The 57,671-nt window shown below is 35.3% G+C and carries 53 protein-coding genes, 1 pseudogene and 1 riboswitch; of the genes and pseudogenes, 30 read left to right on the top strand and 24 right to left on the bottom strand.

The genetic code is table 11. The annotated features are described in order from the left end of the window. The first annotated feature begins 298 nt into the window (after nt 1-298). The 8 genes and pseudogenes from FHP05_RS13165 to FHP05_RS13130 all read left to right on the top strand — a co-directional run bounded on the left by FHP05_RS13165 (nt 299) and on the right by FHP05_RS13130 (nt 7,311). Entirely contained in the window at nt 299-781 is a 483-nt protein-coding gene (locus tag FHP05_RS13165) for a DUF2975 domain-containing protein (RefSeq protein ID WP_147669057.1), read from the top strand. 10 nt (nt 782-791) lie between these two features. Then, on the top strand, nt 792-1,013 hold the full coding sequence (locus FHP05_RS13160) for a helix-turn-helix domain-containing protein (RefSeq protein WP_147669054.1): 222 nt from the start codon (nt 792-794) through the stop codon (nt 1,011-1,013). A gap of 130 nt (nt 1,014-1,143) precedes the next feature. Then, nucleotides 1,144-1,908: a DUF817 domain-containing protein gene (locus FHP05_RS13155; protein ID WP_147669088.1), complete on the top strand. Its 765-nt coding sequence runs from the start codon at nt 1,144-1,146 to the stop codon at nt 1,906-1,908. 227 nt (nt 1,909-2,135) lie between these two features. Continuing rightward, nucleotides 2,136-3,269 (top strand): plasmid pRiA4b ORF-3 family protein, encoded by a 1,134-nt coding sequence (locus FHP05_RS13150; RefSeq protein WP_147669051.1) that lies wholly within the window; start codon nt 2,136-2,138, stop codon nt 3,267-3,269. A 532-nt stretch (nt 3,270-3,801) separates the two neighbouring features. Further along, nucleotides 3,802-5,223 (top strand): alanine/glycine:cation symporter family protein, encoded by a 1,422-nt coding sequence (locus FHP05_RS13145; protein WP_147669048.1) that lies wholly within the window; start codon nt 3,802-3,804, stop codon nt 5,221-5,223. A gap of 581 nt (nt 5,224-5,804) precedes the next feature. After that, nucleotides 5,805-6,027: pseudogene (locus tag FHP05_RS15710) on the top strand (DUF6688 family protein); the annotation flags it as partial. Between the two features lie 74 nt (nt 6,028-6,101). Beyond that, on the top strand, nt 6,102-7,022 hold the full coding sequence (locus FHP05_RS13135) for a cation diffusion facilitator family transporter (RefSeq protein ID WP_147669045.1): 921 nt from the start codon (nt 6,102-6,104) through the stop codon (nt 7,020-7,022). A gap of 133 nt (nt 7,023-7,155) precedes the next feature. Continuing rightward, a complete protein-coding gene (locus FHP05_RS13130) occupies nt 7,156-7,311 on the top strand; it encodes a DUF1540 domain-containing protein (protein ID WP_147669042.1) in 156 nt (51 codons plus the stop codon). 94 nt (nt 7,312-7,405) lie between these two features. Here FHP05_RS13130 and FHP05_RS13125 read toward each other — a convergent pair whose 3' ends face one another. Next, nucleotides 7,406-8,626 carry a DUF346 domain-containing protein gene (locus tag FHP05_RS13125; RefSeq protein ID WP_147669039.1) on the bottom strand — a complete coding sequence of 407 codons (1,221 nt, stop codon included), beginning with the start codon at nt 8,624-8,626 and terminating at the stop codon, nt 7,406-7,408. A gap of 243 nt (nt 8,627-8,869) precedes the next feature. Here FHP05_RS13125 and FHP05_RS13120 point away from each other — a divergent pair, with 243 nt between their 5' ends. Then, complete coding sequence (locus FHP05_RS13120) at nt 8,870-9,487, top strand: transglutaminase-like domain-containing protein (RefSeq protein ID WP_147669036.1); 618 nt, start codon at nt 8,870-8,872, stop codon at nt 9,485-9,487. 295 nt (nt 9,488-9,782) lie between these two features. On the opposite strand, the gene FHP05_RS13115 is transcribed toward FHP05_RS13120, so the two are convergent. Together FHP05_RS13115 and FHP05_RS13110 are read right to left on the bottom strand one after the other, a co-directional pair. Continuing rightward, complete coding sequence (locus tag FHP05_RS13115) at nt 9,783-10,643, bottom strand: hypothetical protein (protein ID WP_147669033.1); 861 nt, start codon at nt 10,641-10,643, stop codon at nt 9,783-9,785. A gap of 208 nt (nt 10,644-10,851) precedes the next feature. Continuing rightward, a complete protein-coding gene (locus tag FHP05_RS13110) occupies nt 10,852-12,159 on the bottom strand; it encodes a purine/pyrimidine permease (protein ID WP_147669030.1) in 1,308 nt (435 codons plus the stop codon). 113 nt (nt 12,160-12,272) lie between these two features. Between FHP05_RS13110 and FHP05_RS13105 the strand changes: the two genes are divergently transcribed. The 5 genes from FHP05_RS13105 to FHP05_RS13085 all read left to right on the top strand — a co-directional run bounded on the left by FHP05_RS13105 (nt 12,273) and on the right by FHP05_RS13085 (nt 17,524). Next, nucleotides 12,273-13,151 carry a LysR family transcriptional regulator gene (locus FHP05_RS13105; RefSeq protein ID WP_147669027.1) on the top strand — a complete coding sequence of 293 codons (879 nt, stop codon included), beginning with the start codon at nt 12,273-12,275 and terminating at the stop codon, nt 13,149-13,151. Between the two features lie 162 nt (nt 13,152-13,313). Beyond that, nucleotides 13,314-13,841 (top strand): VanZ family protein, encoded by a 528-nt coding sequence (locus FHP05_RS13100; protein WP_147669024.1) that lies wholly within the window; start codon nt 13,314-13,316, stop codon nt 13,839-13,841. Nucleotides 13,842-14,087: 246 nt separating this feature from the next. Beyond that, complete coding sequence (locus FHP05_RS13095; protein ID WP_147669022.1) at nt 14,088-14,585, top strand: pyridoxamine 5'-phosphate oxidase family protein; 498 nt, start codon at nt 14,088-14,090, stop codon at nt 14,583-14,585. A 440-nt stretch (nt 14,586-15,025) separates the two neighbouring features. Then, a complete protein-coding gene (locus FHP05_RS13090; protein WP_147669019.1) occupies nt 15,026-16,513 on the top strand; it encodes a peptide MFS transporter in 1,488 nt (495 codons plus the stop codon). Between the two features lie 297 nt (nt 16,514-16,810). Beyond that, nucleotides 16,811-17,524 carry a sulfite exporter TauE/SafE family protein gene (locus FHP05_RS13085; protein WP_147669016.1) on the top strand — a complete coding sequence of 238 codons (714 nt, stop codon included), beginning with the start codon at nt 16,811-16,813 and terminating at the stop codon, nt 17,522-17,524. Between the two features lie 43 nt (nt 17,525-17,567). Here FHP05_RS13085 and FHP05_RS13080 read toward each other — a convergent pair whose 3' ends face one another. The 3 genes from FHP05_RS13080 to FHP05_RS13070 are packed head-to-tail and all read right to left on the bottom strand — an operon-like array spanning nt 17,568 to nt 21,272. Next, nucleotides 17,568-18,725 (bottom strand): Ger(x)C family spore germination protein, encoded by a 1,158-nt coding sequence (locus FHP05_RS13080; protein WP_191126352.1) that lies wholly within the window; start codon nt 18,723-18,725, stop codon nt 17,568-17,570. Further along, nucleotides 18,718-20,196, bottom strand: a complete 1,479-nt coding sequence (locus FHP05_RS13075; protein ID WP_147669010.1) for a spore germination protein — start codon at nt 20,194-20,196, stop codon at nt 18,718-18,720. The genes FHP05_RS13080 and FHP05_RS13075 overlap by 8 nt, the downstream gene beginning before the upstream one ends. Continuing rightward, nucleotides 20,193-21,272, bottom strand: a complete 1,080-nt coding sequence (locus FHP05_RS13070) for an endospore germination permease (RefSeq protein WP_147669007.1) — start codon at nt 21,270-21,272, stop codon at nt 20,193-20,195. The genes FHP05_RS13075 and FHP05_RS13070 overlap by 4 nt, the downstream gene beginning before the upstream one ends. 242 nt (nt 21,273-21,514) lie before the next feature. On the opposite strand from FHP05_RS13070, the gene hprK reads away from it, so the two are divergent. After that, nucleotides 21,515-22,426 (top strand): HPr(Ser) kinase/phosphatase, encoded by a 912-nt coding sequence (hprK, locus tag FHP05_RS13065; RefSeq protein ID WP_147669087.1) that lies wholly within the window; start codon nt 21,515-21,517, stop codon nt 22,424-22,426. Nucleotides 22,427-22,761: 335 nt separating this feature from the next. Here the strand turns inward: hprK and FHP05_RS13060 are convergent, their stop codons facing one another. The 8 genes from FHP05_RS13060 to FHP05_RS13025 form a co-directional block, all read right to left on the bottom strand. Next, nucleotides 22,762-23,970, bottom strand: coding sequence for a M20 family metallopeptidase (locus FHP05_RS13060; protein ID WP_147669005.1), 1,209 nt, complete (start codon nt 23,968-23,970; stop codon nt 22,762-22,764). Nucleotides 23,971-23,991: 21 nt separating this feature from the next. Beyond that, the gene (locus FHP05_RS13055) at nt 23,992-24,861 is read right to left on the bottom strand and encodes a MetQ/NlpA family ABC transporter substrate-binding protein (RefSeq protein WP_147669003.1); all 870 of its coding nucleotides are present in this window, start codon (nt 24,859-24,861) and stop codon (nt 23,992-23,994) included. 42 nt (nt 24,862-24,903) lie between these two features. Next, the gene (locus tag FHP05_RS13050; RefSeq protein WP_147669000.1) at nt 24,904-25,566 is read right to left on the bottom strand and encodes a methionine ABC transporter permease; all 663 of its coding nucleotides are present in this window, start codon (nt 25,564-25,566) and stop codon (nt 24,904-24,906) included. After that, on the bottom strand, nt 25,547-26,581 hold the full coding sequence (locus tag FHP05_RS13045) for a methionine ABC transporter ATP-binding protein (protein ID WP_147668997.1): 1,035 nt from the start codon (nt 26,579-26,581) through the stop codon (nt 25,547-25,549). Before FHP05_RS13045 ends, FHP05_RS13050 begins: the two co-directional genes overlap by 20 nt. Nucleotides 26,582-26,679: 98 nt before the next feature. Further along, nucleotides 26,680-26,793: riboswitch (SAM riboswitch) on the bottom strand. 83 nt (nt 26,794-26,876) lie between these two features. Then, nucleotides 26,877-27,884, bottom strand: a complete 1,008-nt coding sequence (locus tag FHP05_RS13040; RefSeq protein ID WP_147668994.1) for a FecCD family ABC transporter permease — start codon at nt 27,882-27,884, stop codon at nt 26,877-26,879. Then, nucleotides 27,881-28,891, bottom strand: coding sequence for a FecCD family ABC transporter permease (locus tag FHP05_RS13035; protein ID WP_407923444.1), 1,011 nt, complete (start codon nt 28,889-28,891; stop codon nt 27,881-27,883). Before FHP05_RS13035 ends, FHP05_RS13040 begins: the two co-directional genes overlap by 4 nt. A 66-nt stretch (nt 28,892-28,957) precedes the next feature. After that, nucleotides 28,958-29,884, bottom strand: coding sequence for an iron-hydroxamate ABC transporter substrate-binding protein (locus tag FHP05_RS13030; protein WP_147668988.1), 927 nt, complete (start codon nt 29,882-29,884; stop codon nt 28,958-28,960). Further along, nucleotides 29,881-30,678 carry an ABC transporter ATP-binding protein gene (locus FHP05_RS13025; protein ID WP_147668985.1) on the bottom strand — a complete coding sequence of 266 codons (798 nt, stop codon included), beginning with the start codon at nt 30,676-30,678 and terminating at the stop codon, nt 29,881-29,883. The genes FHP05_RS13030 and FHP05_RS13025 overlap by 4 nt, the downstream gene beginning before the upstream one ends. 178 nt (nt 30,679-30,856) lie before the next feature. On the opposite strand from FHP05_RS13025, the gene FHP05_RS13020 reads away from it, so the two are divergent. Further along, nucleotides 30,857-31,906: an NAD(P)/FAD-dependent oxidoreductase gene (locus tag FHP05_RS13020; RefSeq protein ID WP_147668982.1), complete on the top strand. Its 1,050-nt coding sequence runs from the start codon at nt 30,857-30,859 to the stop codon at nt 31,904-31,906. Between the two features lie 55 nt (nt 31,907-31,961). Here the strand turns inward: FHP05_RS13020 and FHP05_RS13015 are convergent, their stop codons facing one another. Then, on the bottom strand, nt 31,962-33,440 hold the full coding sequence (locus FHP05_RS13015; RefSeq protein WP_147668979.1) for an aldehyde dehydrogenase family protein: 1,479 nt from the start codon (nt 33,438-33,440) through the stop codon (nt 31,962-31,964). A 235-nt stretch (nt 33,441-33,675) separates the two neighbouring features. Between FHP05_RS13015 and FHP05_RS13010 the strand changes: the two genes are divergently transcribed. The 4 genes from FHP05_RS13010 (at nt 33,676) to FHP05_RS12995 (ending at nt 37,420) form a co-directional block, all read left to right on the top strand. Beyond that, a complete protein-coding gene (locus FHP05_RS13010) occupies nt 33,676-34,539 on the top strand; it encodes a CvfB family protein (RefSeq protein ID WP_147668976.1) in 864 nt (287 codons plus the stop codon). A gap of 329 nt (nt 34,540-34,868) precedes the next feature. Beyond that, a complete protein-coding gene (locus FHP05_RS13005; RefSeq protein WP_147668973.1) occupies nt 34,869-36,419 on the top strand; it encodes a BCCT family transporter in 1,551 nt (516 codons plus the stop codon). A gap of 138 nt (nt 36,420-36,557) precedes the next feature. Continuing rightward, nucleotides 36,558-37,001: a DUF6526 family protein gene (locus tag FHP05_RS13000; RefSeq protein ID WP_147668970.1), complete on the top strand. Its 444-nt coding sequence runs from the start codon at nt 36,558-36,560 to the stop codon at nt 36,999-37,001. A gap of 128 nt (nt 37,002-37,129) precedes the next feature. Further along, the gene (locus tag FHP05_RS12995; protein ID WP_147668967.1) at nt 37,130-37,420 is read left to right on the top strand and encodes a hypothetical protein; all 291 of its coding nucleotides are present in this window, start codon (nt 37,130-37,132) and stop codon (nt 37,418-37,420) included. A 55-nt stretch (nt 37,421-37,475) separates the two neighbouring features. On the opposite strand, the gene FHP05_RS12990 is transcribed toward FHP05_RS12995, so the two are convergent. Together FHP05_RS12990 and FHP05_RS12985 are read right to left on the bottom strand one after the other, a co-directional pair. Next, a complete protein-coding gene (locus tag FHP05_RS12990) occupies nt 37,476-37,655 on the bottom strand; it encodes an H-type small acid-soluble spore protein (RefSeq protein WP_147668964.1) in 180 nt (59 codons plus the stop codon). Nucleotides 37,656-37,710: 55 nt separating this feature from the next. After that, entirely contained in the window at nt 37,711-38,082 is a 372-nt protein-coding gene (locus FHP05_RS12985) for a hypothetical protein (protein WP_147668961.1), read from the bottom strand. A gap of 189 nt (nt 38,083-38,271) precedes the next feature. Between FHP05_RS12985 and FHP05_RS12980 the strand changes: the two genes are divergently transcribed. The 3 genes from FHP05_RS12980 (at nt 38,272) to yhbH (ending at nt 42,455) form a co-directional block, all read left to right on the top strand. Next, nucleotides 38,272-40,167: a PrkA family serine protein kinase gene (locus FHP05_RS12980; RefSeq protein WP_147668958.1), complete on the top strand. Its 1,896-nt coding sequence runs from the start codon at nt 38,272-38,274 to the stop codon at nt 40,165-40,167. A 202-nt stretch (nt 40,168-40,369) separates the two neighbouring features. Continuing rightward, a complete protein-coding gene (locus tag FHP05_RS12975) occupies nt 40,370-41,080 on the top strand; it encodes a response regulator transcription factor (protein ID WP_191126351.1) in 711 nt (236 codons plus the stop codon). 205 nt (nt 41,081-41,285) lie between these two features. Next, nucleotides 41,286-42,455: a sporulation protein YhbH gene (yhbH, locus tag FHP05_RS12970; RefSeq protein WP_407923443.1), complete on the top strand. Its 1,170-nt coding sequence runs from the start codon at nt 41,286-41,288 to the stop codon at nt 42,453-42,455. Between the two features lie 456 nt (nt 42,456-42,911). Here the strand turns inward: yhbH and FHP05_RS12965 are convergent, their stop codons facing one another. Continuing rightward, the gene (locus tag FHP05_RS12965; protein ID WP_147668949.1) at nt 42,912-43,259 is read right to left on the bottom strand and encodes a hypothetical protein; all 348 of its coding nucleotides are present in this window, start codon (nt 43,257-43,259) and stop codon (nt 42,912-42,914) included. A 106-nt stretch (nt 43,260-43,365) separates the two neighbouring features. Here FHP05_RS12965 and FHP05_RS12960 point away from each other — a divergent pair, with 106 nt between their 5' ends. Continuing rightward, on the top strand, nt 43,366-44,790 hold the full coding sequence (locus tag FHP05_RS12960; RefSeq protein WP_147669085.1) for a SpoVR family protein: 1,425 nt from the start codon (nt 43,366-43,368) through the stop codon (nt 44,788-44,790). A 321-nt stretch (nt 44,791-45,111) separates the two neighbouring features. Here the strand turns inward: FHP05_RS12960 and FHP05_RS12955 are convergent, their stop codons facing one another. From FHP05_RS12955 to FHP05_RS12935, 5 genes are all read right to left on the bottom strand, one after another. Further along, nucleotides 45,112-45,498, bottom strand: coding sequence for an ectoine synthase (locus FHP05_RS12955; RefSeq protein ID WP_147668946.1), 387 nt, complete (start codon nt 45,496-45,498; stop codon nt 45,112-45,114). A gap of 54 nt (nt 45,499-45,552) precedes the next feature. Then, on the bottom strand, nt 45,553-46,803 hold the full coding sequence (ectB, locus tag FHP05_RS12950) for a diaminobutyrate--2-oxoglutarate transaminase (protein WP_147669083.1): 1,251 nt from the start codon (nt 46,801-46,803) through the stop codon (nt 45,553-45,555). A 54-nt stretch (nt 46,804-46,857) separates the two neighbouring features. Next, a complete protein-coding gene (gene ectA / locus FHP05_RS12945; protein WP_330998095.1) occupies nt 46,858-47,439 on the bottom strand; it encodes a diaminobutyrate acetyltransferase in 582 nt (193 codons plus the stop codon). A gap of 654 nt (nt 47,440-48,093) precedes the next feature. Continuing rightward, complete coding sequence (locus FHP05_RS12940) at nt 48,094-48,552, bottom strand: NUDIX hydrolase (RefSeq protein WP_147668943.1); 459 nt, start codon at nt 48,550-48,552, stop codon at nt 48,094-48,096. 18 nt (nt 48,553-48,570) lie between these two features. Continuing rightward, on the bottom strand, nt 48,571-49,221 hold the full coding sequence (locus FHP05_RS12935; RefSeq protein ID WP_147668940.1) for a peptidylprolyl isomerase: 651 nt from the start codon (nt 49,219-49,221) through the stop codon (nt 48,571-48,573). 217 nt (nt 49,222-49,438) lie between these two features. Here FHP05_RS12935 and FHP05_RS12930 point away from each other — a divergent pair, with 217 nt between their 5' ends. From FHP05_RS12930 to bioB, 5 genes are all read left to right on the top strand, one after another. Then, a complete protein-coding gene (locus FHP05_RS12930) occupies nt 49,439-50,605 on the top strand; it encodes a TraB/GumN family protein (RefSeq protein WP_147668937.1) in 1,167 nt (388 codons plus the stop codon). A gap of 272 nt (nt 50,606-50,877) precedes the next feature. Then, the gene (locus FHP05_RS12925; protein ID WP_147668934.1) at nt 50,878-51,309 is read left to right on the top strand and encodes a DUF5392 family protein; all 432 of its coding nucleotides are present in this window, start codon (nt 50,878-50,880) and stop codon (nt 51,307-51,309) included. A 175-nt stretch (nt 51,310-51,484) separates the two neighbouring features. After that, nucleotides 51,485-53,365, top strand: coding sequence for a molecular chaperone HtpG (gene htpG, locus FHP05_RS12920; protein ID WP_147668931.1), 1,881 nt, complete (start codon nt 51,485-51,487; stop codon nt 53,363-53,365). 204 nt (nt 53,366-53,569) lie between these two features. Next, nucleotides 53,570-54,181 carry a biotin transporter BioY gene (locus FHP05_RS12915; protein ID WP_147668928.1) on the top strand — a complete coding sequence of 204 codons (612 nt, stop codon included), beginning with the start codon at nt 53,570-53,572 and terminating at the stop codon, nt 54,179-54,181. Continuing rightward, nucleotides 54,178-55,191, top strand: coding sequence for a biotin synthase BioB (bioB, locus tag FHP05_RS12910; protein ID WP_147668925.1), 1,014 nt, complete (start codon nt 54,178-54,180; stop codon nt 55,189-55,191). Before FHP05_RS12915 ends, bioB begins: the two co-directional genes overlap by 4 nt. A gap of 103 nt (nt 55,192-55,294) precedes the next feature. Here bioB and FHP05_RS12905 read toward each other — a convergent pair whose 3' ends face one another. Continuing rightward, nucleotides 55,295-55,627 (bottom strand): hypothetical protein, encoded by a 333-nt coding sequence (locus FHP05_RS12905; protein WP_147668922.1) that lies wholly within the window; start codon nt 55,625-55,627, stop codon nt 55,295-55,297. Nucleotides 55,628-55,789: 162 nt separating this feature from the next. On the opposite strand from FHP05_RS12905, the gene FHP05_RS12900 reads away from it, so the two are divergent. Further along, entirely contained in the window at nt 55,790-57,532 is a 1,743-nt protein-coding gene (locus FHP05_RS12900) for a methyl-accepting chemotaxis protein (protein ID WP_147668920.1), read from the top strand. Nucleotides 57,533-57,671: the final 139 nt, after the last annotated feature.

The following is a 57,671-nucleotide window of genomic DNA, read 5'->3' as shown; positions in this document are numbered from 1 at the left end:
AAAAGAGAAGGGACAGAATCTCCACCTGTCCCTTCTACATCTTTCTTTTCAAATCTTCAATTTCGTTCCTATCCAATTGTGTTACTCTGGCAATAAGTTCAATGGAGAGATTCTCTTTCAAATTGCATGTCCTTAATTCCTACCTCTGTTCTGGTGTCAAATGTTTTTTATCTTTGCCTAAAATGTAAGGGTTTATTTTTATAACAATAAAATAATAACTATAATCAATAATTATTTATTGTAAAACGATAAATATCATGTTAAAATCAGTATAAATTAATTATGTGAGGTGCTTTTTATGAAACAAGGATCAACACTCTTCTTAAAGTTAGCTGTTTTTCTTATCGGGGCTCCAATTCTTGCTTTGTGCATATTTTTGGTACCAGGGATAGCGAATTATGCAGGAGAATTGTATCCAGATTTTGCTTATATAAAATATCTTATTTTAATTGTTATGTATGGGGCAGCGATACCTTTTTATTTTGCGCTGTATCAAGCTTTTCAACTATTAAACTATATTGATAAGAGTCAAGCTTTCTCGCCAATTTCAGTAAGAGCTTTAAAGAATATAAAATATTGTGCAATCACAATCAGTATGTTGTACGTGGTAGGCGTGCCACTCTTTTATCTCGTAGCGGAGAGAGATGACGCCCCAGGTATTATATTAATCGGACTGGTCATTATCTTTGCTTCCATGGTGATTGCCGTCTTTGCTGCTGTTCTTCAAAAGCTTTTACAAGAGGCGATTGATATCAAATCTGAAAATGATTTAACGGTTTGAGGTGAAAACAATGGCGATTATAATCAATATTGATGTGATGCTGGCTAAAAGGAAAATGAGCGTTACAGAACTTTCGGAAAGAGTAGGAATAACGATGGCTAATATTTCTATATTGAAAAATGGAAAGGCAAAAGCGATTCGATTATCCACTTTAGATTCGATTTGTAAGGCTTTAGACTGTCAGCCTGGGGATATTTTAGAATATCGAAGTGATGAAGACAGCCAAGTTTAATAAAGTAGAAATATTTAATGTTAAAATGAAATCTTTCTTTTCTGTTCAATGGATCAAATTCATAAGGGGGTTACCCATGACTTTAATCATTCAAAATGATTCTCAGGAAAAGCCGTTGAAGGCAAAAATTATAAGATCACTAAAACAACTTGTTCGTTTTGGTTGGGAGCAGGCCCTATCCTGTTTATTTTCTGTCGTTATTTTTGCCTCTCTGGCTATTACACAAGTCGTACCACTTCCCTTTTTACCACGGTATGATTGGCTGCTCATCATCTTTCTTCTGATGCAGGTTTGGATGGTCTTTTCTGGGCTTGAAACACGGGATGAATTAAAGGTTATCACATTGTTCCATCTTATTGGATTAGCTCTTGAAATTTTTAAGGTACATATGGGCTCCTGGTCTTATCCAGAGGAAGGATATTTCAAAATTTTTGGAGTGCCTTTGTATAGTGGATTCATGTATGCTAGTGTGGCGAGTTATCTTTGTCAGGCGTGGAGGAGGTTAAAGGTCGAACTTGTGGAGTGGCCATCGTTTTTAGTAGTTGTACCTCTCGCAGCCGCGATTTATTTGAATTTCTTTACCCATCATTTTTGGATTGACATTCGTTGGTGGTTAGCAGGGCTTGTCATTATCGTCTTTTGGAAATCATGGGTTACATACGAGGTTAATAGGACTCGTTACCGTATGCCACTCGCTTTTTCTTTTGTGCTCATTGGATTTTTTATCTGGATAGCCGAAAATATCGCGACATTCTTTGGAGCGTGGAAATATCCAAATCAAACCGACGCATGGAGTCTCGTTCATTTAGGAAAAGTGAGTTCATGGGTCTTATTAGTGATTGTAAGCTTTCTTATAGTAGCAACATTAAAACAAATTAAGGGGAAACTCTACTAGAATAAATACTAGGTTTTAGTATGTAAATCCTCCTAAGTATATGTGAGGATATTGTAAGTAAATTTCACGTTTAATTTTATCTAAAATTCTGGACTTAGTACCTCATAACAATTACAATCGAATCAACATAAATAACTAAATCGCTTCTATATTAATCACAAGCTTATAAGATGCATAGGAAGGCAATTTTTAATCTCTTACTTTCCATTTGAATGGAGTGAATATTCATGTTAATTCAATGTACGAAAAAGTTATTGGATCGTATGAAAGTTCAACCACAACCACGAATAGAAGAAAATCCTATTTTTTTATGGCATGCCAATCTGATTACGATGAATCGTCGGCAGACAGTTATTTTAATGAATGACCAATCGAAATACGTGATTGTACTATATGGATTGAAAGGAAAGGATTTTTCTAAAATAAATGAGTGGATAAGGCAAGCCATTCGAAATGTATTCCGAGAAGAGGGAATTTGGGAAAAGATTATTGATGATTATCTCCACCAGGCAGGAGATGTTGTTTTTACAAAAACGAAGGATCGAAGTTCTGTTGCGAAATTGAATCGCGCATGTGGTGATGTACAGTTTTTTGAAGACTTATTAGATCCTGATTCGGTTATCCAATCGAATATAAGCTTTGAGGTAAGTCGTACTTTAGTTGGTGATGGGAAAAATGACTATTTTCAACCGAATGAAAAGTTGTATCAGGATTTGCATCAATGGACTGGCGAAGAAATCTTTAGTATGAAAGCGGTCGAATTAAAAGTGACACTGATGCTGGATAAATATCATGTCTGGCGTCGATTAATTGTTCCGTTGCACCGTACATTTCAACAACTTCATGACATAGTGCAAGTTGCATTTAGCTGGCAGGATTATCATCTTCATGAATTTTATATTTGTGACCAAACGAAACCAGGGAAAATTACCTCAATCAATCATCCTAGCTTCACGAAAGAAGGGTATAAGCCAATCGTAAATTTAGTCTGTGATGAGGAGGCTTTTGCTTATCCTGTTGATGATGTGGAGATGAGGATGGAAACAGGTATTAAGTTATCGGAGTATATTCCTAAATCGAAAGTATTGAGGTATAACTATGATTTTGGTGATAATTGGCGCCATCGTATGGACGTATTGCGAGTAATTGATAATTATAAACATAATCATCCAGTATGCCTTGCAGGAGATGGAAAAGCACCACCAGAAGATGTTGGTGGCGAAGGTGGATATGAGGAGTTCCTTAGAATTATTGAAAATCCTGAGGACCCAGATTTCGTTCATATGGAAAGATGGGTTATAGGTCAGGGGTTTGAGGAGTTTGATATGGAAAGAATGAATCAGATGTTAAAAGAGAAGTAATGATGATTTTTAGTAAGGTTTCGTCATTCCATTATTTACAGCAAATCAGTTGAACATTATAAATCGAATGTTTAATGTTATGGAGCATTTCTTTGTAATGAGAAATGCTTTTTACTTTTCTAAGATCAATGTTTGGTATCACATCATTAATTTATTTTATTACCAGGGCTTCCAGAAAAATTAATAATCATTATTTAGTGTGATAAAGCTTTTTCATATAACAGAGTGAAAAAGAATTTACAAAATGAACGTAATATTTACTATTGTAAAAATTAATTAAATAGGATAAAATTATGGAATCGTTCTGCTTTACCTTTATTACATAAAAAGCTAAATCAGCGTTTGTTGTACTTTACTGGGAAATAAAATGTATGTTCTATTAAACTGTGGGAGATTGCATTTTATATGAATGCATTTAATTAAAAAAGAAGGTAATGATAGGAGTAAAATTTATAAAGATACGAAAAAAGCCATTTCGTTATATATGGGATGATGATTGAATAATTATCGCATGAGATCAGGAGGAGTGTTTATGGGGTTTATTCGTGATTTAATTGATGTAAGTAACACAGTTTTATGGTCTTATCTATTAATATATATGCTTATTGGGCTTGGGCTTTATTTTACAATACGAACAGGGTTTGTACAGTTTCGTTATTTTGGTGAGATGTTCCGTTTACTTGGTGATCGAAACGGACTTTCTAAAAGAGATAAAAAAGGAATTTCATCTTTACAAGCTTTTTTTATTAGTACGGCATCTCGTGTTGGTACGGGGAATCTAGCAGGGGTTGCTTTTGCGATTGCTGTTGGTGGTCCTGGTGCTGTTTTTTGGATGTGGATTATTGCCCTTGTTGGGATGGCATCAAGTTTTATAGAGAGTACATTAGCGCAAGTGTATAAAGTACAGGACGGGGATCAGTTCCGTGGCGGTCCAGCGTATTATATGGAAAAAGCATTAGGTCAACGTTGGATGGGTGTATTATTTGCCATCCTTATCACACTTTGTTTTGGACTTATTTTTAATGCGGTGCAAGCAAATACGATTTCTCTAGCATTTGAAGGTGTTTTTCATATTGATAAAAGCGTAATTGGTATTCTGCTTGCTATATTTACAGCTGTAATTATATTTGGTGGACTAAAGCGGATTGCAAAGGTAAGTCAGATACTTGTACCAGTTTTAGCAACTATTTATATATTAATCGCGCTATATGTTTGTATTGTCAATATTACGGAAATTCCAGCTGTCCTTTCGATTATAGTAAAAAGTGCATTTGGTATGGAACAAGTAGTTGGTGGAGGGCTTGGTGCTGCGTTATTAAATGGAATTAAGCGTGGTCTATTTTCAAATGAAGCGGGTATGGGTAGTGCACCGAACGCAGCTGCAACAGCAAATGTGTCACACCCGGCAAAACAAGGGTTTATTCAGACACTAGGTGTGTTTTTTGATACGATTGTCATTTGTAGTGCGACTGCCTTTATTATTCTTTTATATAATGTTACACCAGATGCTAAATTAGATGGTATTCAAATTACCCAAGCCGCTCTAGGAACACATATGGGTAGTTGGGCTGAAGTATTCTTAGCGATAGCCATTCTATTGTTTGCATATAGTTCTATCATCGGTAATTATTATTATGGAGAAACAAATATTGAATTTATTAAAACAAATAAAGCATGGTTATTCATTTATCGTTTAGCAGTAGTTGGAATGGTTATCTTTGGTTCTGTGGCAAAATTCCAACTCGTATGGGATATGGCTGATTTATTTATGGGTCTAATGGCTGTGTTAAATTTAATCGCTATTACCTTACTCGCAAAAACTGCAATCAAAGTATTAAAAGATTACGCTCGCCAACGTAAGGAAGGAAAGGACCCCGTATTTAAAGCAAGCAATATTCCTGGATTAACACATGCAGAATGTTGGGAAGAAAATATAGAACAAGAATCGAAGTAAATTTATTTACATTAAAATACTACCAATTGACGTAAATATCTTGCTATCAACAGTTCCCACATAAGCTTGGGAACTGTTTTTTTATGTGCAATATGTTGGATTTAAGGATAATCTCTCGTATTTCTAAATATTATTTAAGAAAAGAGTTGCAAAATCTCACTCCTTGGGTTAGTATATTTATTAACAATAATGATAATCATTATCATTTAGATTTGCCCCTTTTATTTATATAGATAAGTTCTGTAATTTTGAGTGACTACCCCTCCTCATATTACAGAACTTATTTTTGGTTTTTTACTATAGATCAGCCTCATATGTAGTGAAATAATAATAGTTTGTTGCCCGTTTTTATTCTTTTTTCTGTTTTACGGTCACTAAAATTCATTTGGGTGACCGTTTTTATTAGTTTTTAGTATTATCAGTCACTAAAACTGTTTTGGATGCCCGTATTTACATTTTTTTCACATTATCGGTCACTAAACTCGAAATGGATGCCTGTTTTTATAATTTTCTCCTTTATTCGGTCACTAATCCTCATAATGGTACTTTCCTTTGTATTTTTTTCACTTCAATAGTCATTTGCTTTTGAAAATATTTTGGAGAATTATATGCTGAACTCCCACAAGTAATTCGTCATTTTTATGATAAATATGGCCATCCTATTAACAAACATCAAGTTGGTCAGTTGATGCTATCTATTTACTGATGAAGCCGTTAGAGTGGTTTTTTCTGTTTGTATTATATACAGTGGATACAAAACCAGAAAATAGAATTCATATTCAATATAGTGGGCTAAGAAAGTAAGCATGAACTTCTTATTAACATGTTACATATTTAGTATCAAACAGCATATAACGAAAACAGGAGGCGCAATTGTTATGGCAGATCACCACGGGCACCATCATGGACATCATCACCATGGAATAAATCGTGAAGGAAATAAAAAAGGGTTAACCATAGCCCTAATTATTACTTTTAGTATTATGATTATGGAGTTTGTCGGTGGGCTAATCACTAATAGTCTTGCTTTATTATCTGATGCTGGACATATGTTAAGTGATTCTAGTTCATTACTCTTAAGTTTGATTGCTTTTTGGTTTGCGGCAAAACCACCATCAGCCAATAAAACATATGGATATTATCGTTTCGAAATTTTAGCAGCCTTTTTCAATGGAATAACTTTATTTGTAATGGCAGGCTGGATTATTTACGAAGCATATGGGAGATTTTTCGAACCACCTACTGTTTCTAGTGGCACCATGATATGGATAGCATCTATAGGATTAATTGCGAATCTTCTAAGTGCATATTTCCTTATGAAGAAAGGGAATGTGGAGGAAAATGTCAATGTAAAAAGTGCTTATTTACATGTTATTGGAGATGCGCTGGGTTCATTAGGAGCAATTGTAGCAGGACTTGTTATGTTATTTTTTGAATGGTATATAGCAGACCCGATTATTAGTGTCATTGTCGCATTATTAATTTTAAAAAGTGCTTGGGGTGTCTTAAAAACAACCATTCATATCTTAATGGAAGGTACTCCAATTACAATTGATCAGAAAAAAGTAAAAGAAGTCTTGCTTTCGATAGAGGGTGTGAAAGATATCCATGATTTACATATTTGGACAATCACATCCGGGTTAGATTCGCTAACCTGCCATGTACTCATTAAAGATGGAGTAGACGAACAGGATATATTACAACAAGCAATAAAGCAAATTGAAACTAATTTTGGAATCACACATACGACCATTCAAGTTGAAAAATCCGATTTACAACATAAGGAATTTGAGGTTTAGAGAAAATGTACTAGCTTTTATATTGGTTTACTCTTCCCTTTTTAAGTAAAAGTATCTTTCCGATTTAAGGAAAAAAATTAAAAGTATCATCCTCCGAAAATGGTTTAAGATAATAACGAGGGGGTGCGCTTATATGGCACAAGATGTGTTATGTGAAGTGAATAACTGTAAGTATTGGGGACAAGGGAATACATGTGAAGCTGATGCAATCTATGTTGTAAGTCAAAAAGGAAACCAAGCATCAACAAGTGAAGAAACGGATTGCAAAACATTTAAACCAGAAATTTAAAATGAGAGGGGGTAACTGTCTTTGGTTACCCCTTCTCATTTAATCAACCTCTTCTATGGCTTTCTTCCCGTAGCACCACTGACACCCATATTTATTAAAAGTTTTTGTATAAATGAATTAGATTTTGATTTTGGCCTCTAGCGAATACATCTATACGATTTGGTCCCCAGGAAACAGCAGCTGGTTTAGAATATAGATTACCGCCTATATTTTCCCAATTAGACCAGGTTCTACCGTCCCATGTTTTTTTGTATAATTGGCGATTGGTACCACGGACAAACACATCAAGCTGATTTGGTCTACGGGATGAAACGGCAGGTGCGCTTGTCAATCTTCCACCAAGGCTTTCCCAATTACTCCAGCTATTACCATCCCACCATTTATGAATTAAATCATCATTTTGTCCTCTAGCAAACACATCAATTCTATTCGGTCCCCAAGAAACGGCGGCAGGAGCAGATTTTAAATTGCCTCCAAGATCTTCCCAATCTTCCCATTGTGAACCATTCCATGTTCTCCTAAAAGCCCTATTATTCGTTCCTCTGACGAACACATCAAGTTGATTTGGTCTCCGAGAAGAAACAGCTGGTCCACTTGTTAAGACACCTCCAAGGCTCTCCCAATCGCTCCAGTTATTGCCGTTCCACCATTTATGATACAACTGATTATCTGTTCCACGAGTAAAAACATCGATTCTATTCGGTCCCCAAGAAACGGCAGCAGGTGCACTTGTTAAGACACCCCCAAGGCTTTCCCAATCACTCCAGTTATTCCCATCCCACCATTTATGATAGAGACTATTATCTGTTCCCCTTGCAAAGACATCGAGCCTGTTTGGTTGCCATGAGGCTACGGCAGGTCCCGATGTCAAGACACCACCCAAGTTTTCCCAACCGATCCAATCATCCTCAGGTTCAGCTTCATCACTTATTTCATCTAATGTGATACGGATAACTTCTAAGATGATACGAGTAACTTCATTTTGAGGGATATTGAGTAGGCCAAAAACGGTGTATAACCAAGGGTATTGATTATTAAACTGATTATAGATTTGATTTGGAGATTGTGTTGTATCTGCTTGGTTAATGGTAAAGCTTACAATCAAAGAAAAGATGTAGTCAACAACCCCACGATTCAAGCCTGCCTGTTCTAATTCATTATAGAGATCACCGTGCTCTGTTCTAAGCATTTGCATCACTTCCTGAAAATTTGCCTGTTGGCGCATTTGCGAATTTGTTTGCTGAAACATATACGGTTGCCTAGCATAATGTACAGGGACAAAATATACTGGCACTGGATAAATATATCGATACATTGATCTACCTCCTCTAATTACTGGAGTAGTATATGCGACAATGTATAGACTGGTTAAACGCCAAAAGCAATAAAGTGGGCTAGAATGTTAATATAATAACAGATAACTATTTACTGTTGAATTTCATTAAGATGGAGTCGTTTTGGTAGTCGAATAACTGAAAAAGAATCAGTACATATTCTTGATGTATATCACAGAAAATATGACTTTAACATTATATAATCGGCTTAAGGAGGGAGTTTTATGGAATTGATACAGATGAATAAGGACTTACAAGCGTATTTAAAAGAGTCAAATGTCATCGATTTCTCACATCCGCTCATTCAAGAAAAGGTAAAAGAATTTACACGTCTAGGAAAAACAAAGGAAGAACAAGCTGAATTGGCATTTAATTTTGCTAGAGATGAAATAAAACATTCATTCGATATCGATGGTACTGTTGTAACAACAACTGCCAGTGAAGCAATGGAAGAGAAAGAAGGCATCTGCTTTGCGAAGGCACATGTACTTGCCGCATTATTAAGAGTGATGGGAATTCCAACAGGGTTTTGTTATCAACGTGTAACCAAAAAAGGCACGCCAGAATCTGGGTATGCCTTACATGGTCTTAATGCAATTTATTCTGAAGATACAAATACGTGGTTTCGCGTTGATCCACGTGGGAACAAACCTGGGATATCATCAGAATTTAATACGCATGAGGAAAAACTAGCTTATCCAATTCGACTGGAATTAGATGAAATAGATTATCCGTATGTGTATAGTGAACCACTAGAAGAAGCGATTTTTTCTTTAGAAAATGCTACAGATTGTAAAGAGTTGTATTTGCACCGTCCTGGAAATTTAAGTTCTTTTGATTAAGGAATATCGAATGGTTCGTTTTAGGAAGAAAGAGTACATGTCAATATCGTGTGATTTTACCTTCATGGCATAATTTACCCCGCCTTTTTAGATGGAGTAAGTTACACCAAGCTTTGAATGCAGATTATAACGCAGGCGTCCTGCCAGAGTAATCTGCACTAGCATGTCTCCAGTGCGTCGGAAGTGCGACTAGGTTCAGGTGGAGTAAAGATTCTATCTGAACCTAGTCCTGTTAATAAAAATAACTGTTGTGATGTGTACCCTCCCGATTTACAAGTAAATAGGTAAATAAGAATTAAATAAAGTTAATATATTTTTTAGCTCTTCCAGGATAGACGCCCTCTGTTAATGACCATTCCCATAAAAAGTCATTATCATCTTCCTTGCCAATTCCTCCATGTAATAGAATTCCCGGATTTATTACTTCGGTAAGTGTCCCTGTTATCTCATAATCCCGCAAGTTATTGATATCAGTAATTAAAATGTATTCATCATACACTTCTTTTACTTGGAATATACTGCCGTGAAATGTTGCAAGACTATCGAGTTTATTCTTGCTTCTGATTAGTTCATCTTCTATATTCCAATCATTTTTATAGATGGTTGGATGTTCAAGTAGAAATAGATAGTTTAGGAGTTTTTCGCAGTAGACTAGTTTTTCAGAGGCTTCTATTGTATATTGTTTAATTGTTTGATGCCACGATGTCCCGACACGATAATCAAGCCATTTTATAAATTTGTTTAATTGAGATAAAAATATGACGGACTGTTTTCGTTGTTTGGAGATATACATAACGTTGGGGAAATGAGTAAATATGAGTTCTTCCCAAAATGGAGGTAGACAATCTTTCCATGAAGTTAACTGATTATCTTCGAAGTTATCGGTTAAATGACTGGAAATAACTCTAAGGAAGTCATTGGCGTGTTTATTGGAACCTACCTTTTCTTTATAAGCTATTAATTCATCGCCATAAAATTGGCGAAGCCCTTTATATTTCATATTGAATTGGGAACTAATTTCAAGTTTTCTTATGATTTCTTTGCGTTCTTCAGGTCCAGAAAATTCATATGACCAAATATTTGCTTCGATATTTCCTTCATAGAAGGTTTGTTTTTTCCAATCGTTCCCATCCTTTGAAAAGGGTGGTTGCTTCATGTGAACATCACTACTTTCTATTAGATTTTAATATGTTGGGAAATATGAATTGAAGAGGTTATGGAAGGGTAAATTTATTATAGCATAAAAATAGCAAATTGAAACATAATTCGAAAAATTATTTAAGGAATTTGTAGAAGAAAATATATAAAAAATCCCTTCTCAGATTTATCGAGAAGGGATACCTTGAAACAGAAGATATTTTTCTTTATGCTATATTTCCCTGCTTACTTCTTTTATTTGCTTTTATCGTCTTTCTATCCAATATTTTCTCTGTTGTTACTGCTAAAATTCCACCTAAAACAAGTCCATTACTTAATACAGATACTAAAGCGGGTGGCATTTCAGAGAAAGCTTCTGATGGAATAAACATGACCCCCACACCTGTGAACAAGGATATACCAACCACTTTAAATAGGATTTGTTTATTTTTCACTCTACTAAACTCTTGAAAGGCAAGACTTATCGTACTAGCAAAAATAGGAAAAATCGCCGCATATCCTACTGCTTCTGGAATAGCTGCAAAAAAGGCTGTAAAAGATGGAAATAAACTAATCACGATGATAATCAGTGATCCAATGATAAATGGTTTTTTACTCGTTATTTTTGTTGTTTCAATAAAGCCCGCAGAACCTGAAACAGGTACAGCTCCAATAGCAGAAAATAAGCCACCAAGTAATTGGTTAATTCCAGATACAAAACCAGTCTGTTTTAACCGATTTTTATCATATGATACCCGATGTTTATCCATCACTTGTTGAACAACACTTACGGTCGCTAATAAATTTGCAAGCAATAATAATGTAATGAAAACAACCATTACAATCATGTTTGGTTCAATTCTTGGAGTTCCAAAAGCAAATATTTCAGGTAACTTGATAGTTTCACTCACACTAGTAACAGGCTTTGCAAGTCCGAACAGATAAAATAAAGCCCAACCAAAAATGATACTAAATAGTACGGAATAATGGCCTACTCGTGGAATTTTCATAAATGCATAGGAAACAATAACAATGATAAAGGAAAGTAAGAATACTTTCGAATCCACTACTGTAGTCTCCTCATTTAATCCAAACATCCCTTGTAAAAAAGATGCACTTAATTGAATGACCATTAAAATTAAATAAACCCCCACAACCGTTGGGGTAAATAGGCGAGATAGTTTTTCAACTAGACCGAAAACACTAAGTAAAATAAATAAAACACCACTTAGTAGAAAGGAAAATTGTAATACTCGTAGTGTTTCTATTTGTGAACCAAATAGAACGGTCCCGAGTCCCGCATATAAAGAAAAAACACCCCACCATAGCCCAGCTGGCCCCTCTTGAATTGGCAGATGATGTCCAAATAAAGTTTGTAAAATTCCAGCTAATCCAAGTACGAATAATGTTCGTTGCACAAATTCAACAGTGGATATTGTATCTAATCCGTAGCTGGAAGCAATTGCAATGGGTACAATCACACTACTCATTAAAATGAATAAAGCCCATTGCAAAGATGAAAATAAAACTCTCAACAATAGTCACTCCTTCTAGCTAACATCATAAAAAAACAGCTATATACAATCATAGAGTATTATATTATAATGAATCAAATTCATTTATTAAATAACTACATGAGGTGTTACTCATGACAATTACACAATTTGAAGTCTTTGTAAAAGTAGTAGATACAGGAAGTTTCACAAAGGCAGCAGAGGAATTAAATATGACACAATCTGCTGTCAGTCATGCAATAAAGGGATTAGAAATGGAGTTAGGAGTTGTTTTAATCATTCGAGACAGGCGTCGAGGATTACAGCTTTCCGGTGTCGGAAAAAAAATACTTGTCCATGCGCGTGAGATTTTGAATCGGATTCGCCATATCAAACAAGAAGCAACCACTGCATCTGGAATTAACATAGGATCACTGAGGATTGGTAGTTTCGCAAGTGCGTCCCTACACCTATTGCCAAAGGTGATTTCTATATTTCGTTCCCAGTATCCGAACGTTGATATTCGTTTATTCGATGGAGCTTATCAAGAAGTGGAAGAATGGCTCTTATCCTATGTAGTGGATATCGGCTTTTCCTCCATTACTCATCCTGATTTAGAGTTCATTCCGCTAATGAAAGACAAAATGGTCGCCGTTCTTCCAGAAAGCCATCCTTTACGTGAAAGGGAAACACTGCATTTAACAAATTTAGAGAATGAACCATTAATTAAAACGAAAGCAGGGTCAGAAGAGATTGTGAATGCCATGTTTCAGAAAGAAAATTTAACCCAAAATAATTTATTTGAAGTCCAAGACGCTGGAACAATTATCTCTATGGTAAAGGAAGGCCTTGGGATTACGATTGCACCTGAGTTAGCACTGCCACCTGAATCAACTGGTGTCATTTATCGAGAAATAAAACCAACCGTATGGCGGGAAATAGGCCTTTCCTGTCCTTCCGTAAAAGAAGCCTCTCCTGCTGTAAAAGCATTTATAAAAATTGCTACAGAGCTATATAGGAAGGATAGTCAATAAAAAAGCCATATGTATGAGCTAATAATAAGCAAAACTTTACTTAAATTTTATCTCCCTTTTTAGTATATACAGATAGAAGATCAAGTACTAATCTCCCAGTAATGTTAATAGGCTAGTAATATAACAGATTAGTATATTCTAGTTTACTAAAGGAGTATGAAGGTGGATTATATAAACAATTTCACTTTATTAGGACTTATATACCTTTTATTCTTTTATAGAAAATGGAATAAAAGGTCTAAACATGTACTGATTATTAATACATTGATGTATGTGTATATTGTAATGGTTTTATTTGTAACGTTAATGCCATTTTCGCTATCACTTGGTCTTGGTCAAACGAATCCTTTATTTTGGGAGAAAGCTAATTTTATACCTTTTAGGGATTTAATACTGCACTATGGTGGAGCTGAAAGAGAAATTGTCTTAAATATTTTGATGATGATCCCCTTTGGTTTCCTGTATCCAGTGATTAAAGGAAGAGGTATTTTTAAAACATTGATAATGACATTCCTCTTTAGTTTAGCAATTGAATGTTCTCAATTATTAGGATCGCGGTGGGGAGGCTTGGTGTCGAGAACCTTTGATGTGACAGATTTAATAACAAACACATTTGGCGGTCTCGTTGGATATATCTATTTTATCGGTTTAAAACCACTTATTGATCGAATTATTCCATCTAATGAATGAAAACATAAAATTCCATGGTGGTACATGCTCGTGAGCGTAACAAAGTTAATGAACCGGTTACCAAATGGGTTTCCCATGAATAGTCTCTTTTGGTCATCAATAGAGGTATCTCATTTTATAGGAGATTAGTTCTCCTTATTAACTACTAACTCTTGAGAAAATTGTTTTTTATCTTATTTTTACCTGAAATCCCCCCTACATGAGTGCTACAATATAAACAGACCTAATAAAAAGGAGTTGTTAATCATGAGGGGGATTATCCAGAATAAGCGCAGAGAGATGTCTAAGGAAGATGTTAAACATTTCTTAGAAAAGGCAAGAATAGCTCATGTTGGAACAGTTGGGGAAGAGGGCTTTCCATATGTTATTCCATTAACATATGTATATGAAGGAGAAGAACAATTGTATTTACATATTGGAAATATTAGGGAAAGTCATTTTTGGTCCAATATCAAACAAAACAATAAAATTTGTATAGAAGTAAGTGAAATGGGCGAACTATTTCCAGGTAAGAAATATGCTTGTCAATCAGCTTTAGCATATGCTAGTGTTGTTGTGTTTGGAACGGTGAAACATATTGAAGATGATGAGAAAAAGGAATGGTTCTTTGATCGCTTACTAGAAAAGTATGGTAACCCAGAATGGCAATTTGAAAAAGGGTATCCTGCATTATCTAAGACAGAATTATTTGCAGTGAAAATTGAAAAAGCTACTGGAAAATTAAATGAAGGCCGTCGCCATTAAAAAAACGGGTCGTACCTCGTATCTTTTGCAGTATATTTACTGAATAAATAGAAAATTACTAAATAAACAACCTGATTGTCTATCTGAATCTAGATGGGCAGTCTTTTTTTGACTATCTATATAATAAGAGATTTACTTCTTCCCTTATTGATCTCCTCTGAACAAATATTCTATTATAATGGCCTAGCATTCCATTTAACAAATCTAGTTCCGAGGTTGAATTGCATTTCTTTTATATATTTTGGGAATTTATTTATAAAAATGAATTATGTCTGAATCCATATATTTCATCATTTTCTTCCTATAAAGACTTTTTATAAACCCTTGAAAATTGAAATTCAGAGGAGCATACTAGTATCATATTATTTTTTTAAAGGTGTTATAAGACAGTTGTATTCTCTGTGTGATAGACAACATAGAATTGACAGAAAAGGAGAAAAATGATGGAAACAGAAAAAGATTCAATTTTAAAAACCATTCCACAGACAGGTTTTTTTGGGCATCCGAAAGGGCTTCGTACCCTATTTTCCATTGAGTTCTGGGAAAGGTTTTCTTATTACGGAATGCGTGCAGTACTTATCTATTATATTTATTACCAGACAACCAAAGGCGGGCTAGGTCTTGATAAGACAACTGCTACTTCGATTATGTCTGTTTACGGCTCCCTTGTTTATATGTCGACAATTTTAGGGGGTTGGCTTGCTGATAGAGTTTTTGGAAGTCGATCCATGATTATCTGGGGTGGAATATTAATTGCCCTAGGACATGTGGCATTATCTTTTCCAGGAAGTGTTACTGCATTATTTGTATCCATGGCCTTAATTATTATTGGTTCAGGGATTCTGAAACCAAACTTAACAAATATTGTTGGTGAATTATACTCCAAAGAAGACTACCGACGTGATGCTGGATTTAGTATCTTTTATGCAGGTGCAAATGCAGGGGCTTTACTTGCACCATTAATTGTCGGAACAATTGGACAGAAGTATAGCTTCCATTGGGGCTTTGCAATTGCAGCGGTAGGTATGTTCTTAGGATTAATCTGGTATATTTTTTCTTCAAGAAAAACATTGGGACAAGCTGGGCGCTATGTTCCAAACCCAATTAGTAAAGATGAAAAGGCAAAATTAATCAGATGGTTTAGTATTGGTGCTATTGTTTTAGCCATTATTTTAATTGTTACGATTTCAACAAGAACCCTTACGATTAATCGATTTACGTATGTTGTTAGTATCTTAGGTATTGTTATTCCAACCATTTACTTTTTAGTAATGTATAACAGTAAAAAGACAACAAAAACTGAAAAATCAAGACTTTTAGCATATATTCCTTTATTTATTACTGCTATTTGTTTCTGGTCTATTCAAGAACAAGGATCAACTATTTTTGCTAGAATTGCTGATGAACAAACAAGACTAAGTATTGGTTCATTTGAAATCCAGTCAACTTGGTTCCAATCCATTAATCCATTTTATATTGTTTTCCTAGCACCATTATTTGCTGTTATGTGGACAAAATGGGGAAAGCGCCAGCCAACAACTCCTGTTAAATTCTCTATCGGTGTTATTTTAGCAGGATTATCATTCTTATTAATGGTTGTTCCTTTCGCATTATCTAATGGAGCAATTAGTCCAATATGGCTTGTTTTTAGCTTTCTACTTGTAACATTGGGAGAATTATTCTTATCTCCAGTTGGGGCGTCAGCAACTACGAAATTAGCACCAGCAGCATTCGCATCCCAAACGATGAGTGTATGGTACTTATCTAACGCATCCGCACAAGCTATTAACGCCCAATTGGTAAAATTCTATAGTATCGATACACAAGTTACTTACTTTCTAGTAATTGGTATTATTTCTGTAGTAATTGGTATTATCCTACTTATGTTCTCTAAAAAAATCCACAGCTTCATGCGTGGTGTGAATTGATTAAAAAAAGATGAATCGAAATTCTCTTATCTTATATGTTAAGGGAGTTTCGATTTTTTACATAATGGAGTGAATTTCATAATACCTAGCCCTTAGAGGGCAATGGTTTAAAAATATAAAAAAGGAAGTACTTCCCCATATCTTGTATGTTTTTGTATTTTTAAAATGAGCTATTATGAAATTGATTCAATGATATATTTATTACTTCTCTAGAGGATAATCCCTTACTTTAGTTGACAAGCCATAGGAAACACACCATGATACAATTAATCTACTGATTTAGAAAGTGGGTATTGTATGGATGTACTACTATTTATAGTAATTATTTTGGTAGCCTCAATTTTACAGACAAGCACAGGTTTTGGCTTTTCCATTTTGGCAACTCCCTTTCTGCTATTATTATTTGAACCGTTGGAAGCAATTCAAATGAATTTGGCATTATCTCTTGTCATTTCACTAGCATTGATCACTAAAATAAAACAGGATATCGATACAGATATTTTAAAAAGATTTATAATCGGAAGTATTGTTGGTTTACCACTTGGGATAATTACCTTCTTACTCATTGATATAAAGCAATTGAAGCTAGGGATTAGTATTATTATTCTTTTATTAACGTTATTATTAATGGCTCATTTTAGAATTCAGTCTTCTAAAAAAAGGGATTTTTCAGTAGGTGGGATTTCAGGCCTCTTGACTACAAGTATCGGGATGCCTGGCCCTCCTCTATTACTGTATTTTTCGGGAACAGAAACCAAAAAGGAAAAATTACGTGGAACAACATTAGCATTTTATTTGTTTATTTATTTAGTGAGCTTAATCATTCATGTAATTTTTGTAGGAACGAATCATAAAGTATGGATTTCAAGTGGCGTGGCACTTCCTCTTGTACTCATCGGTTTATACGTGGGACAGTTGTTATTTAAGAAAATGAATCAAAAGGCATTTCGAATCTTTACATATATTTTGTTGCTATTTACGGGAATATATTTGTTTATAGAGAGCTTTTGATATAAATCATTGGAGGATATTTTTTCCTCCAATGCATTCTTTCTTATTTTAATGTGTCTGTTAGAGACTTTCTTCCTGTTTTAACTTTTGTTATGTCAATGTTTAATGATCGAATGGAATCTTCTGTTAAATCCACTTTCCCATTCTCCTCTAGCTTTTTCCATTCTTTCACATTTTTTCGGTATAAGTATTCCGATAACCGATAAATATCAATTTCCTTTTCTAAAGCTTCTTCGTATGTTGCTAAAATTTCTTTCTTAACGATCTCTTTAATTCGTTTCTTTAGTTCCTTTTCTGTTGTCTTTTTTGTAAGTGTATTTACATTTGCTTGCATGCGAACATGAATATCAAAAAGTGCTTCTCCATTTTCAATAATGGGTTTTACCTTTACTTTTACCTTATCTAATGCAACAGATGTTTTATTTTCTTTGTTTTCCTCATTTAAAAAAAAGGAAATAGAACTTCGTTGTGTATTATTATTCATCCATCGTAAACCATGTGCTTTTTCACCTAAGATGGAGCCTTTAAATTTATTCGGGGTAGCAACACTAACACCTATAAATTCCGTAATTCTTGTTTTTTCTGTAACAGACTCCCAATTATGAGTAATCCTAATCTGTGGTATCGTCATTTCGTGAGTTGGTTCATCTAATCCGATAATGAAGGAGCGAAGATTTATTGGTTCAATAAAAGAATCTTGATCATATGCGTTCATAGGGTCTCCTAATTTAGATAGGATAACAGACTTACTAATAATCGGCACGGCTAATAAAATATCCTTCACAGAATCAGTTGTACTGTAGATCCATATTCGATACCTTGTCTCTGCATAGCGCAGAAAATTATCAATGATAGAATTGAGTCGTTTATCTTTCAGGGCATTTTCATGTAAAACGATAAACGATAGATGCCCCCATAATATTCTTTGATCTACTGAATCATATAATTCGAAAACTGCTTCTTCTACTGTTTTACCAGATGCATATCCAACCTCTACCTGTTCCGGTTCACTCTTAGGGTCTTCTGACTTAGCGATGTTGGGGAAGTTGATAATTTGTAAATAAACTTGGTACTCTCCATCCTTGTAATCAATACCAACCCCATGCGTATACAACATTCTCTCTGGTTCGTGGCTATCCCAACATCCAGAAAGAAATCCAATTAGTCCTGTGATGAGTAGCAATACTCTTCTTTTATTCATATTTCTCACTAATCCTTGTATCATCTATTGGCTTTAATGATTCTGGTCGTTTTTTATAATCTTTTTGTAAAGGGCGGAAAATGGTATGTTTTACTTTATTCCAACTTAAATTTGCAGCTATATTCATATATGGAACACCGAATATACGTATGTTCGCTAAATATAAAATTGTGAAAAAGAGGGACATAAAGAATCCGAATAACCCGAAAATAGCTGTTGCGATAATAGAAGAAAAGCGTAGCAGACTGACAGCTCCTACAAATGATTGATTTAAAAGGGTGAATGTGGCTACAGTTGAAGTAGCTATTACGACAACCATGGACGGACTGGTGATACCTGAGCGTATGGCTGCATCCCCAATAATTAAACCGCCAACAACACTAAGCGTCCCACCAATCGCTTCTGGTAATCGTAATCCCGCTTCACGGAAAAGCTCAAACATAATAAGCATAATTAACATCTCCACTGTAGAAGGCAAAGGAAGTCCAGTGCGGGATTCCACAACCTTTGCAAGTAATAAAAGTGGTAATTGGTCCTGATGAAAAGTCGTTAACGCTAACCAAAAGGCAGGTAATAATGCGCCTAATAGGACTCCGATGATACGTAGTAAGCGCTCAAATGATCCATATAAAGTGGGATATTCATTATCCTCAATGGTTTTAAATAATAGAAATAAATTTACTGGCAATATCGTTGCATAGGAACCACCATCAACTAATATCACGACACGCCCTCTGACTAAGGCCTGGATTGCAAGGTCAGGTCTTCCTGTATAATCATGTCTAGGAAATAATCTAGAGTTTTTATCAATATGTTCCATTAAGAGATTAGGGCTAAATACAATATCAACATCTATTTGTTCTAGTTTGTTTCGAATACCATTTAAAATCGTTTTGTTTGCTATATCATCCATATAAAGCAGTGCAACATTCGTTTTTGTTCTTTTTCCTACTGTCGTTTTTTCTACACATAGGGAATTGGTTGGCATACGCTTTCTAACCAATGCAATATTAACCGAGATATCTTCAATAAAGTTATCCCGTGGTCCTTTTATAGAAACTTCCGTTTTTGTTTCTTCAGGTTGTCGATTTGGTTTATTTGTAATATTGCTGGCAAAAAGCATTTGGTCATCTTCAAAATAAAGAAGGACATAGCCAGAATAAACCATTGTAATGGCATCATCTTTATTCTTTATTTTTTGTAATTCCGGAAGATGTAAGTAATTTCGGATGTCTTCTTTATTTAATTTCCTTTCGCTTTTAAAAAATGCCTCTACTTTTTCTATGATGACTTGATATAATAATTGCTCATCCACCATTGATTCGCAGGTAACAAATGTTACTTTATGATTTTGGAAATAATAATCCTGAAATGTGATATCTGCTGATTTTTTAAATAACTGTTGGAGGGTTTCTCGTGTAATTTCATGAGAAGTTTTTGACTTGTCCTTATTTTGTTGTCTTCGTTTCATCGAGATGTCCCCCTAGTTGATTTGAATGTAATCATAAAAAGGAATAAAGAAGTGATAAGCAGGATAATAAATGAGCTAACTAATACATATTCACCTTTTAACTGACTAAAAAATTGATCATTAATGTTAAGTAAAAATAAACAGACAATCAGAAAAGGAGGGGTTACTCTTATCCAAATTTTTTTAGCTTGTCCTTCTAAGTTAAACAAAGTAACAACAATATATAAGAGAAATCCAATACGAATAAATGCCCCTGTTAGCCATTGATAAATAGATAAAAAATCAACATGTTCTAAATATCTTCCGATTGTTGCTAGTCCCCACTCTTCGTAAGCAGGAAAACGTTGTTTTGCTGCTTCTGTCGGTCCAAATTCAACAATGGCTCCAACAAGTGGTCCAAGTGTTAATATCGATAAAATTGAAATCATGATGAAATAGTGTGAAATACGAATTCTTCCTCTAATCTTATGTTGAATCAAAATAAACAACAGAAGTTCGATAAATCCAGAGGCAGGATAAATGCTTCCCTTTAATGCAGGTTTATATCCGTCCTCAAAGAAAGGAAGTAATAAATAATAATCTTTTACTTGAATATTAACGATAGCAACAAAAATTCCAAAAATAATAACACCAAATAATACCAATACATTTGTAATGACAATAGTTTGGATGTCTGTACATGCAAGTAGAACACATAATGATGTGTAGACTAATAATAATAATATAACCGGTGTGTCTGGTAAGAAGGTGGCATTAATCCACTGTAAAACCTCCCGCATGGTAAATGCTGCTATGATAAGTAATATTACTCCTAAAATAACTGAAAATACTTTAGAGATAATTGGGCCACTTGTTTCTTCTAACCAGATAAAAAGATTTTGTTGATCCGTTTTCTTTTGAATATGGATTAATAAAAAAATCCATAGGAATATACCAAAAGCTGCAACAAAGACGGATGCCCATGCATTTCTTCCAACATGAGTTAATAATGGAGGAAGAATGGTGACATGGTTTTTTAAACCAATTACTGTCATTGATAGTAAAATAACATGCAATAGACTAATCGAACCCTGCATTATATAAACCCCTTCTTAATTTACTGCTTTTGTTCCACATAATAAGGAATAGGGAGTAGCTTTTTAGCTAATATTTTCCCTGTTTCTTATAGTTTTTACCAAAGGGGGTAGGTTTATGTAATGAATGGAAATTTAGTGCTGTACTTGCAATTTCTAATCTTTCCTTGTTAGAATCTGATTAGATTAATTAAACTAAGAGAGTGTAATGGCGAAGATGGAGAGTGTAGATCGTGGTAAATACAATGACAGTTAAAGAATTAGTGAATCATTTCTCATTAGAAATAATTGCGGGAGAAGATTATTTACAGCGTATTATTGTAAAGTCTAAGACAAGAAGACCTGGCTTGGAGTTTATTGACTACTTTGATTTTCTTCCTATGCAACATGTAAAAGTTTTAGGTGAGAATGAAATCACGTATTTGCATATGCTTGATGAAGAAGAACGTAATATGCGAGTAGGTAATTTAATTAAATATGATCCACCTTGTATTGTTGTTACAGACAATCAAGAAGAACTGACATATTTAACAAAGTATTGCACAAAAGAAAAAATCCCTCTTTTACGAACAGCTGCAACCAATTACGAATTTATTGGTAAAATTGATTCATATATGATAAAAAAATTAGCACCAGAAATTGCTGTTCATGGTGTTTGTGTAAATGTGTTTGGTATTGGTGTTCTACTACGGGGAGAGTCAGGAATTGGAAAAAGTGAAACAGCTCATACGTTGATTGGTCGGGGCCATCGTCTAGTGGCAGATGATATTGTTGTTATAAAAAGACTTAGTTCACATACTATTCTTGGGACACATAATGAAAAGAATAAAGAATTTCTTGCTTTAAGAAGTATTGGATTATTAAATGTCACACGCCAATATGGAAGAAAGGCTTTTCAAGATGAAACGCGGATTGCTTTAGATATTGAGCTAACGAACTGGAAAGATGATGCACTCTATAATGATTTAGAAGTAAAACAACGCTATACAGAATATATGGGAGTTAAAGTGCCACATATACCAATTCAACTTCAACCAGGCCGTGATATTGCTGGGCTTATTGAAGCAGCAGTGAATAATTGGTATTTGAAACAACAAGGATATAGTGCAGCAGAAGAGTTTATGGAGAGAATTGAGAAAGATATGGAAGGAAAATAAAAGATTATCATGTATGACATGTAAACGGCTTAAAGGAATAGAATCATCTTAATAATGCAATGCTGAAGCATATCTAGGTTGGAAAAACGTAGATATGCTTTTCTTTATATAGGGGAAGCAGTAAGAACGATAAAAACACCCTATGCCTGGCCAATGCTGGTCATGACATAGGGTGTTTTGTGAAACAGCTTCATCTTCAGGAATTACTAATACTTCCACGGAGCTTCGAGATAAAGTTAAACCTCAATCAGTGAGGTCATATACAGCCAGTTAATCTGAGAAAATACGACTAAGGTTCAGGTGGAGTAAAAATTCCATCTGAACCTTAGTCTTCATTATGATTCTTTTTCTTTTCGTTTTCGTGTGAATTCTTCATTTATTTTGTGGAGTAATTGTTCGTCTGATAGTAAACGATATCCTGTAGCTGCAAGTGCTTTTGCGCCTGTCAGCAATGCTTCATTTCCGAGATCTGATTTTGCAGCTTCGCGAAACTCTACTGTATGGCCGATTAAGTCATCTGGGCCGATTTTAATAAAACCGTGTACTGTAGGAACTTCATAGCTAATATTTCCTGCGTCTGTAGAACCTTTTCCTTTCCCTCTTTCTGTATGAACAATCTCGCCAAGTATTTCTAATTCCTTTTTTAAAATGTCATCGAAAGTTTCATTTATCACGAAATCTTTTACTTCGTTTTGGAATCGTTCTACTTTAACTCTCGCTCCAGTGGAAAGGGCAGCTCCATCAGCAATTGCTCTTACCTTTGTAGCAGTTTCTTCTGTTTTTTTCCATGTTTCAGCCCGAATATAAAAGCGAGCAGAAGCATATTCTGGAATAATATTTGGTGCATCTCCGCCATGTGTTATAATTCCATGTATTCGAACATCAGCAGGTAAATGTTGGCGCAAAGCATTAATGCCATTAAATAATTGAATGACCGCATCGAGTGCGTTGATTCCTTTTTCTGGTGCTCCGGAAGCATGTGCTGCTTTTCCGTAAAAATGAAAATCAAGTGGATCCACTGCAAGAAATTCTCCCGTTACAGCAGTCTTTCCTGCAGGGTGTAGCATTAAGGCTGCATCGATATCTTCTAAATATCCATGTTTTACAAAGCTTCCTTTTGCACTCCCGTTAGGACCTCCTTCTTCTGCAGGAGTACCTAGTATAACGACACGTCCTCCTGTTTCATGAATCACTTCCCCTAAAGCAATTCCTGCAGCGACACTTATTGTGCCGATAATATTATGGCCACAGGCATGACCAATTCCAGGAAGTGCATCATATTCTGCAAGATAAGCAATAGTTGGACCAGGTTTTCCGCTAGATTTAATAGCATAAAAGGAAGTATCATGTCCTGCTACTCCAGTTGTAATTTCAAATCCTGCATCTTTTAAATTGGTAACATGGGTTTGACAAGCAAATACTTCTTCATTACCAATTTCTGGTTTTCCGTGGATTAACTGACTCGTTTCAATATATAACTGGCTATTATTATCTACAGATTCATATAAACTTTTTATGATTTTATTGTTTGAAGTTGTTGTCATTTATTTATTTCCCTTCGTATTTTATTTTTTTAATGTAGTAAATACATCTTCCAACTGTTCTTGAGTTAAGCGAACGAGAAATGCTCCATCATTTGTATCTTCTTTGATTGCTTCCTCAATATCCGCATCTTGATAAAGCTCGACTATTCGTTTGTATGTCTCATTGTCTTTATCTTCAGCCCGTGTAGCAAGTACATTTACATATGGATGTGTACTATCATCATTTACTTCTTCTTTCAAAATTGGATCTTCGTTTGGTGAAAAACCAGCTTGACCAGCAATTCCATTATTTATTATGGAACCTACTACATCTGGCAAAACACGAGGTGTTTGTTGTGCAGTCATTGGAATAATTTCTAAGTTTAATTTGTTTTCAACAATTTTTGACGGGTCACCGAACATACCGAAGTCATCTGCAAGTTTAATCAATCCGCCACTTTCTAGAAGGCGAAGTGCACGTGCTTGATTGGATGGGTCGTCCGGAATGGCAATTTTATCTCCTTCTTTTAATTCGGCTATATCGTTTATTTTTTCGGAGTATAATCCCATCGGTGCTAACATTGTAGAGCCAATTGGCACAATATCTTTTCCGCTTTCTTTCACATATTGTCCTAAAAATGCAATATGTTGGAAGGCGTTCATGTCGATATCACCTTGTGCCAAAGCATTATTAGGTAATGTATAATCAGCAAATTCCACTAATTCAATCTCAATATTTTCCTTCGCTGCTTTTTCTTTTAACAATGGCCAGAGTTCACCATCAGCACCATTAATTCCAATTTTTACGGTGATCTTGTCATCTTTCTTTCCAGATGCCTCCTTATTTTCCCCACCACAAGCAGCTAAAAATAAAACACCAATAATAGATAATAAAATAAATATTTTTCTCATTTGACATGTCTCCTTTTTTTAAATGTATATGTTTTTAAATAACTACCTTCGCATAATCCATTTGGATAGTGTATTTCCAATCCATTGAGCAAGTTGAACCATAACGATTAGGATAAGGACGGTGACAAGCATGACACTTCCATCAAATCGTTGATACCCATATGTCATTGCGATATGACCAAGTCCCCCGCCACCGACTGTTCCAGCAACAGCTGAGAAATCAATCAAGCTAACCGAAACAAAGGTGAGTCCTAAAATAAGTGGACCAAGTGCTTCTGGGATTAATACGGTAAAAATAATTCGTAGTGGACTTGCTCCCATTGCTTGGGCAGCTTCAATGACACCAGGGTCAATACTAACTAAATTATTTTCCACCACCCGAGCAATCGTAAAACTTGCGACAATTGTCATCGGGAAAATTGCGGCCGCTGTTCCAATCGTTGTTCCCACTACTAATCTCGTTAATTGTGAAATGGCGACTAAGAAGATAATGAATGGAATTGGGCGAATAATATTAATAATGAAATTCAATAACTGAAATAAAAACCTGTTTTCCAAAATATTGTTTTCCCTTGTCACGAACAGTAATAGGCCAATCGTAATACCAATAATTGATCCAAAGATTAAAGTCGCCACAACCATTGTGATGGTTTGTCCGGTTGCTTCTACAATTTGTGGCCAAAAACTAGACCAATCCACTTTCATAATCATCAACCTCCTCTATTTTGACAATGGTTTTTAATTCTTTTAAAACTTGCTTGATATGAGAATCATCGCCAGTAAATGAAATAAGTAGATTTCCAAACAACCTTTCTTGCAATTCACGGACAGATCCGTAAACAATATTAAAGTCAACATGATGTTTTCGTGTAGTCGTGGATAAAATTGGCTGATTGGTAATATCCCCCTGAAAAATGATACGATATAACTTTTTTCCACCATTTGCTTTCCACTTTTCTAATATACTTTTCGATGGTAAATCTTGTTGAACAGAACGAATGAATTTTTGCGTTGTTACATGCTGTGGATTTGTAAATGTGTTAAAGACATTCCCTGTTTCAATTACTTCTCCAGCTTCCATTACGGCTACTTTATTACAAATGGATTGAATGACATGCATTTCATGTGTAATTAATAAAATCGTGACACCAAAATCTTGGTTTACTTGTTTCAATAATTTTAAAATATCTGCCGTAGTATCCGGGTCAAGTGCTGAGGTTGCTTCATCACAAATTAAAATATCTGGAGATGTAGCAAGTGCCCGTGCAATACCTACCCGTTGTTTTTGACCACCTGATAATTGATCAGGGAAGTCTTTTGCTTTATCAGCTAATCCTACAAATTGCAATAATTCTGTGACCTTTTTTTCTCGTTCTTTTTTAGGAATTCCAGCTAATTTTAACGGATAACCAACATTTCCAGCGACGGTTCGTGCATTGAAGAGATTAAAGTTTTGGAAGATCATACCAATCCGCTGACGTCTTTTACGTAATTCTTTCGCAGATAACTTCTGAATATCTATTCCTTGGATATGTACTGCACCGGAATCAGGTCTTTCTAGCATGTTCACTAAGCGAAGTAATGTACTCTTTCCTGCTCCACTAAATCCAATAATTCCAAAGATGTCCCCCTGGTCAATCGAAAGGGATACGTTTTTTACTGCCTCTACTTTTTTCTGTCCACTTCGGAATGTCTTGGATACATTTTTAAATTCAATCATTTTACCTAACTCCTTCCCATCTCAACATATTAGAATTAAAAAATCCCCCTTTTCTTATCTGATAAGAAAAGGAGGATTCTATTCTAAGAATCATCTTCACCTCATCTTTCAAATACTATCAAAATAGTATTTGCAGGAATTGGCACAGTTTTCTAATAGAATCTGTTGCCGAGACTTCTTCGGGCCTGTCCCTCCGTCTCTCTGGATAAGAAATGATTATTTTTATTTAATTTGTAAAAGATTTATAAGCTAGTTTACGGACAATATTGTAAAATGTCAACCCTTTGTGAAAATTTTATTTTTTAAGTAGTAAATAAATAAAGTAAGGTGCTCCTATTAAAGAAACGATAATCCCTGCTGGAATACCATTCGGGTCAATGAGATTTCTCCCAATCGTATCTGCTACTAGAAGTAACCAGCCACCAATTAGTATTGTAATTGGCATAAATAATTGATGTCGAGGCCCTATCAGTGCTTTTGCAATATGAGGCGCCATTAATCCGATGAAAACAATGCCACCTGTTACAGATACCGCAGCGGCAGCTAAAGCGACGGCTATTAGAAGTAATACAATGCGTTCCTTTTCAATGGAGATACCAACTCCAATCGCAACTGGGTCACTAAGTCCTAATATATTTAAACGATTGGATTTATATAATCCAATTGGAATAAGAATTATTAGCCAGGGGAGGATGGCCCAAACAAAAGGCCAGTCTGATCCCCAGATATTACCAGCAATCCATTTTGCGATAAAATCTACCTTTTCTCTCTCAGCAGATGAAATAAGGAAAATCATTAAACCGGAGAAAGCCATAGAAAAACCAATTCCTACAAGAATTAGTCTGGTAGGATTTAGTCCTGCATTTCTCTGATAGGAGAATAAGTAAATTAAAATAGCTGTCACAATCGCTCCAATGAATGCAACAAGTGGTAGGGCATAAGCTAATGAACTTGCTTTTACCGGGAAAAACAAAAAGAAAATACTAATTGCAACGCCTGCACCAGAATTGATCCCAATTATTCCAGGGTCAGCCAAGTCATTTTTCGTGATTCCTTGTAAAATCGCTCCAGATAATGCAAGGGCCATACCAGATAGTAAAGTAATAAAGATGCGAGGTAAACGGATAGAATATAATACAAATTCTTCTTTAAATGTGCCTTGTCCGAATAAAGTAGCCACAATACGGTCAAAGGATAAAGCGGCAGGACCTACAATTAATCCGATAACGACTGTGGATAAAATGAATAGGGTAAATACGAACAAATAGATACGTTGTTTTTTCATTAAAGTTGGGTGGATCATGAGAATACTTTTCCTCCCTTATGTACAATAACTAGGAAAAATGGTAGTCCTAATATCGCAATAATGGCTGCAACTGGCGTTTCTAATGGTGCGTACATCGTTCTTCCAATGGTATCCGCAAGTAACATAAAGATTGCTCCAACAATGGCAGACATTGGTAAAATAAAGCGGTAATCTGTACCGACGATGGCACGAACAATATGAGGAATCATCAAACCAATGAAAACCATATTTCCTACAAGTGCGACAGCTGCCCCTGTTAAAATCGTAATAAGGATAAAAAGCATTACCTTTACAATGATTGTCTTTTGACCTAACCCAATCGCAACCTCTTCATTTAAACTGAGAATGGTTAATTGCTTCGAAAGTAAGAATGCAATAACAATACTAATGACGATGAATGGAACAATAATTTGCAGTTGACTCCATGTTGTACCAATTAATCCACCAGCAGTCCACATGGATACTTCCTTATAAACTTTAAAATATATTCCAATTCCTTCTGCAATAGCAAATAAAAAGGCAGAAACAGCAGCTCCAGCTAAGACAATTCGAAATGGAGAAAAGCCACCTTTCTTTGTACTAGCAATCCCAAAGACTAAAAAGGCTCCTACTGCTGCACCGATAAAACTAGCAACCATCATCCCAAAGGTACCTAGTGAAGGGAATAGGGCTATCACAATGGCTAGAGCAGCATTTGCTCCGGCCGTTAATCCGAATAAGCCAGGATCTGCTAGAGGATTACGTGTCATACCTTGCATAATTGCACCAGAGACAGCTAATGCTGCCCCAACAAAAACAGCGGCAATTTCTCTTGGTAAACGGATATCATGAATAATGGTAGCTGCTTCTGTCTTTGTATTCGAAAATAAAGCGAGCCATATATCTTTTATTGTTGTATCAAGTGCACCGAAAATAATCGAAATGATAAACATACAGATTAATAGCAGTATACCTATACTACATTTATAAAAAAAACGAATAGGTTTTCGTTGTGTCATGGTAATCTCTCGACTTTCTTTTGTAAATTAAGAAAGGGAATTTTATATTTAAAATTCCCTTTTTATGGATTATTATTTATTAAGAAAATGTTTCTTAAAGAAATCCAGCTGTAGTTCTAATGTCAATGGATCATTAAAATAAAACTCTTCCATGTTTACTTCAAAAACACGATCATTTTTTACGGCCGGAATATTTTTAAATGTATCAGTTTCTGTAAATGACATGTCTGCTTCTTCATTTTTACTTAAGACAACATAATCACCGAAGAAGTCTGGGAGAACCTCTGAAGAAATAGCATAATATCCATCTTTTAAGGCTGTTTCCTTTACCTTTTCAGGCATGTTTAAGTCCATTGCTTGATATAAGATTTCTGTACCTCGTCCCCAGTTATCTCCATAAACGTAAAATTGTTTATCATATGCTTCGATAACAGAAACGGTCGCATCTTCGCCAATTTCAGCTTTAATTTTTTCCCCTGTTTCTTTTGCACGTTTTTCAAAATCCTCTACCCATGCACGTGCTTCTTCTTCTTTATTTAAGACTTTACCAATTTCAATATGCTGTGTTAAATAGTCAACCTTACCGTATGTGAAAGTGACTGTTGGAGCAATTTCATTTAATTTATCTTTGTTTTTAATATTGGATAAACCAATAATCAAATCGGGATCTAATTCAATAATTTTTTCAAGATTATCTTCAGATACCTCTTCTACTCCTTCTAAGTCAAACTTAGGGTTCATTTTAGACCAGGAATCCACACCAACAAGATTGCCATCTAACGCCATGACATTTCCAGCAAATGCAGAGAGAACTACAATACGCTTAGGATTTGCTGGAACTTCTACTGGGCCATCTTCTGATTCATACGTAGTTGTTTCAGATGTGTTTTCTTTGTCTACTTTTTCCTTTTCTTCTGTTTTTGTTGAATCATTTCCGCAAGCACCAAGTGTCAGTGCGATAAGTATAGTTAGAATAAGAAACAATGCTGTTTTTTTCATACAAATTCTCCTTGTAATAAATTATATGTGATACACATTGGTTTATTTGTTCTTGGGTCACGTCCAATTTCTGCATCTATTTGAAATACTTGTTTCAGTACATCATGATTGATAACTTCTTCACTACTACCAGCTTTCACTACTTTTCCATCTTTTAAAGCGATAATAAAATCGGCAAAACGTGCGGCCTGATTTAAATCATGGAGCACCATGACAATTGTTCGTTGTTGTTCTGTATTTAATTTTTGTAATAACTCTAAAACCTCTAGCTGATGTGCCATATCTAAATAGGTAGTCGGTTCATCTAAAAAGATAATTTCCGTTTCCTGTGCAAGTGCCATCGCAATCCAAACGCGTTGGCGTTGCCCACCGGAGAGCGCATCTACAGAACGATATTTAAATTCTTGTGTACCCGTTACTTCTAATGCCCAATTGATGACATCATAATCTTTCTTCGTTAATTTCCCAAAGCCTTTTTGGTATGGAAATCGTCCATATGATACCAGTTCACCAACAGATAAACCGCTTGCACTGTCAGGTGTTTGTGGGAGAATAGCCATCTTCCTAGCTAGCGCTTTGGTATCTTCTTTGGAAATATGTTTTCCATCTAAAATGATAGAGCCAGATTTGGACTTAATAATTCTCGTAATGGCTTTTAGTAGGGTTGATTTCCCACATCCATTTGGACCGATAATTGTTGTGATTTTTCCATCAGGGATTTCTATGGTTAAATCTTGAATGATAGCTGTTTTATCATAGTGAACAGAGAGATTTTCTGTGTATAGACGTGCCAAAGTAGTAACCACCTTTTTATGCAATTAATATTGATAATCATTATCAATTGTATGTGTTAACTATATATTTTTTAATATTCTTTGTCAATATTGATTTTCTAGTTGAAAAAAATGAATGAAACAAGTATATTTAAATGAGAATGATAATCATTAACGATAATGAATAGGAGTGCCCAATATGAAAGAGCACGAATTATTTGATGTGATAATTATAGGTGGTGGACCTGCTGGATTATTTTCAGCTTTTTATAGTGGATTACGTGAAATGAAAACAAAGATCATTGAATACCAACCAAAATTAGGTGGGAAAATGCATGTTTATCCAGATAAAATGATTTGGGATGTTGGGGGTGTGACACCGATTCCGGTTGGTGAACTAATTGAACGAGTCGTGAAACAAGGGTTAACATTTCAACCAGAAGTAGTTTTAAATGAAAAAGTGACTGCCATTCATAAAAATGAAACAGATATATTTGTCATTGACACAGCTTCTGGTCAAAAGCATTTTACAAAAATGATTATTCTCGCTGTTGGTGGAGGAATTTTAAATCCAACAACATTAGATGTGAAACATGCCGACAAATACAGTGATAAAACATTACATTATTCAGTAAAATCGTTACGTCATTTTAAAAACAAAACAGTCCTTATTTCCGGTGGAGGAAATGCTGCTATTGATTGGGCATTAGAATTGGAACCCATTGCGAAAAAAGTGTATGTATCTTATCGTAAGGATACTTTTAAAGGACATGAAGCCCAAGTGACCGAACTATTAAATAGCTCGATCACATGTTGCTTTCATACTTCTATTACACGTTTAAATGGAAATATAACAGACGGTGTCATTAAATCTGTCGAGTTGACAGATCTTTCAACAAATACGGTGACAGAGCTAACTGTGGATGATGTAATTATTAATCATGGCTATGAACGGGAAGCTAAACTATTAAAAAATAGTGATTTGGATATTCGATTGAAAGAAGATTTCTTTATTGATGGGAATGCACTTAGTGAATCCAATATTGCAGGGCTATATGCTGCCGGTGATATTTTAAAATATGATGGAAAAGTTCATTTGATTGTTGGTGCATTTCAAGATGCTGTTAATGCAGTGAATAGAGCAAAACAGTTTATAGAAAAAGAAGCAGAAGAATTTCCAATGGTATCCTCTCATAACGAACTATTAAAAGAACGTAGCATGGAATTGATGAAACAAATAAATGAGTAATGGATTAGCTGATAGATTGATGAACATAAAAAAAGAAGGGATTTCCCTTCTTTTTTTATTCGTCCATATTCACCCAAACAGATTTTACTTCTGTGTAATTATCTAATGCGTAACTTCCCATTTCTCGACCAATACCAGATTGTTTGTATCCACCAAATGGTGCTGCAGCATCAAAAGCAGTATACGTATTAATCCAAACGGTTCCAGCTTTTAGGTTGTGGGCAAGGTAATGGGCATTACGTAAGTTTTCTGTCCAAATACCTGCGGCTAATCCGAAGTCCGAATCATTGGCTTTCGCAATCAAGTCATCCATATTATCGAACGGGATAGCTGCTACAACAGGGCCGAAGATCTCTTCTTGGGCAATTGTCATTTTGTTATCCACGTCTGCGAAAATAGTTGGTGAAACGAAATACCCCTTATCAAATGGAATATTTCCCCCTGTTACTAATTCAGCACCTTCTTGGATTCCTTTTTCAATATAATTTGTTACCGTTTGTTGTTGTTGTGCGGAAATTAATGGTCCCATTGTGATGTCTTTGTCTAGACCATTCCCTTGTTTAATTTGTTTTGCATGATTTTCTAATTCAGCTAGAACATTGTCATACATATTTTTTTGAATAAAGATACGGCTTCCCGCACTACATACTTGTCCTTGGTTAAACATAATTCCTTGTAGAGCTCCAGGAATTGCTTTTGTTAAATCAGCATCTGGTAAGATAATATTTGGTGACTTCCCACCTAATTCTAATGTTACACGTTTCATTGTATCTGCTGCCGATTTCATAATCGATTTCCCAACAGGAGTCGATCCTGTAAAGGCAATTTTATTAACATCAGGGTGTTCTACAAGGGTTTGTCCTACAACACGTCCACTACCAGGTAGAATATTAATGACACCTTTTGGAAATCCTGCTTTCTCTGCTAATTCAGCTAAATACAATACAGATAAAGGTGTATTCATGGCAGGTTTCAACACAATTGTACATCCTGTTGCAAGCGAAGCCCCTAGCTTCCATGCTGCCATCATAAGAGGGAAGTTCCAAGGTATAATAGAACCGATTACTCCAACTGGTTCATGTCTAGTATAATTGAAGAAGTTCCCTTGAACTGGAATGGTTTGGCCAACTATTTTTGTTGCCCATCCAGCATAATAACGAAAATGCTCAATGGAAAGTGGAACATCTGCATTCATTGTTTCTCGAATTGGCTTCCCATTATCCAATGTTTCTAATTGTGCTAATTCGAGTTTATGTTCTTCCATTAAATCAGCTAATTTATAAATAATGCGACTTCTTTCTGCTGTACCCATAGTAGACCACGGGCCATTATCAAATGCATCTCTTGCTGCTCGGACTGCTTTTTCTACATCTTCTCTACCAGCCTCAGCTACTTCTGCTATTTCATCGCCTGTTGCTGGATTATATGATGTAAAGGTTTTTCCTGAAACAGAATCGACAAACTGTCCATTAATGTACAGTTTTTTAACTCCTTTTAGGAAACTTTGAAGCCTTGGACTTAGTTGTTCTGTCATCGAAATCGCTCCTTATGTTTAGAGTAACTTACAAATACATTATAATACCTATACGGGTATACAGAAAGGAATTTGCTTACAGGAAAGATACCTCACACAAAAATTAGGAAAAGTAACGTAAGTGTGTTATTTTTTACATAGCTTAATAATGAGATAGCCAGTGATTAATAAGGAATAGAAAAAAGTACATTGTGAATTATTAATGATAGATAATATGTTGAAAGAAGGTAAAAAGATGGACAATTTACAAATTGGTACAATTCAAATGATGACTGTAAAAAGGACAATAGATACAGGATATGTTTTACAAAAAGGAACAGAAGAAGTTTTAATGCATACCCGTGAAACAGAGGGAACTCTAGAGGTTGATGCTGCTGTTGATGTGTTTTTATATACGGATAAAAATGACCAAGTAGTTGCAACGATGAAGATTCCATCCATTGTTTTAGGAGCATATGGGTGGGCAACAGTTGTGGAAGTTGTTCCTAATTTAGGTGTGTTTGTTGATATTGGCACAACAAAGGAAATGCTTGTTTCTGTTGATGACTTACCGCTATTTGAAGAAGTGTGGCCGCAAGTAGATGATAAAATCTATGTTACATTAGGTAAGGATAGAAAAGGACGGTTACTGGCGATTCCAGCTTCTGAAGAAATACTAGAAGATTGTTTTGAAATGGCTTATGATGTGGAATTAAATGAAAGAGTTTCGGGCCGAATTTATTTAACAAGTAAAGAAGGTAGTGCTCTTATTACAGAAGAAGGATATCGAGCCTTCGTTCACTATACGGAAAGAGGTCATGAACCACGTTTAGGGGAACTTGTTTCTGGTCGGATAATTGAAGTAAAAGAAAATGGCACATTAAATGTCTCTTTAATGCCGATGAAACATGAACGTTTAGATGATGATGCAGAAGCCATTTTAATGTATTTACAAGAACACGGTGGAAAAATGCCTTATGGAGATAAAAGCAGTCCAGAGACAATCCAAAAAAACTTTCAAATGAGTAAATCAGCTTTTAAACGTGCATTAGGTAGATTAATGAAATACAAGAAAGTTAAACAAGCAGATGGGCAAACATTTCTGATTGATAAGAAGTAAACATGGTACTGGCTTTTTTTAAATGAAAATGCCAGTATCTTTTTTATTATCGTATCACTAACCATCTATCATCACCCTTCAGAAGGGTTAATATTTCCGTGAGAATCAAGCAATTTCCCAATTTGTGGATAGTAAATACTTGAATCCAGGTGGCAGGTCATGTATTTTCATAAGGTGTACATTTTTTATGAAAAAGGTACATTTTTTTGAAAAGGTTTAGGGAGTTGAATTTTATTATTGCTTTTAAAAATCCATAGCTATATCTTCTTTAATGTAAAAACGCATGATTTTATGAAAAAAGGGTACAAATAAAACGAAAGGAGACAGGTATGGATAGAAAAAGAGTTTTAAGAAATCCTGTATTTATTGTATCGTCATTGTTTTTATCTGTGTTAGTTATATTAGGTGCAATCATGCCGGAAGCTTTCGGTGAGGTTGCTGGGATGTTATTTGATTTCACAACAAATAATTTTGGATGGTTTTATTTACTAGCAGTGTTTGTGATTATACTTTTCTTGATAGGCTTAGCATTCAGTAGATATGGTTCGATTCGTCTTGGAAAAGATAATCAGGAACCGGAATTTCCATTTTTTACATGGATTGGGATGCTATTCTCTGCTGGATTTGGTGCTGGACTTGTATTTTGGGGTGTTGCTGAACCGATGAGTCACTTTTTTAATACACCTTTTTTAGGAATCGGTCAGGAAACAGAGGAAGCAGCACGTGTTGCCATGGGATATTCTTTCTTTCATTGGGGAATTAGTCAATGGTCTGTCTTTGCGATGGTCGGTTTAGTGATTGGTTTCCTACAATTTAAACAACAAAAGGATGGTCTTGTTTCAACAGCTTTAGAACCTATAGCAGGAAAGCGTAAAGGTGTAAAAAATACAATTGATTCCTTTGCCGTTATTTCCACTGTAATGGGGGTTGCTACTTCCCTTGGTTTAGGTGTCTTGCAGATGAGTGGAGGATTAGATGCGGTATTTGGTACAGGAAATTCTGGTGGAATTCAGTTAGGCATTATTATTGCAGTATTTATTGCGTATATGTTATCTTCCACGACCGGTTTAAATAAAGGGATCCGATTTTTAAGTAACTTAAATTTAGGTCTTGCACTTGGTTTATTATTATTTACCTTTTTCGCCGGACCAACTGTGTTTATTCTAGAATCCTTTACATTAGGTATTGGAGACTATTTGAATAATTTTATTTCATATAGTTTGCGCTTAGAGCCATATAAGGAAGGAAATTGGGTACGTGATTGGACGATTTTCTATTGGGCATGGGCCATTGCTTGGTCTCCGTTTGTTGGGGCTTTTGTTGCCAGAGTATCTCAAGGACGAACAATCCGTGAATATATCTTTGGTGTCATGGTTGTCCCACCAGCAATTGCATGTTTATGGATTGCTGTATTTGGCGGTACGGCTCTATGGAACGATCTTCAACACGGAACAGGGATTGCTTCAGCCGTAAATGAAGATTTGACACAAGCGTTATTTTTAACGTTTGACCATTTACCTTTTTCAACGATTCTTTCTGTACTGGCGATTTTACTCATTTTCACATTCTTAGTTACATCTGCCGATTCTGCAACATACATATTGGCAAGCATGACATCCTTTGGTAGTTTAAATCCACCTCTATTTACGAAAATTATTTGGGGTGTTCTCGTTTCAGCAATTGCAGCTGTATTATTATATACAGGTGGTCTAGAGGCATTACAGACGGCCTCGCTCATATCAGCTCTGCCATTTGCTGTTGTATTGATTCTGCTTATTTTTGCGATTGTTAAATTGTTACAGTTTGATCAAATTCCAATCAAAAAAGCAGAACTTCGCCGATTTAAACGACTGGAAAAAGAAGCAAAAAAAGATAACTAATAAAATAAAGTAGCCTAACTTTCTAATCATGGAAGTTAGGCTTTTTTTACTTTATCTTATAAAGGGCTTTTCAATTAATACCCTATATAGTATGATAACAAATAAGACTATTAATACAGTGGAAAGGGTGCTTTACAAATGGAAAATAAAGGGAGTCAGAGTTATAACAAACATACTCGCTATGATCCAGTGCAACACTTTTTCTGGTTACCGGTTAGTTTAATTACAATCATTTTGACCATTACTTTTACAGTACAGTCTATTAAGAATGGAGATATGAGTGTCTCTGTATTTATTTTGATTGGTCTTGTTATCATGGCATTTATAGCTGGTTTTTTAGCAAGAAGGAACCCATTAAAGGCTCAGGATCGAATCATTCGATTGGAAGAACAATTTCGTTACTATATGCTAACTGGTAAAGCAATTGATCCAAGATTAACAGTTCAACAACTTATTGCTTTACGTTTTGCTTCTGACGAGGAGTTCCCTACTTTAGCAAAGAGGACAGCAGAGAAAAACTTAAGCCCGGATATTATTAAAAAGCAAATTAAAAATTGGCGTTCAGATGCATACCGGATTTGAAGAAAGGTTTCCTATCTAGAACTCTCTACCTAAATGAAGGAAACAAAAAGGTGATGTAGGACGTATAGATATTGAGTGTTTTTACAGAGGGAATTCACGAGTTAGGATAATGGCAATGGAGGGTTTTTATGAAGTTATTAGCTGTTCAACCATATATTAAAGTTCAACGGAAAATAACTACTATTAAACAAACAAAAGAAAACGACCAGCGGGAAATGCGACTATATGATGATCGGGTCTTGACGAAATATCACGAGTTCCTGATTGAGGATGTCTTTGATATGTCCTATCGAAATATCGGTGAATATGGTGGGTTATTATATTTACATACCGTAAAAGGGGTTTATTCCTATCAAGTAACAAGCACTCCTCAAGATTTTATTGACACATTTAAGAAAACTTTTAAAAAGAAGAGGTAGACATGAAAAAACCTCCGTAACAAGGAGTGGAGGTTTGAAACAGAATAATCCATTCCTACTCTTCTTTTAACAAATCAAGTTGCACATCAAACTCCTCGGTAGGGTCATCTAAATAATACACCCTTGCGATATCCTCATTCTCATGGACATGTTGGATAAAGACTCGTTTTCCTTCATAAGTAACATGTTTCATATCAGGTGATTTGGAAATTTCCTCTGCATGTTGACGATTCATTGTATGGCCTCCGTTTTGTTTATGGGATATTATATTTTTTAACACTCGGTCCTTTTTATTTTTCCCAGTCTATTGGAGGATATACATTTGCATAAATGTAGCTAATTTGTGATAAGAGTATGAACTTTTCTGTTTTTTCTTCTTGCCAATTTCCAGGTACAGAAACTGTTGTTTTGTTTCCTGTATCATTATTTCCACTCGGATCAAGAAATTGATTCGGATAAAACTTCCACTCTCCATCTAGTTTCAGTGTTTCTTTATCAGTAAACTCCCACTCACTTAAATCAATGACACCCTTCTCAGCTGTCTTATAATCCGGAGTAGAATGATAGTTTATCCAAACAAAGCGAAAGCTCGTTAATAATAATAGAAACAGAGCGATAATAATAAATATATTCTTTTTGGTCATTGGCTTATATTCAGTCAAATGAATTCATTCCTTTTAATAGATAGAAAGTTTTTTGAATACATATATTATGATAGAAGGTCTGTTCCAATACAAGTAAACAGAAGATGGACAAATCTTTTTAAGGCACTTCTCATGCTCCTTCATGTCATGACCCTTCTTTTTCTTGCATACAATAGGAACAAGTGCAAACCTAATGGGGGGAAAAACATGGACATTTTAAATAAAGTAAAGCAATATCGTGAGGAAGAAGAACAACTCAAGTGGGAAGGTACATTTCGGGAGTATTTAGAAATTATAAAAAGGAACCCAGAAGTTGCTCAAACAGCTCATTCACGTGTTTATCATATGATTCAAAAAGCGGGATACACAGAAGAAGAGGGAAAAAGAGTGTATCATTTTTTCGGGGATGAAATATTTGGAATAGAAGAATCCATTGAGAATTTAGTGGAAGAATATTTTCATCCAGCAGCGAAACGTCTTGATGTTAGAAAGCGAATTTTATTATTAATGGGTCCAGTTAGTGGGGGAAAGTCAACCATTGTTACGATGTTAAAACGAGGCTTGGAGGAATTTTCAAGGACAGATGAAGGGGCTGTCTATGCAATAAAAGGGTGCCCAATGCATGAAGATCCACTTCATCTTATTCCACATCATTTACGAGAGGATTTTTACAATGAATATGGTGTTCGTATTGAAGGTAGTTTATCTCCATTAAATACGATGCGTTTAGAAAAGGAATATGCTGGTCGAATTGAAGATGTTATGGTAGAGCGAATCTTCTTTTCAGAGGATAAGCGCACTGGTATTGGTACATTTAGCCCATCAGATCCGAAGTCACAAGATATTGCTGACTTAACAGGTAGTATTGATTTTTCAACGATTGCTGAGTATGGTTCAGAATCAGACCCAAGGGCATATCGATTTGATGGAGAATTAAATAAAGCCAATCGAGGAATGATGGAATTCCAAGAGATGCTGAAGTGTGATGAAAAGTTTTTATGGCATCTCCTTTCTTTAACCCAAGAAGGGAATTTTAAAGCAGGGAGATTTGCTTTAATTTCTGCTGATGAGTTAATCGTTGCCCATACTAATGAAGCTGAGTATCGTTCCTTTATTGCGAATGAAAAGAACGAGGCACTACATTCGAGAATTATCGTGATGCCAATTCCGTATAATTTAAAGGTAAGTCAAGAAGAGCGAATTTATAATAAAATGATAAAGGAAAGTGATATGGCTCATGTTCATATTGCTCCACATGCATTACGTGTAGCTGCTATCTTTACCATTTTAACAAGATTAAAAGAATCAAAGAAAAATGGCATCGATCTTGTTAAAAAGATGCGCTTATATGATGGGGAAAGTGTAGAAGGACTCAATCAGGGGGATTTGGATAAACTGCAGACAGAATTTCCAGATGAGGGCATGGACGGGATTGACCCAAGATATGTTATTAACCGTATCTCTTCAACCATTATTCGAAAAGAGGTTCCATCTATCAATGCTTTAGATGTCCTTCGTTCCATTAAGGACGGTCTTGACCAACACCCATCGATTTCTCAAGAAGATAAAGAAAAATATTTAAACTACATTTCCATTGCTAGACGAGAATACGATAAAATAGCGAAAAAAGAAGTTCAAAAGGCATTTGTTTATTCATATGAAGAGTCTGCGAAGACGTTAATGGATAATTATTTAGATAATGTGGAGGCTTTTTGTAATCAAAACAAGTTAAGAGACCCACTCACGGGAGAGGAATTGAGTCCGGATGAGAAGCTCATGCGGTCAATTGAAGAACAAATTGGTATCTCCGAAAATGCTAAACGAGCATTTCGGGAGGAAATTCTCATCCGTATTTCTGCTTATGCTAGAAAAGGAAAGAAATTTGACTATCGCTCCCATGACCGTCTACGCGAAGCCATTCAGAAAAAATTGTTTGCTGATTTAAAAGATGTTGTTAAAATAACGACATCGACTCAAACACCAGATGAGCAACAATTGAAGAAGATTAATGAAGTTGTTGCAAGATTAATTGATGATTATGGATATAACTCGACTTCTGCCAATGAGTTACTCCGATATGTCGGTAGTTTATTAAATCGATAAGTAAGAAAGCCTGTATCTACCTGAAAGATACAGGCTTTGTTTTATTATAGATTAACTGGTAGTAAAGGCCTGATTTGTTCAACTAACAAACAGAATGTAAAGAATTTGTTTAGGTTCAAGGTATACTATAAATATATAGGAATAAAGTTTTAAAAAATATGATGAAGAAATATTCCCACACAATCACATAGAGGTGAATATGATGCTACAAAACATTACTTCTGTACAAGAACAACAGGAAAGCAAACAAATTAATATCGCCTTGGTCGATGAAAGTAAATTATTTCGGGAAAGTTTTAAATTGTTATTACAAGATGATGTGGAAATTAACATGATAGCCGATGCCTCATCTTTTAAGGAATTAGACCAATTATCTACACAAAGCAAAGATAAGTTGGATATTTTGATTGTGGAAATAGGAGATAATCCTATTTATGTCATTAATTCAATAAAAAGATATTTGATTGAAAGGCCAGAATTAAAAGTAATTGCCCTTACATATCAGAAAGAAGAGTCATATGTTTTGCCTGTAATAAAAGCAGGTGTAAAAGGTTACTTATGCAAAGAAATGGATCTTTCTTCAACAATTCACGCGATTAAGGATATCTATGAAGGGAAAGTATATTTACATCCAGATGTTTTAGGATATGTTATTAATGATTATCAAAGTTTTTTTACAGAAAATAATAAGGAATCAAAACATGATACAATACAACCTAACCTTAGCAGACGGGAACAGGAAGTGCTGGAGTTACTATTGGATGGAAGAACAAATAATGAAATAGCCGAGGTACTTTCTGTAAAAGAGGTAACTGTAAAAAACCATGTATATAATTTAATGAAAAAAATGAATGTAGAACACCGAACTGAGGCTGTTTTAAAGGCGATTCAAAAAGGTTGGGTAGTAATTTAGTTCAATATTAATGGGGGATGTGAGGCAATGATTGCTCATGTCTCCCATTTTTTATTGGTGGTTAACTGGCTGTAAAGCTCCCACTGATTGAAGTTTCATTCTTATGTAAACTATGTCAAACTAGTTGATAAAAAAAGTAAATTGTCTGAGCAATGATGCATAAGCTAATGATAAGGACATAAGTATGTTTTAAAAGGGTGGGGATATTGTGAAGAACGACGAGCAGAATTTTGTTATATCTGAAGAAGATTGGTCTCTCCATCGTAAAGGGTTTCAAGATCAAACACGTCATATGGAAAAAGTAAAAGAAGCGATTAAAAATAATTTACCAGATTTAATAACAGAGGAAAGTATTATCATGTCAAATGGGCGTGATGTTATTAAAATCCCAATTCGGTCCTTAGATGAGTATAAAATTCGCTATAATTATAATAAAACAAAACATGTGGGGCAAGGAGATGGCGGTAGCAAGAAAGGTGATGTGATAGCCCGTGCTCCAAGTAAAGAAGATGGAGATGGAAGTGGTAAAGGCGAAGGGAAAGGTGGAAATCAGCCTGGAAGTGATTATTATGAAGCAGAAGTGTCTTTGGTGGAACTGGAAGAGGAATTATTTAAGGAATTAGAATTGCCCCATTTAGAAGAAAAGGATAAGGAAAATATTATTGTGGATAAAATTGAATTTAATGATGTCCGTAAAAAAGGACTTATGGGGAATATTGATAAAAAGCGGACAATATTATCTGCACTAAAAAGAAATGCTTCGCAAGGTGAACCAACAATTGCCCCTATTTATGAGGACGATCTTCGTTTTAAAACATGGAATATCGTAACAAAACCAGAATCTAATGCTGTTGTGATTGCGATGATGGATACAAGTGCATCCATGGGAACATTTGCAAAATATTTAGCGAGAAGCTTCTTCTTTTGGACAAAGCGATTTTTACATTCGAAATATAGGACAGTAGATATGGTGTATATTGCACATCATACGGAAGCAAAAGTTGTTAATGAAGAGGAGTTTTTTTCAAAAGGAGAAAGTGGTGGAACGATTTGTTCTTCTGCTTACAAAAAGGCGCTCGAGTTAATTGATGAAAAATATGCACCTTCCAGATATAATATTTATCCTTTTCACTTCTCAGATGGAGAAAATTTTTACTCTGATAATACGGAGAGTGTACGATTAGTTAAGGAAATTGTCGCACTTTCTAATATGTTTGGTTATGGGGAAGTAAATGCATACGATCGCTATTCTACATTAATGCGTGCATTTAAGGAAATTGACAACCCCATATTTAAACGTTTTGTCTTAAAGAATAAATCAGATGTATATAAGGCGATGAAACATTATTTTCAAAAAGGTATACCAACACAATAGTTTGTTGTTTTATCGTTATACTATGTTATTTCACAACATAGTATAGCGATAGCTATTGTTTTTGGTTTAACCTGTATCTTTTATACCTCTTTGTGGAAGGAAACCTCTTTTTAAAAGGGGTTCTCCTTTTTATGAAATTGAATAAATCCCTTTCATTAGAATGGATTCCATAATTATACCTTAATTCTGCTTTAATTTATTTTTATAATGTAATTAAGACAGATAAAGATAAACATTTTCTCATGAAATAGCTTTGTTATTAAGTTTAGATGTTATAATCTAACACTTCGGCACACATCATGCATAATCGTTACCTGTTAGGGAATGAACTTTCACATTTCATGACTCCCTTACATGAAAATCATTGTCTTCAACCATTTAAAAAACATTCCTAATACAGGCCTTGTCTTAAATCCTCCGTTTGTGAACGGAGGATTTTTTTAAGTGTAAGACCTATTAAGTGGGTGTTATTTTATATATTCCACGATCTGTGCTTAGAATAAATTGCTTTCCATTATATTCATAAAGTGATGTATCTTCTATTGGAATTTCATATACATTTTCAGGTAATGGTTGAATGGATTGTTCATCATTAACATGGTGTCCAACGCCATTTAGCTTTAATGTATATGTTGCTTCATAATCATCTAGTTTCCTCGTGTTTTTCTCATACGATATACCATTCAGTTGTATATTAATAATGTCCTGATCATGTAGTTCCAATTTTTCGACTTGAATAAGTTTTCCGTGCCATTGATTTAATAAATTATGGAGTTGTTCGATTGTAATAAATTGCTGTTCCATTATTTCATCCTCCTCTTCCGATATCTTTTCCTTTCAAATAAGAATCATACCGGATAATTCCTTAGTTCAGATTTGTCTTTTGTTACATATAATGTATAAAGCACATATGGAGGGATTATTGGTGACAACTACGAAAGAGTTGGAATATGCCATTCATGAAATTACGGAAATTGCATCTGGATTTGGTTTAGATTATTATCCGATGCGATATGAAATATGTCCGGCAGATATTATTTATACGTTTGGTGCTTATGGAATGCCTACTCGCTTTACACACTGGAGTTTTGGGAAACAGTTTCATAAAATGAAGTTGCAATATGATTTGGGATTAAGTCAAATTTATGAGCTTGTCATTAATTCAGATCCATGTTATGCCTTCTTGTTAGATACCAATACATTGATTCAAAATAAATTAATTGTTGCCCATGTATTGGGACATTCTGACTTTTTTAAGAATAATATTCGATTTAGCAATACGAGACGAGACATGGTAGAAAGTATGACAGCAACTGCTGAAAGAATTGCCCATTATGAAATGGTCTACGGAAAGGAAGAAGTGGAAAAATTTTTAGATGCGATATTAGCAATTCAAGAACATATTGATCCATCCATTATTCGTCCTAAAAAAACAATGGCTGAAGAGTTAGAGGAGGAAAAAGCAGTATCAAGAAAGACGCCATATGATGATTTATGGGAACTTGATTCATTTGGAACAAAGAAACGGGAAAAAAAACAAGTGACCGGTCGCAAGAAAATTCCAATACGCCCGGAAAAAGATCTTCTCCTTTTCTTGGAGCAATACAGTCAAGAATTAACTGATTGGCAACGAGATGTTTTATCAATGATGCGAGCAGAAATGCTGTACTTTTGGCCACAACTAGAAACAAAAATTATGAATGAAGGATGGGCCTCTTTTTGGCACCAGCGTATTTTAAGGGAAATGAACTTAACACCAGAGGATACCATTGAATTTGCTAAGTTAAATGCAAATGTCATTCAGCCATCTAAAACACAGATTAATCCATATCATTTAGGTGTTAAATTATTTGAGGATATTGAAGAACTTTATAATCATCCAACAGAAGAAATGATGGAGCGAGGAGTAAAACCAAATTCAGGGAGAGAAAAGATTTTTGAAGTAAGGGAAATGGACTCTGACATGTCCTTTATTCGAAATTACTTAACAAAGGAATTTATCCAACGAGAAGATATGTATATATTTGAGAAAAAGGGCAAAGTATATCAAATAACAGATCAAGACCATCAAGAAATAAGACAACAACTCATTTCCATGCGTGTAAATGGTGGATTCCCATATATAATGGTACAAGATGGTGATTATTTACGAAATGGGGAATTATATTTAAAACATTATTATGAGGAGACAGAATTGGATATCCCATATTTAGAACATGTTTTACCATATATTTACCAACTATGGGGGAGGACTGTTCATTTAGAGACGTACCTAGAAGGAAAACCTGTCCGTTTTACGTATAATGGCAAGAAAGTACATCGTGCTGGATTATAATTTTTACAGAAAAATGTGTGAACCACAATTAGCTTTTAAAACGTTCTGAAGAACTGACTCCTGCGGGAAGAGCATGTATTTGAAGACCCCGCATGAAGTGGTTTTCTTTTCGAGGAGATTAAACCCGTGTCCATGGAAAGTAGCCACCTGTAGTGGAAGTCAACAGAGATGCCGTCCCAATTGATTGGTAGGAATTTAACTTATTTAGGCTAAAATTATATTTCATTTATAAAAAAAGTCAGGTAGTCCATCGGGAGATGAACCATCTGACTTTTTTATATTTACTGGTGTTTTATCCCAGCCTCTTTCAATCTGTGTTTTTTATTCAGTTAATAATGGGTAAACTCCATTTTCATCGTGTGTTTCTTTCCCTACTAATGGTGGGTTAAAGACACAAACCATGCGCATTTGTGTTTTTGCACGAAGGTAATGTTTATCATGCTCATCTAAAACATAGATTGTTCCTGCTTTAATTGGGAAGACTTCACCTGTTTCTACCTTTTCAATCTCCCCTTCTCCTTCAATGCAATAAACAGCTTCAATATGATTTTTATACCAGAAGTAACTCTCTGTCCCAGCTTTAATAATGGTATCGTTTACACTAAATCCTACATTATCCTTTTTGGATAGAAAGCGGCGACTCGTCCATGTTTCTCCGGTAGTTTCTTCTTCTGTTCCAACAATATTTTCAAGTGATCTTACAATCATTACAATATCTTCCTTTCTACTATAGAGTGAATATTCGGCATTTTATAGTTAAAATTATTTCGTTTGTAGCACATGCTCGATACTTTCTTCGAGTACGTCTAGTCCTTCCCTTAACCCTTTTTCATCAATGATTAATGGTGGTAAAAACTTTACGACTTCTCCATTTGGCCCAGATGTTTCAAGAATAAGACCACGATCAAATGCTTCAGCACATATCTTATCGGAGAGACCATCTATACCGACTGCAATTCCTTGCATTAATCCCCTTCCACGTGCAGTTCCATGTAATTCAGGGAACTTTTTGATGATTGATTTAACGGCTTCACTTAGAAATTCTCCTTTTTGCTGGACCTCTTTGCCAAATTTATCTGTTTCCCAGAATTTTAATGCTTCTGTTGCAGCAATAAAGGCAAGATTATTTCCTCTGAAAGTTCCATTATGTTCGCCTGGACTCCATTGGTCATATTCTGGCTTGATTAATGTGATTGCCATCGGTAGCCCAATACCACCAATTGATTTTGACAAACAAACAATATCAGGTTTAATTCCTGCAGGTTCAAAACTAAAGAATGTACCAGTTCTTCCACATCCTGCTTGGATATCGTCAACAATTAATAAGATATCCCAGCGTTCACAAATGTCTGCTATTTTTTTCAACCATTCCATTCGAGCTGCATTAATTCCACCTTCACCTTGAACTGTTTCAAGAATGATTGCTGCTGGTAATGCAACACCACTTCCTTGGTCTTCTAAAAATTTTTCAATATAAGTAATGGAATCTTGATTTTCTGCATAATCATCAAATGGCATGAAAACACCGTGATGTAGCGGGATTCCAGCACCATTGCGTTTGGAGGAATTTCCGGATATAGAGAGTGAACCAATTGTCATCCCGTGAAAAGCGTTAGTAAAGCTGATTACAGTATCACGTCCGGTTACCTTTCTAGCAATTTTTAAGGCACTTTCTACACTATTTGTACCAGTTGGTCCAGGAAACATAATCTTATAATCAAGGTTACGAGGTTTCAGAATTACTTCTTGAAAGCGTTCAAGAAATTCTTTTCTTGGAGTTGTACCCATATCGAGGCTATGAATAATTCCATTGTTACGAATATATTCAATGATTCTTGTTTGCATATCATCATTATTATGACCGTAATTTAAAGTACCGGCACCAGCAAAAAAGTCAATATATTCTTTTCCATCTATATCCCATAGCTTATAGCCTTTGGATTTTTCAAAAACAGTTGGCCATCCACGGCTATAGCTTCTAACTGCTGATTCATATTTATCAAAGGTTTTCATTTTCGTATCTTCTATTACTGCTGTTGTCACCTAAATCATCATCCTTTATCAATTTTATTTTACTCTTGTAAATGGACCGATTCGAAACATTAGTTCATCTTCATGTCCCTCTTCTGGAAAATCAGTAGACGAAAAGTAATCAGATATTACACATTCGGCACCAAGTTTTTCCGCAAGTCCTTTAAACAAATTTTGTGATGGGTTATTGGATGGGGATACAGTTGCTTCCACATAGTGAACTTCTTCACAAGCTGTACGGCCAAGCAACTCGAACAACATCCTTGTTCCTAATCCGTTTCCCCGCTCATCCTCATTAACAGCAACCTGCCAAATAAAAAGTGTGTTTTTTGAATCAGGATGAATAAATCCAGAAATAAAACCAACTAGTTTACTATCCCGTTCCACTACAATTGATGTTTTAGAAAATAACTCACACCACATGATATAACTGTATGGTGAATTAAGATCAAGAATTTCAATATTATTAATCAATTTCCAAACATCAGCACCATCTTCTTTATTAGGCTTACGAAAATGAAATTCTGTCTGTATGTCTCTCTTTTTTAATTTTACTTGTGTAACACCATTTCCATTAGATTGGATGCTCTCACCTCCCGTTTTTAATCTTAAAATCAATGTCTCTAATAGCTTATAGGGAAAGGGTAACTTTAGTCAAAACGGATTAATCACGATATAGCACGTTTAATCGGTGTCTCGTATGTTTATTTATAAATAGATGGCAATGCCTATAAATAGCTTGCAAATAGTAGCACATAAACAGAATCTTATATTTATTGGTGACTATTCTGAACTATTCAACTTCGGCTTTTAAATAATTTAAGACCATAGAAAGCTTAGTATAATAAGGGTTATGTTAATTTTGATGAATAAGAATTTAATCTTTAAACAGTGATATTTTTAAAAAGGATATTTTGGTAAACTTTTTGTAAATTTTTTGATTGTGGGGAAAACAGAATTTTTCTGTTTTATATATAACAAGCAAGAGGATACCTTGTGGAGTATCATAATGGTGGAGTAAAGGTTATGTCCGGAATTGTGTGTAAAATGATAACTTTATAATGGTTATCGCTACAGAAATATACTCCGCTTTCCGCGGGCGGCTGCTGAGCCTCCTCGAGCTATGCTCTCGGGGGTCTTAAGCGAGGCCTTTTTTCCCGCAGGAGTCTACGTATATTTCTTTCGCTCATGTTGCTTGGTCCATTTAATATTTACACAATTATTCGGACATGACCGGAATAAAGGGGTATAGAAAAGAAATTCTATACCCGATTACGTTTCCTGCTGCTGAAAAAATTTTTCTAAGATCAGGCGGTGACTACCAACCAAATATGTAGGAAGTTTGTCCGGATGAAAAAAGCGCACATCCATTGACTCTGTTGTATCGATTTGGATATCCCCTTCATAGTCAGATGTTGAATAAGCAATCGTCACCATATAAAACTCGTCTCCATTTTCTGCAATGGAAAAATGGTTCGGACCAGAGAAAACATCAATGAGTTGTAAGGAATTAATATGTAAACCAGTCTCTTCCAAGACTTCACGGCATGCTGTCATTTCTGTTGATTCCCCTAATTCCATGAGACCACCCGGCAGTCCCCATTTCCCTTTTGGATAGGTACGTTGTTGCAAAAGAATATGTCCGGTTTCGTTAACAAGGACAACAGCAGCTCCAACAAGAATGATAGGCCGATGCCCGACTAGTTTTCGTATTTCTTCTATATACCCCATTAAGTTAAGTACTCCTTCCTATTGTTTGGTTGGTTCTGGAAAATCATTTCCTTTTGTATCTACTGTCATTTTCTTTATTTTCTGGTCTTCTAATGGCTTATCCAGTTCATCTCTCTCAGCATGGACAATATCATCTACAACATCCATTCCTTCGATTACTTTTCCGAAAGCTGCATACTCTCCATCAAGATGTGGGGATTTTTCGGTCATAATGAAAAACTGTGATCCTGCGGAATTAGGATCATTGGTTCTAGCCATCGAAAGTACACCACGATCATGAATGAGTTCATTTTCAAAGGCATTTGCGGAGAATTCTCCAGCAATAGAGTAGCCTGGCCCACCAGATCCATTCCCATCAGGGTCTCCCCCTTGAATCATAAATTCAGGAATGACGCGATGGAAAATGACACCATTGTAAAATTCCTGTTCAATTAAAGAAATAAAATTAAAAACTGTATTTGGTGCAACATCTGGATAAAGTTCCATCTTCACTTCCCCACCATTTTGCATTGTCATTGTCACGACTGGGTTTTCTCCGTTAAATTCGAATGTAGGTGCCTTAGATGAAGTAAATTCCTCTAACTCCTTTTCGGGTGTATCCCCACATCCACTCATAAAAAGAATAAGCATCATTAAAAAACCAATTATTATAAAATGATTATTTCTCATATATCGTTTCCTCCTTCATATCCTATTTCTCATTATAGAATCTTTTGGAAAAAAGTCATATAAAACGGAGTGAAATCTGCCGTCCATGCAGAAACCCCGATACATTCTCTACTGAATTTGTGTTATATGTAAAGATTATTATTTATCATCCTTCATTTATGATAATATAAATCATAAGGAAAACTTGGTGTGATTATTTTTGATGAAGGAGTATTATATGACGGAAGAAAATATAACTAGGATTCACCTAGATAATAAGGAATATATATTAATTGGAACGGCACATGTATCGAAACAAAGTGCAGAACAAGTGAAAGATGTCATTGAAAGAGAGAATCCGGATTCTGTTTGTGTGGAACTGGATGAGCAGAGGTACCAGTCTATTACAAATGAAAATAAATGGAAGGAAATGGATATATTTAAAATTATTAAGGAGAAAAGGGCGACACTTTTATTAATGAATCTAGCAATATCTTCCTTTCAACGCCGAATGGCCAAACAATTCGGAATCAATCCCGGCCAAGAGATGATACAGGGGATTCAGTCTGCTGAGGAATCAGGAGCTGAATTAGTATTAGCTGACCGGAATATCCAAATCACATTTAATCGAATTTGGCGAAATTTAGGGTGGAAGGGAAAAGCAATGCTCCTAACACAAGTTGTTGCCAGTATCTTTTCTCGGGAATCCATTTCAGAAGAAGAATTGGAAAAGATGAAATCACAAGATATGATTGATTCGATGTTAGAGGATTTTACAGAACATTTTCCTCGTTTAAAGGAACCATTGATTGATGAGCGTGACCAATATTTGGCACAAAAAATTAAAGATGCCTCGGGCGATAAGGTTGTTGCTGTACTAGGGGCTGCCCATGTTCCTGGAATTACAAAAGAAATTCATAAGGATCACAATTTACAACGACTAACAAAAATTCCACCGAAATCAAAAGCGCCTAAAATTATTGGCTGGTCCATTCCAATTATCATCTTAGGAATTATCCTGTATACCTTTCTATCCAATCCATCTGCCGGATTACAGCAGACACTTAGTTGGATCCTATGGAATGGATCATTTTCAGCAATTGGTACACTGCTAGCTTTCGGGCATCCGCTTGCGATTTTAACTGCATTTTTCGCAGCACCATTAACATCATTGAATCCCCTCCTTGCTGCGGGTTGGTTTGCCGGATTTGTCCAGGCATATTTTAAAAGGCCAAATGTGAAAGACTTTGAAACATTAGCGGAAGATGTATTCAGTGTTAAAGGCTTTTGGCATAATAAAGTAACCCGTGTATTGCTCGTTGTCGTACTCGCTAATATTGGCAGCTCCATTGGAACTTTAATTGGTGGTGCTGATGTCATACGTTTATTCTTTCAAAACCTATAAAATATGTGAAATAACTTTCTGTTTCATCAGGTGAAAAACGAGGCTTTCACAATAAACAAAGGTCTCGTTTTTTACAATAATAAGATGTATAATGAATGAAAATATCGTTAATATAATAGAATAGATTAACAGACTATTGGTTAGGATAGGAATGATATTTAAATATAATATTCTGAATAATAGAGTTCATTAATAAGAAGGTATGCAATGAAGGAAAATTCCTATTCTACTTGAATAAAGAATGGATATATAATTTGAAAGGAAGTGAAGAGATGAAGATGAATATGTTTATGACAGAAATGCCTAACTTTATAAAACGAGAAATGGAACAATTACATGAAATTATTAAACCACTAGCTAAAAAGGTATCTAAATATACATTCTGGGCATTTTTTTTAGTCGTCCTTTCTTTTGTAAACCTAGCCTTTCTTCTGTTTTTTAATCCAGAACTTCCAAGCATGGCTATACTTGTGCTCTTCGCGATAATCGGTGCTTTCGGATTAGCTTTATATAAAGAAGCAAAACATCAAAAAAGAGAGATTCATAGACAAAGTGCAGCCTATATTATTAAACGAATCCAAAAGAGTGATATTGTATCGACAGGTTATCAAAAAAGATATATTCGCTTGATCAAAGCACAACCCGTACACATGATGCAATACTTCATCAGATTCCTAGAAGAAGAGAAGAAACAAGTTACCTAATGAAGGTCCTGTATCCACAGGGCTTTTTATTTTTGCTAGCCCATACCAACTACTGCTTTGTTTCAAACCTCTTTAATTGACACCCTTCACAAGATATGATAAAAAACATATAGGATTATCACTCTAGACAAGAGAGTGCTAAATTTTAAGACAAGTTTGAAGGGGAGAATCAATGATGGCAAAAAAGGAATTTCAAGCGGAATCCAAACGTTTATTAGAAATGATGATTAATTCCATTTACTCACAAAAAGAAGTATTTCTCCGAGAATTAATTTCTAATGCAAGTGATGCAATTGATAAAATTTATTATAAAACCTTAACAGATGATTCATTAACATTTGATCGGGAAAACTACTATATCCGTCTAGAAGCTGATAAAGATAATCGCACACTAAAAGTGATGGATACTGGTATTGGAATGACTAAAGAGGATTTAGAGAAGAATCTTGGAACGATTGCCAAAAGTGGCTCCCATGCATTCAAGAAGGCAAATGAAATCGATGATGAACATGATATTATCGGGCAATTCGGTGTTGGATTTTATGCTGCGTTTATGGTCAGTGATGTTGTCACCGTTATTAGTCGTGCACTAGGCAGTGATGAGGCATATAAATGGGAATCTGCAGGGGCGGATGGATACACTATTGAACCTTGCGAAAAAGCAGATGTTGGTACGGAAATAATTTTGAAATTAAAAGAAAATGAAGATGAAGAGGATTATGATCAATTTTTAGAAGAGTATCGACTAAAAGAAATCGTGAAAAAATATTCCGATTTTATTCGCTATCCAATTAAAATGGATGTCACAAAAAGTAAGCCAAAAGATGATGATAGCGAGGAATATGTTGACTATACTGAAGAAGAAACAATTAATAGCATGGTACCAATTTGGAGAAAGAATCCGAATGAGTTAACGGATGAGGATTATGAGAACTTTTACCAAGAAAAACGGTATGGCTTTGATAAACCGTTGAAACATGTTCACATTAAAGCAGATGGAACTATTCGGTATGATGCAATCCTTTATATCCCAGAAACAACACCATTTGATTATTACACAGCAGAATATGAAAAAGGCCTAGAGCTATATGCAAACAGTGTATTAATTATGGAGAAAAATGGGGATTTACTCCCAGATTACTTTAGCTTTGTAAAAGGGATGGTAGATTCAAAAGACTTATCCTTAAACATCTCACGAGAAATGCTCCAACATGATCGCCAATTAAAATTAATTGAGAAAAACATCGCAAGAAGAATTAAGCGTGAACTATTAAAAATGCTCCGAAATGATCGTGAGAATTATGAGAAGTTTTACGATGCATTCGGGCGTCAATTGAAATATGGCGTGTATAGTGATTTTGGTGCAAATAAAGAAACATTACAAGACCTTCTCTTGTTCTATTCCTCTACAGAGAAGAAATTGGTCAGCCTAGAAGAGTATGTAGAAAGAATGCCGGAAGATCAGAAATATATTTTCTATGCAACTGGAGAATCAAATGATCGCATCGAGAAACTTCCACAAACAGAATTAGTGGCAGATAAAGGATATGAAATTTTATATTTCACAGATGAAGTGGATGAATTTGCAATCAAAATGCTCATGCAATATAAAGAAAAAGAATTCCGCTCTGTATCAAGTGGTGACTTAGGCATTGATATGGAAGAGGAAGATAAAAAGGCAAAAGAAGAAGCAGATGCAAACAAAGATTTATTTGCCGAAATGAAGAAATTGCTAGATGGAAAAGTAAAAGATGTCCGTGTATCCAAACGCTTGAAATCACATCCGGTTTGTTTAGCGGCTGATGGTGATATTTCACTTGAAATGGAAAAAGTATTAAATGCAATGCCAAATAACCAACAAATTGAAGCAGAAAAAGTGTTAGAAATCAATCCCGATCATAATGTTTATCAATCGCTAAAAACAGCTTTTGAAAGTGATAAGGAGAAATTCGGTCTATATACGAACCTTTTATATAACCAAGCATTATTAATCGAAGGAATGCCGGTAAAAGATCCAGTAGAATTTTCCAATAATATTTGTAAAGTGATGATGTAAATGATAAAGGAAATCCCACAGCAAATGAAAACTGTGAGATTTACAAGAAATAAAATAGGATAACGGGGTTGTATTTTGTGAGAGACTATGGAGATAGTCTCTTTTTTTTATTGATCCTTCAATGTAAACTATTTAAATATAAGGTTGACAAACTATGTCGCAATCAATTATCCTATAAGAAATACAAAAAAAGAGGTGAGTAAAATGGGTTCCACAACAGTTGGAACAAAAATAAGATTTCGCGCTCTTGATATCGCTTACATAGGAATGTTCTCAGCACTCATGATGATTGGTGCGAATATCACGTCTTTTGCACCTTTTATGGTAGTTGGTGGAGTTCCAATTACATTACAGGCTTTTTTTGCAATATTAGCAGGAATTATGCTTGGTAGTCGTTTAGGAGCGATTTCCATAGCAGTGTATGCATTTATTGGACTTGCAGGAGCACCAGTATTTGCGCGTTTCACTGGAGGATTCTCTCAATTATTGAGTCCGACATTTGGCTTTATTATTGCATTTATTTTTACTGCTTACTTAACAGGAAAAATAGTGGAATCCTTTAGCACCCGCGGAGCATACATTGTTGCTGCGCTTATATCTACAGTTATTATTTATATTTTCGGGACGAATTGGATTTATTTTGCTTATCAAATTTGGGCAGATGCACCACCTGAATTTACGTATAAGTTAGCATGGTTATGGATGTTGGCTCCACTACCAAAAGACCTTATACTCGCCGTGTTTGCAGGGGTATTTGGGTATCGGATGCGCCATATTATTCATAAACCGAATTCAGAAAGGGGAGTAAATAAATGAATAAATATGAAAAGATTGCTGAAAAGGTATTAGCTGATGAAGAAATAACAGATGAAGAGGCTCTGTCGGTTTTGGAAAGTCCAGATGAGGATTTATTACCATTGCTTCATGCGGCTTATAAAGTACGTAAAAATTACTTCGGTAACAAAGTGAAATTAAATATGATTATTAATACAAAATCAGGACTATGCCCAGAATCATGCGGCTATTGCGCCCAGTCAATTGTTTCGGAAGCACCGATTGAAAAATATCCTCTGATGGAAAAACAAGACATTGTTGCAGGGGCACAGCGCGCGAAGGATTTAAACGTTGGAACTTATTGTATCGTGATGAGTGGTCGAGGCCCAACAAACCATGAACTAGATGTGGTTGTCGATTCGGTAAAAGAGATTAAAGATAAACATGAAGACATGACAGTTTGCGCATGTTTAGGTATTTTAAAGCCAGGGCAGGCTGAACGTTTAAAAGACGCAGGGGTAGACAGATATAATCATAACATCAATACTTCCAGCAATCATCATGAAAACATTACGACATCTCACACATATGATGATCGTGTTCGAACGGTCGAATATGCTAAACAGACTGGAATTTCCCCATGTTCTGGAGTCATTGTTGGGATGAAAGAAACAAAAGAAGATGTCATTAACATGGGAAGAAGTTTAAAAGCCTTAGATGCCGATTCCATTCCAGTCAATTTTTTACATGCGATTGATGGTACTCCATTAGAAGGTACAGATGAACTAGATCCCCGTTATTGTTTAAAGGTATTATGCTTATTTCGCTTTATTAACCCAACAAAAGAAATTCGAATTTCTGGTGGGCGAGAAGTGAATTTGCGCAGCCTACAACCATTCGGCCTTTTTCCGGCAAACTCCATTTTTATCGGAGATTACCTCACAACAGAGGGAGCAGAAAGAACCTATGATTGGCAAATGATGGAGGACCTTGGGTTTGAAGTAGACATGGATGCATGGAACAAAGAAAAACAAGAAGTCGCTCAAAGCTAACAGGAAATGATAAGAAAAACTCTGGATCAATTGTGAAAGATTCAGAGTTTTTCTGTTTTTAATTTTGTAATGATGATTGCTCTTTATGTTAATGTAACCGGAATTACTTGGAATTTGGAAAACCGGTCACGCTGGCGTCAGCCCCGTGCCCGAAATCAAGTAAAAGTGAAAAACTGGTCACGCTGGCGGCTGCCCCGTGCCCGAAATCAAGTAAAAGTGGAAAACCGGTCACGCTGGGAGTCGCCCCGTGCCCGAAATCAAGTAAAAATGGAAAATCAGTCACGCTGGCGGCTGCCCCGTACCCGAAATCAAGTAAAAGTGGAAAACCGGTCACGCTGGGAGTCGCCCCGTGCCCGAAATCAAGTAAAAGTGGAAAACCGGTCACGCTGGCGGCTGCCCCGTGCCCGAAATCAATCAAAAGTGGAAAATCAGTCACGCGGGCGACTACCTCGTAAGCAAAATTAGAAACCCCATCACGCTAGTAAGTTTCGCTTTATACCCTTATAAGAAAATACTAACAAAACTTTAACACTTCTTTACACTTGCTTAACAAACCATTGCTAGAATAAATATAGCTAGTTCTTAAGGGGGATACTTTGTGAAAAAAATCATAAAAAATAGGTTAAAAGACACAGAAGCAAACACCATACAAAAAAGTTATCAAAAAATATTACAAAAAATTAGTTTGAAGAATCGCCTCATCATTCTATTTATAGCCCTTTTAACCATTTCGGTCGTTGCTGTTGGTATGATTTCTTATGGAAAATCAAGTCAAATGACCATTGAAAAAGTAGAAAACCGATTACAACGTGAGGTAGAATTAATGGATCAGATTGCAAGTAATTTAAAGTTTCTATATGTTGGTGATGATGCTTATTTTATGCAGCAGCTAGAGATAAATGTTCGTTCGCAACGCAAGCAATTAGAAATGGAAGGCATGGAATCTGATTACTTTTATATTGAAAATAAAGAAGTAAACCCATTTAAAATAAGTGAAAAATCATTGCCCGATATTCCGGAAAAGGTCATTCAAGCCATCCAAGAAGAAAAAAATGGTATCCTTCACTCAACAATCGATACCAATAAATATACATTTGCCTTTCGGACATTACAAGATTTAGATGGAATTTATGTTCTAGCAGTTCCAGCACATACCTATATGAGTGAAGTCAATGAAATGGCGACATTTATTATGTTTTTAACAATTGGATTCATTATAGTAGCAACAATTATTATTGTATTATTTGTTAGAAGCATGACAACGCCACTGACGAGGTTAAGGGAAATGATGCGTACTGTAAGAGAAGGAAAATTACATGATCCGGAAAAACTCCATACCACCATTCCAGAGATTACATCTTTACATAAAAGTTATCACGCGATGATTCGTCATATGCGTGGAATACTTTATCAAGTAAAAGTAACTACAGACCGATTGGAACATACTGGTATTAATTTACAGGAATCATCAGAAACAACATTAGCATCAAGCCAAGATTTAGTGGCAGCTGTACATACTGTAAAAGAGGGTGCAGAACAAACGGCAAGCAGTTCAGAAACGAACTTGGAATCATTTACCCAATTAAAGCAAAAGATGGCGCAAATTCAAGAGAGTATGGCTACGGTGCAAAAAAGTCGTGAACATATGCTTCAATCTGCTGTCTATGGTAAAAGGACTACGACTAAGCTTATTGAAATGATTGATTTATTTGAAACAGATTTTACCCAACTTACAGCAATCATTCAACAGGTGGAAGAACATATCGAGTCGATTGGCCAATTTACAGGAACTATTCAGGAAATAGCTGAACAAACCAATTTATTATCATTGAATGCACAGATTGAAGCAGCAAGAGCTGGAGAGTCTGGAAAAGGTTTTGCGGTTGTTGCGAATGAAGTACGTAAATTAGCAGATCAATCCAAGCAGGCTGCAGAAAACATAACTAGTTCCATTGGTGATTTAAATGGGATTTCCCATACAGCGAGCAATGAGTTTGTTACCATGTTAGTCAAAACAAAAGAAACATTAAATATATCCAACCAATCCCAAGAGTCAATTAGTGAATTAATGGAAGGCATATCAGATATGGATGAAAATCTAATAAATATGGAAACAGATTTTTCTGATTTACAGCAAATTTTACCAAAGCTAGAACAGATTTCTCTAAGTTTTTCTTCTGTATCACAAGAAACTTTAGCAAGTGTTGAAGAAATGCTTGCAAGTGGGGAAGCTCAAATGAAACAAATAGAGGGGACACATGAAATAGGTTTAAAACTAGTAGATTTATCAAAGACATTGACAAAGCATACAAATAAATTTTCCGTGAATATAAGTAAATAAAGTAATTGTAAAGAGGCTGGGACAAAACCCCAGTAAATAAAAACTAAGGCGTGGGAGCTTACACTAAAAAAAGTGTAGGCCCCACGCCTTTTTATGTTGTTATTTGAGTAAACAAAAAGGACACCTTTTGATAAAATTA

Source organism: Cerasibacillus terrae (assembly GCF_008039555.1).
In the GTDB taxonomy this organism is placed as follows: domain Bacteria; phylum Bacillota; class Bacilli; order Bacillales; family Amphibacillaceae; genus Cerasibacillus; species Cerasibacillus terrae.
This window is presented reverse-complemented; position numbering and strand designations above follow the sequence as displayed.

Excerpts from the sequence above, each read along its gene's own strand:
- FHP05_RS13165 (WP_147669057.1), top strand. The coding sequence starts at position 299 with ATGAAACAAGGATCAACACTCTTCTTAAAGTTAGCTGTTTTTCTTATC.
- FHP05_RS13160 (WP_147669054.1), top strand. The coding sequence starts at position 792 with ATGGCGATTATAATCAATATTGATGTGATGCTGGCTAAAAGGAAAATG.
- FHP05_RS13150 (WP_147669051.1), top strand. The coding sequence starts at position 2,136 with ATGTTAATTCAATGTACGAAAAAGTTATTGGATCGTATGAAAGTTCAA.
- FHP05_RS13145 (WP_147669048.1), top strand. The coding sequence starts at position 3,802 with ATGGGGTTTATTCGTGATTTAATTGATGTAAGTAACACAGTTTTATGG.
- FHP05_RS13135 (WP_147669045.1), top strand. The coding sequence starts at position 6,102 with ATGGCAGATCACCACGGGCACCATCATGGACATCATCACCATGGAATA.
- FHP05_RS13130 (WP_147669042.1), top strand. The coding sequence starts at position 7,156 with ATGGCACAAGATGTGTTATGTGAAGTGAATAACTGTAAGTATTGGGGA.
- FHP05_RS13125 (WP_147669039.1), bottom strand. The coding sequence starts at position 8,626 with ATGTATCGATATATTTATCCAGTGCCAGTATATTTTGTCCCTGTACAT.
- FHP05_RS13120 (WP_147669036.1), top strand. The coding sequence starts at position 8,870 with ATGGAATTGATACAGATGAATAAGGACTTACAAGCGTATTTAAAAGAG.
- FHP05_RS13115 (WP_147669033.1), bottom strand. The coding sequence starts at position 10,643 with ATGAAGCAACCACCCTTTTCAAAGGATGGGAACGATTGGAAAAAACAA.
- FHP05_RS13105 (WP_147669027.1), top strand. The coding sequence starts at position 12,273 with ATGACAATTACACAATTTGAAGTCTTTGTAAAAGTAGTAGATACAGGA.
- FHP05_RS13095 (WP_147669022.1), top strand. The coding sequence starts at position 14,088 with ATGAGGGGGATTATCCAGAATAAGCGCAGAGAGATGTCTAAGGAAGAT.
- FHP05_RS13090 (WP_147669019.1), top strand. The coding sequence starts at position 15,026 with ATGATGGAAACAGAAAAAGATTCAATTTTAAAAACCATTCCACAGACA.
- FHP05_RS13085 (WP_147669016.1), top strand. The coding sequence starts at position 16,811 with ATGGATGTACTACTATTTATAGTAATTATTTTGGTAGCCTCAATTTTA.
- FHP05_RS13080 (WP_191126352.1), bottom strand. The coding sequence starts at position 18,725 with ATGAATAAAAGAAGAGTATTGCTACTCATCACAGGACTAATTGGATTT.
- FHP05_RS13075 (WP_147669010.1), bottom strand. The coding sequence starts at position 20,196 with ATGAAACGAAGACAACAAAATAAGGACAAGTCAAAAACTTCTCATGAA.
- FHP05_RS13070 (WP_147669007.1), bottom strand. The coding sequence starts at position 21,272 with ATGCAGGGTTCGATTAGTCTATTGCATGTTATTTTACTATCAATGACA.
- hprK (WP_147669087.1), top strand. The coding sequence starts at position 21,515 with ATGACAGTTAAAGAATTAGTGAATCATTTCTCATTAGAAATAATTGCG.
- FHP05_RS13060 (WP_147669005.1), bottom strand. The coding sequence starts at position 23,970 with ATGACAACAACTTCAAACAATAAAATCATAAAAAGTTTATATGAATCT.
- FHP05_RS13055 (WP_147669003.1), bottom strand. The coding sequence starts at position 24,861 with ATGAGAAAAATATTTATTTTATTATCTATTATTGGTGTTTTATTTTTA.
- FHP05_RS13050 (WP_147669000.1), bottom strand. The coding sequence starts at position 25,566 with ATGAAAGTGGATTGGTCTAGTTTTTGGCCACAAATTGTAGAAGCAACC.
- FHP05_RS13045 (WP_147668997.1), bottom strand. The coding sequence starts at position 26,581 with ATGATTGAATTTAAAAATGTATCCAAGACATTCCGAAGTGGACAGAAA.
- FHP05_RS13040 (WP_147668994.1), bottom strand. The coding sequence starts at position 27,884 with ATGATCCACCCAACTTTAATGAAAAAACAACGTATCTATTTGTTCGTA.
- FHP05_RS13030 (WP_147668988.1), bottom strand. The coding sequence starts at position 29,884 with ATGAAAAAAACAGCATTGTTTCTTATTCTAACTATACTTATCGCACTG.
- FHP05_RS13020 (WP_147668982.1), top strand. The coding sequence starts at position 30,857 with ATGAAAGAGCACGAATTATTTGATGTGATAATTATAGGTGGTGGACCT.
- FHP05_RS13015 (WP_147668979.1), bottom strand. The coding sequence starts at position 33,440 with ATGACAGAACAACTAAGTCCAAGGCTTCAAAGTTTCCTAAAAGGAGTT.
- FHP05_RS13010 (WP_147668976.1), top strand. The coding sequence starts at position 33,676 with ATGGACAATTTACAAATTGGTACAATTCAAATGATGACTGTAAAAAGG.
- FHP05_RS13005 (WP_147668973.1), top strand. The coding sequence starts at position 34,869 with ATGGATAGAAAAAGAGTTTTAAGAAATCCTGTATTTATTGTATCGTCA.
- FHP05_RS13000 (WP_147668970.1), top strand. The coding sequence starts at position 36,558 with ATGGAAAATAAAGGGAGTCAGAGTTATAACAAACATACTCGCTATGAT.
- FHP05_RS12995 (WP_147668967.1), top strand. The coding sequence starts at position 37,130 with ATGAAGTTATTAGCTGTTCAACCATATATTAAAGTTCAACGGAAAATA.
- FHP05_RS12990 (WP_147668964.1), bottom strand. The coding sequence starts at position 37,655 with ATGAATCGTCAACATGCAGAGGAAATTTCCAAATCACCTGATATGAAA.
- FHP05_RS12980 (WP_147668958.1), top strand. The coding sequence starts at position 38,272 with ATGGACATTTTAAATAAAGTAAAGCAATATCGTGAGGAAGAAGAACAA.
- FHP05_RS12975 (WP_191126351.1), top strand. The coding sequence starts at position 40,370 with ATGCTACAAAACATTACTTCTGTACAAGAACAACAGGAAAGCAAACAA.
- FHP05_RS12965 (WP_147668949.1), bottom strand. The coding sequence starts at position 43,259 with ATGGAACAGCAATTTATTACAATCGAACAACTCCATAATTTATTAAAT.
- FHP05_RS12960 (WP_147669085.1), top strand. The coding sequence starts at position 43,366 with ATGGAGGGATTATTGGTGACAACTACGAAAGAGTTGGAATATGCCATT.
- FHP05_RS12955 (WP_147668946.1), bottom strand. The coding sequence starts at position 45,498 with ATGATTGTAAGATCACTTGAAAATATTGTTGGAACAGAAGAAGAAACT.
- ectB (WP_147669083.1), bottom strand. The coding sequence starts at position 46,803 with ATGAAAACCTTTGATAAATATGAATCAGCAGTTAGAAGCTATAGCCGT.
- FHP05_RS12940 (WP_147668943.1), bottom strand. The coding sequence starts at position 48,552 with ATGGGGTATATAGAAGAAATACGAAAACTAGTCGGGCATCGGCCTATC.
- FHP05_RS12935 (WP_147668940.1), bottom strand. The coding sequence starts at position 49,221 with ATGAGAAATAATCATTTTATAATAATTGGTTTTTTAATGATGCTTATT.
- FHP05_RS12930 (WP_147668937.1), top strand. The coding sequence starts at position 49,439 with ATGACGGAAGAAAATATAACTAGGATTCACCTAGATAATAAGGAATAT.
- FHP05_RS12925 (WP_147668934.1), top strand. The coding sequence starts at position 50,878 with ATGAAGATGAATATGTTTATGACAGAAATGCCTAACTTTATAAAACGA.
- htpG (WP_147668931.1), top strand. The coding sequence starts at position 51,485 with ATGGCAAAAAAGGAATTTCAAGCGGAATCCAAACGTTTATTAGAAATG.
- FHP05_RS12915 (WP_147668928.1), top strand. The coding sequence starts at position 53,570 with ATGGGTTCCACAACAGTTGGAACAAAAATAAGATTTCGCGCTCTTGAT.
- bioB (WP_147668925.1), top strand. The coding sequence starts at position 54,178 with ATGAATAAATATGAAAAGATTGCTGAAAAGGTATTAGCTGATGAAGAA.